Origin of the sequence: Paeniglutamicibacter sp. NPDC091659, assembly GCF_044756805.1 — a bacterium.
GTDB lineage: Bacteria > Actinomycetota > Actinomycetes > Actinomycetales > Micrococcaceae > Paeniglutamicibacter.
Genome location: NZ_JBIVTO010000001.1, coordinates 247,853 through 301,731, shown reverse-complemented (window position 1 = coordinate 301,731; position 53,879 = coordinate 247,853). Strand labels below are relative to the sequence as shown.

Annotated in this window: 60 protein-coding genes (1 of these 60 cut by a window edge); 24 read left to right on the top strand and 36 right to left on the bottom strand. The window is 65.2% G+C overall.

All coding sequences use genetic code 11. The features are described from left to right. Positions 1-212, bottom strand: the start of a protein-coding gene (locus ACIQLF_RS01455; RefSeq protein WP_400293813.1) for a cation:proton antiporter. It extends 997 nt beyond the left edge of the window; the window shows 212 of its 1,209 coding nt (coding positions 1-212); the start codon lies at positions 210-212; the stop codon falls past the left edge of the window. Further along, a complete protein-coding gene (locus tag ACIQLF_RS01450) occupies positions 205-843 on the bottom strand; it encodes a hypothetical protein (RefSeq protein ID WP_400293812.1) in 639 nt (212 codons plus the stop codon). Before ACIQLF_RS01450 ends, ACIQLF_RS01455 begins: the two co-directional genes overlap by 8 nt. Before the next feature lie 139 nt (positions 844-982). Here ACIQLF_RS01450 and ACIQLF_RS01445 point away from each other — a divergent pair, with 139 nt between their 5' ends. Next, positions 983-1,699, top strand: coding sequence for an ATP-binding protein (locus tag ACIQLF_RS01445; protein WP_400293811.1), 717 nt, complete (start codon positions 983-985; stop codon positions 1,697-1,699). A 311-nt stretch (positions 1,700-2,010) separates the two neighbouring features. Continuing rightward, positions 2,011-2,424, top strand: coding sequence for an SHOCT domain-containing protein (locus ACIQLF_RS01440; RefSeq protein ID WP_400293810.1), 414 nt, complete (start codon positions 2,011-2,013; stop codon positions 2,422-2,424). Between the two features lie 160 nt (positions 2,425-2,584). On the opposite strand, the gene ACIQLF_RS01435 is transcribed toward ACIQLF_RS01440, so the two are convergent. Continuing rightward, entirely contained in the window at positions 2,585-2,773 is a 189-nt protein-coding gene (locus tag ACIQLF_RS01435; protein WP_400293809.1) for a hypothetical protein, read from the bottom strand. A gap of 147 nt (positions 2,774-2,920) precedes the next feature. Between ACIQLF_RS01435 and ACIQLF_RS01430 the strand changes: the two genes are divergently transcribed. Continuing rightward, complete coding sequence (locus ACIQLF_RS01430; RefSeq protein WP_400293808.1) at positions 2,921-4,078, top strand: AI-2E family transporter; 1,158 nt, start codon at positions 2,921-2,923, stop codon at positions 4,076-4,078. A gap of 70 nt (positions 4,079-4,148) precedes the next feature. After that, positions 4,149-4,703, top strand: a complete 555-nt coding sequence (locus ACIQLF_RS01425) for a potassium channel family protein (RefSeq protein WP_400293806.1) — start codon at positions 4,149-4,151, stop codon at positions 4,701-4,703. A gap of 112 nt (positions 4,704-4,815) precedes the next feature. On the opposite strand, the gene ACIQLF_RS01420 is transcribed toward ACIQLF_RS01425, so the two are convergent. After that, a complete protein-coding gene (locus ACIQLF_RS01420) occupies positions 4,816-6,024 on the bottom strand; it encodes a glycerophosphodiester phosphodiesterase family protein (protein ID WP_400293805.1) in 1,209 nt (402 codons plus the stop codon). Between the two features lie 189 nt (positions 6,025-6,213). Between ACIQLF_RS01420 and ACIQLF_RS01415 the strand changes: the two genes are divergently transcribed. Continuing rightward, positions 6,214-7,395, top strand: a complete 1,182-nt coding sequence (locus tag ACIQLF_RS01415) for an FAD-dependent oxidoreductase (protein WP_400293804.1) — start codon at positions 6,214-6,216, stop codon at positions 7,393-7,395. 121 nt (positions 7,396-7,516) lie between these two features. Here ACIQLF_RS01415 and ACIQLF_RS01410 read toward each other — a convergent pair whose 3' ends face one another. The 9 genes from ACIQLF_RS01410 to ACIQLF_RS01370 all read right to left on the bottom strand — a co-directional run bounded on the left by ACIQLF_RS01410 (position 7,517) and on the right by ACIQLF_RS01370 (position 16,347). After that, on the bottom strand, positions 7,517-8,380 hold the full coding sequence (locus ACIQLF_RS01410; protein ID WP_400293803.1) for an ABC transporter ATP-binding protein: 864 nt from the start codon (positions 8,378-8,380) through the stop codon (positions 7,517-7,519). Then, complete coding sequence (locus tag ACIQLF_RS01405; protein WP_400293802.1) at positions 8,370-9,143, bottom strand: ABC transporter permease; 774 nt, start codon at positions 9,141-9,143, stop codon at positions 8,370-8,372. The genes ACIQLF_RS01410 and ACIQLF_RS01405 overlap by 11 nt, the downstream gene beginning before the upstream one ends. Beyond that, positions 9,140-9,979 (bottom strand): ABC transporter permease, encoded by an 840-nt coding sequence (locus tag ACIQLF_RS01400; protein ID WP_400293801.1) that lies wholly within the window; start codon positions 9,977-9,979, stop codon positions 9,140-9,142. Before ACIQLF_RS01400 ends, ACIQLF_RS01405 begins: the two co-directional genes overlap by 4 nt. 5 nt (positions 9,980-9,984) lie before the next feature. After that, complete coding sequence (locus tag ACIQLF_RS01395; RefSeq protein WP_400293800.1) at positions 9,985-11,538, bottom strand: long-chain fatty acid--CoA ligase; 1,554 nt, start codon at positions 11,536-11,538, stop codon at positions 9,985-9,987. Between the two features lie 61 nt (positions 11,539-11,599). Further along, the gene (locus tag ACIQLF_RS01390; protein ID WP_400293799.1) at positions 11,600-12,589 is read right to left on the bottom strand and encodes an ABC transporter substrate-binding protein; all 990 of its coding nucleotides are present in this window, start codon (positions 12,587-12,589) and stop codon (positions 11,600-11,602) included. Positions 12,590-12,811: 222 nt separating this feature from the next. Then, the gene (locus ACIQLF_RS01385; RefSeq protein WP_400293798.1) at positions 12,812-13,267 is read right to left on the bottom strand and encodes a MaoC family dehydratase; all 456 of its coding nucleotides are present in this window, start codon (positions 13,265-13,267) and stop codon (positions 12,812-12,814) included. A gap of 62 nt (positions 13,268-13,329) precedes the next feature. Then, complete coding sequence (locus ACIQLF_RS01380; protein WP_400293797.1) at positions 13,330-14,517, bottom strand: acyl-CoA dehydrogenase family protein; 1,188 nt, start codon at positions 14,515-14,517, stop codon at positions 13,330-13,332. Further along, a complete protein-coding gene (locus tag ACIQLF_RS01375; protein WP_400293796.1) occupies positions 14,514-15,407 on the bottom strand; it encodes an amidohydrolase family protein in 894 nt (297 codons plus the stop codon). The genes ACIQLF_RS01380 and ACIQLF_RS01375 overlap by 4 nt, the downstream gene beginning before the upstream one ends. Before the next feature lie 13 nt (positions 15,408-15,420). Next, entirely contained in the window at positions 15,421-16,347 is a 927-nt protein-coding gene (locus ACIQLF_RS01370) for an SDR family NAD(P)-dependent oxidoreductase (protein WP_400293795.1), read from the bottom strand. 132 nt (positions 16,348-16,479) lie between these two features. Here ACIQLF_RS01370 and ACIQLF_RS01365 point away from each other — a divergent pair, with 132 nt between their 5' ends. After that, positions 16,480-16,947 carry a MarR family winged helix-turn-helix transcriptional regulator gene (locus tag ACIQLF_RS01365; protein ID WP_400293794.1) on the top strand — a complete coding sequence of 156 codons (468 nt, stop codon included), beginning with the start codon at positions 16,480-16,482 and terminating at the stop codon, positions 16,945-16,947. Positions 16,948-16,965: 18 nt separating this feature from the next. Here ACIQLF_RS01365 and ACIQLF_RS01360 read toward each other — a convergent pair whose 3' ends face one another. From ACIQLF_RS01360 to ACIQLF_RS01340, 5 genes are all read right to left on the bottom strand, one after another. Further along, entirely contained in the window at positions 16,966-17,763 is a 798-nt protein-coding gene (locus ACIQLF_RS01360) for an IclR family transcriptional regulator C-terminal domain-containing protein (RefSeq protein WP_400293793.1), read from the bottom strand. Between the two features lie 115 nt (positions 17,764-17,878). Beyond that, complete coding sequence (locus ACIQLF_RS01355; RefSeq protein WP_400293792.1) at positions 17,879-18,550, bottom strand: 3-oxoacid CoA-transferase subunit B; 672 nt, start codon at positions 18,548-18,550, stop codon at positions 17,879-17,881. Beyond that, complete coding sequence (locus tag ACIQLF_RS01350; protein ID WP_400293791.1) at positions 18,550-19,221, bottom strand: 3-oxoacid CoA-transferase subunit A; 672 nt, start codon at positions 19,219-19,221, stop codon at positions 18,550-18,552. Before ACIQLF_RS01350 ends, ACIQLF_RS01355 begins: the two co-directional genes overlap by 1 nt. A gap of 69 nt (positions 19,222-19,290) precedes the next feature. Then, the gene (locus ACIQLF_RS01345; protein WP_400294992.1) at positions 19,291-20,499 is read right to left on the bottom strand and encodes a thiolase family protein; all 1,209 of its coding nucleotides are present in this window, start codon (positions 20,497-20,499) and stop codon (positions 19,291-19,293) included. A gap of 150 nt (positions 20,500-20,649) precedes the next feature. Continuing rightward, the gene (locus ACIQLF_RS01340; protein WP_400293790.1) at positions 20,650-20,871 is read right to left on the bottom strand and encodes a hypothetical protein; all 222 of its coding nucleotides are present in this window, start codon (positions 20,869-20,871) and stop codon (positions 20,650-20,652) included. A 26-nt stretch (positions 20,872-20,897) separates the two neighbouring features. Between ACIQLF_RS01340 and ACIQLF_RS01335 the strand changes: the two genes are divergently transcribed. Beyond that, positions 20,898-21,458, top strand: a complete 561-nt coding sequence (locus tag ACIQLF_RS01335) for a CGNR zinc finger domain-containing protein (protein WP_400293789.1) — start codon at positions 20,898-20,900, stop codon at positions 21,456-21,458. Between the two features lie 117 nt (positions 21,459-21,575). Next, a complete protein-coding gene (locus tag ACIQLF_RS01330; protein WP_400293788.1) occupies positions 21,576-22,313 on the top strand; it encodes an IclR family transcriptional regulator in 738 nt (245 codons plus the stop codon). Between the two features lie 24 nt (positions 22,314-22,337). Here ACIQLF_RS01330 and ACIQLF_RS01325 read toward each other — a convergent pair whose 3' ends face one another. From ACIQLF_RS01325 to ACIQLF_RS01315, 3 genes are all read right to left on the bottom strand, one after another. Then, a complete protein-coding gene (locus tag ACIQLF_RS01325) occupies positions 22,338-23,705 on the bottom strand; it encodes an MFS transporter (RefSeq protein WP_400293787.1) in 1,368 nt (455 codons plus the stop codon). A 102-nt stretch (positions 23,706-23,807) separates the two neighbouring features. Next, positions 23,808-24,821, bottom strand: coding sequence for a PDR/VanB family oxidoreductase (locus tag ACIQLF_RS01320; protein ID WP_400293786.1), 1,014 nt, complete (start codon positions 24,819-24,821; stop codon positions 23,808-23,810). Positions 24,822-24,859: 38 nt separating this feature from the next. After that, positions 24,860-25,954 (bottom strand): Rieske 2Fe-2S domain-containing protein, encoded by a 1,095-nt coding sequence (locus ACIQLF_RS01315; protein WP_400293785.1) that lies wholly within the window; start codon positions 25,952-25,954, stop codon positions 24,860-24,862. Between the two features lie 178 nt (positions 25,955-26,132). Between ACIQLF_RS01315 and ACIQLF_RS01310 the strand changes: the two genes are divergently transcribed. Continuing rightward, positions 26,133-26,714 carry a PadR family transcriptional regulator gene (locus ACIQLF_RS01310; RefSeq protein ID WP_400293784.1) on the top strand — a complete coding sequence of 194 codons (582 nt, stop codon included), beginning with the start codon at positions 26,133-26,135 and terminating at the stop codon, positions 26,712-26,714. A 70-nt stretch (positions 26,715-26,784) separates the two neighbouring features. Next, positions 26,785-27,234 (top strand): VOC family protein, encoded by a 450-nt coding sequence (locus ACIQLF_RS01305; protein WP_400293783.1) that lies wholly within the window; start codon positions 26,785-26,787, stop codon positions 27,232-27,234. Between the two features lie 38 nt (positions 27,235-27,272). Here the strand turns inward: ACIQLF_RS01305 and ACIQLF_RS01300 are convergent, their stop codons facing one another. Then, positions 27,273-27,773 carry a DUF3237 domain-containing protein gene (locus ACIQLF_RS01300; protein ID WP_400293782.1) on the bottom strand — a complete coding sequence of 167 codons (501 nt, stop codon included), beginning with the start codon at positions 27,771-27,773 and terminating at the stop codon, positions 27,273-27,275. 142 nt (positions 27,774-27,915) lie between these two features. On the opposite strand from ACIQLF_RS01300, the gene ACIQLF_RS01295 reads away from it, so the two are divergent. From ACIQLF_RS01295 to ACIQLF_RS01265, 7 genes are all read left to right on the top strand, one after another. Continuing rightward, on the top strand, positions 27,916-29,112 hold the full coding sequence (locus ACIQLF_RS01295) for a 4-hydroxybenzoate 3-monooxygenase (protein WP_400293781.1): 1,197 nt from the start codon (positions 27,916-27,918) through the stop codon (positions 29,110-29,112). 61 nt (positions 29,113-29,173) lie between these two features. Further along, positions 29,174-30,007 carry a protocatechuate 3,4-dioxygenase subunit beta gene (pcaH, locus tag ACIQLF_RS01290; protein WP_400293780.1) on the top strand — a complete coding sequence of 278 codons (834 nt, stop codon included), beginning with the start codon at positions 29,174-29,176 and terminating at the stop codon, positions 30,005-30,007. Then, the gene (pcaG, locus tag ACIQLF_RS01285; RefSeq protein WP_400293779.1) at positions 30,007-30,615 is read left to right on the top strand and encodes a protocatechuate 3,4-dioxygenase subunit alpha; all 609 of its coding nucleotides are present in this window, start codon (positions 30,007-30,009) and stop codon (positions 30,613-30,615) included. Before pcaH ends, pcaG begins: the two co-directional genes overlap by 1 nt. A gap of 135 nt (positions 30,616-30,750) precedes the next feature. Continuing rightward, positions 30,751-32,148 (top strand): lyase family protein, encoded by a 1,398-nt coding sequence (locus tag ACIQLF_RS01280; protein ID WP_400293778.1) that lies wholly within the window; start codon positions 30,751-30,753, stop codon positions 32,146-32,148. After that, a complete protein-coding gene (locus ACIQLF_RS01275; protein ID WP_400293777.1) occupies positions 32,145-32,960 on the top strand; it encodes an alpha/beta fold hydrolase in 816 nt (271 codons plus the stop codon). Before ACIQLF_RS01280 ends, ACIQLF_RS01275 begins: the two co-directional genes overlap by 4 nt. Then, the gene (gene pcaC / locus ACIQLF_RS01270; protein WP_400293776.1) at positions 32,957-33,355 is read left to right on the top strand and encodes a 4-carboxymuconolactone decarboxylase; all 399 of its coding nucleotides are present in this window, start codon (positions 32,957-32,959) and stop codon (positions 33,353-33,355) included. The genes ACIQLF_RS01275 and pcaC overlap by 4 nt, the downstream gene beginning before the upstream one ends. Positions 33,356-33,450: 95 nt before the next feature. Beyond that, entirely contained in the window at positions 33,451-34,410 is a 960-nt protein-coding gene (locus ACIQLF_RS01265) for a D-2-hydroxyacid dehydrogenase family protein (RefSeq protein WP_400293775.1), read from the top strand. Positions 34,411-34,431: 21 nt separating this feature from the next. On the opposite strand, the gene ACIQLF_RS01260 is transcribed toward ACIQLF_RS01265, so the two are convergent. Then, complete coding sequence (locus tag ACIQLF_RS01260) at positions 34,432-34,797, bottom strand: winged helix-turn-helix transcriptional regulator (RefSeq protein WP_400293774.1); 366 nt, start codon at positions 34,795-34,797, stop codon at positions 34,432-34,434. A gap of 104 nt (positions 34,798-34,901) precedes the next feature. On the opposite strand from ACIQLF_RS01260, the gene ACIQLF_RS01255 reads away from it, so the two are divergent. Together ACIQLF_RS01255 and ACIQLF_RS01250 are read left to right on the top strand one after the other, a co-directional pair. Then, positions 34,902-35,783, top strand: a complete 882-nt coding sequence (locus ACIQLF_RS01255) for an SDR family oxidoreductase (protein WP_400293773.1) — start codon at positions 34,902-34,904, stop codon at positions 35,781-35,783. A gap of 167 nt (positions 35,784-35,950) precedes the next feature. Next, positions 35,951-36,544, top strand: a complete 594-nt coding sequence (locus tag ACIQLF_RS01250; protein ID WP_400293772.1) for a GNAT family N-acetyltransferase — start codon at positions 35,951-35,953, stop codon at positions 36,542-36,544. Between the two features lie 27 nt (positions 36,545-36,571). On the opposite strand, the gene ACIQLF_RS01245 is transcribed toward ACIQLF_RS01250, so the two are convergent. Continuing rightward, a complete protein-coding gene (locus tag ACIQLF_RS01245; protein WP_400293771.1) occupies positions 36,572-37,369 on the bottom strand; it encodes a dioxygenase in 798 nt (265 codons plus the stop codon). Between the two features lie 251 nt (positions 37,370-37,620). Between ACIQLF_RS01245 and ACIQLF_RS01240 the strand changes: the two genes are divergently transcribed. Next, positions 37,621-39,120 carry a SulP family inorganic anion transporter gene (locus ACIQLF_RS01240; protein ID WP_400293770.1) on the top strand — a complete coding sequence of 500 codons (1,500 nt, stop codon included), beginning with the start codon at positions 37,621-37,623 and terminating at the stop codon, positions 39,118-39,120. Between the two features lie 5 nt (positions 39,121-39,125). On the opposite strand, the gene ACIQLF_RS01235 is transcribed toward ACIQLF_RS01240, so the two are convergent. Next, positions 39,126-39,569 carry an acyl-CoA thioesterase gene (locus ACIQLF_RS01235; RefSeq protein WP_400293769.1) on the bottom strand — a complete coding sequence of 148 codons (444 nt, stop codon included), beginning with the start codon at positions 39,567-39,569 and terminating at the stop codon, positions 39,126-39,128. 81 nt (positions 39,570-39,650) lie between these two features. On the opposite strand from ACIQLF_RS01235, the gene ACIQLF_RS01230 reads away from it, so the two are divergent. Further along, on the top strand, positions 39,651-40,094 hold the full coding sequence (locus ACIQLF_RS01230) for a pyrimidine dimer DNA glycosylase/endonuclease V (protein ID WP_400293768.1): 444 nt from the start codon (positions 39,651-39,653) through the stop codon (positions 40,092-40,094). Here ACIQLF_RS01230 and ACIQLF_RS01225 read toward each other — a convergent pair. The 3 genes from ACIQLF_RS01225 to ACIQLF_RS01215 form a co-directional block, all read right to left on the bottom strand. Next, a complete protein-coding gene (locus tag ACIQLF_RS01225; RefSeq protein WP_400293767.1) occupies positions 40,091-40,504 on the bottom strand; it encodes a DUF779 domain-containing protein in 414 nt (137 codons plus the stop codon). The two genes, ACIQLF_RS01230 and ACIQLF_RS01225, sit on opposite strands and share 4 nt — an antisense overlap. 128 nt (positions 40,505-40,632) lie before the next feature. Continuing rightward, entirely contained in the window at positions 40,633-41,664 is a 1,032-nt protein-coding gene (gene adhP, locus ACIQLF_RS01220) for an alcohol dehydrogenase AdhP (RefSeq protein ID WP_400293766.1), read from the bottom strand. 178 nt (positions 41,665-41,842) lie between these two features. Further along, a complete protein-coding gene (locus tag ACIQLF_RS01215) occupies positions 41,843-43,366 on the bottom strand; it encodes an aldehyde dehydrogenase family protein (RefSeq protein ID WP_400293765.1) in 1,524 nt (507 codons plus the stop codon). A 237-nt stretch (positions 43,367-43,603) separates the two neighbouring features. Between ACIQLF_RS01215 and ACIQLF_RS01210 the strand changes: the two genes are divergently transcribed. Then, complete coding sequence (locus ACIQLF_RS01210; protein ID WP_400293764.1) at positions 43,604-44,269, top strand: GAP family protein; 666 nt, start codon at positions 43,604-43,606, stop codon at positions 44,267-44,269. A 40-nt stretch (positions 44,270-44,309) separates the two neighbouring features. Here the strand turns inward: ACIQLF_RS01210 and ACIQLF_RS01205 are convergent, their stop codons facing one another. Beyond that, positions 44,310-45,620, bottom strand: coding sequence for a GAF domain-containing protein (locus tag ACIQLF_RS01205; protein ID WP_400293763.1), 1,311 nt, complete (start codon positions 45,618-45,620; stop codon positions 44,310-44,312). Between the two features lie 199 nt (positions 45,621-45,819). Between ACIQLF_RS01205 and ACIQLF_RS01200 the strand changes: the two genes are divergently transcribed. Then, on the top strand, positions 45,820-46,242 hold the full coding sequence (locus tag ACIQLF_RS01200; RefSeq protein WP_400293762.1) for a VOC family protein: 423 nt from the start codon (positions 45,820-45,822) through the stop codon (positions 46,240-46,242). 115 nt (positions 46,243-46,357) lie between these two features. Here the strand turns inward: ACIQLF_RS01200 and ACIQLF_RS01195 are convergent, their stop codons facing one another. Both ACIQLF_RS01195 and ACIQLF_RS01190 read right to left on the bottom strand, forming a co-directional pair. Beyond that, complete coding sequence (locus tag ACIQLF_RS01195) at positions 46,358-46,780, bottom strand: riboflavin kinase (RefSeq protein WP_400293761.1); 423 nt, start codon at positions 46,778-46,780, stop codon at positions 46,358-46,360. 31 nt (positions 46,781-46,811) lie between these two features. Then, positions 46,812-47,318, bottom strand: a complete 507-nt coding sequence (locus tag ACIQLF_RS01190) for a flavin reductase family protein (protein WP_400293760.1) — start codon at positions 47,316-47,318, stop codon at positions 46,812-46,814. A 142-nt stretch (positions 47,319-47,460) separates the two neighbouring features. On the opposite strand from ACIQLF_RS01190, the gene ACIQLF_RS01185 reads away from it, so the two are divergent. Beyond that, complete coding sequence (locus ACIQLF_RS01185) at positions 47,461-48,105, top strand: PadR family transcriptional regulator (RefSeq protein WP_400293759.1); 645 nt, start codon at positions 47,461-47,463, stop codon at positions 48,103-48,105. 123 nt (positions 48,106-48,228) lie between these two features. Here the strand turns inward: ACIQLF_RS01185 and ACIQLF_RS01180 are convergent, their stop codons facing one another. The 5 genes from ACIQLF_RS01180 to ACIQLF_RS01160 all read right to left on the bottom strand — a co-directional run bounded on the left by ACIQLF_RS01180 (position 48,229) and on the right by ACIQLF_RS01160 (position 53,426). Further along, entirely contained in the window at positions 48,229-49,104 is an 876-nt protein-coding gene (locus ACIQLF_RS01180) for a ribokinase (RefSeq protein WP_400293758.1), read from the bottom strand. Positions 49,105-49,115: 11 nt separating this feature from the next. Next, on the bottom strand, positions 49,116-50,483 hold the full coding sequence (locus tag ACIQLF_RS01175) for an NtaA/DmoA family FMN-dependent monooxygenase (RefSeq protein ID WP_400293757.1): 1,368 nt from the start codon (positions 50,481-50,483) through the stop codon (positions 49,116-49,118). 132 nt (positions 50,484-50,615) lie between these two features. After that, complete coding sequence (locus tag ACIQLF_RS01170; RefSeq protein WP_400293756.1) at positions 50,616-51,506, bottom strand: ABC transporter permease; 891 nt, start codon at positions 51,504-51,506, stop codon at positions 50,616-50,618. Then, complete coding sequence (locus ACIQLF_RS01165) at positions 51,499-52,308, bottom strand: ABC transporter ATP-binding protein (protein ID WP_400293755.1); 810 nt, start codon at positions 52,306-52,308, stop codon at positions 51,499-51,501. The genes ACIQLF_RS01170 and ACIQLF_RS01165 overlap by 8 nt, the downstream gene beginning before the upstream one ends. Then, a complete protein-coding gene (locus tag ACIQLF_RS01160) occupies positions 52,305-53,426 on the bottom strand; it encodes an ABC transporter substrate-binding protein (protein WP_400293754.1) in 1,122 nt (373 codons plus the stop codon). The genes ACIQLF_RS01165 and ACIQLF_RS01160 overlap by 4 nt, the downstream gene beginning before the upstream one ends. Positions 53,427-53,879 lie beyond the last annotated feature (453 nt).

Genomic DNA, 53,879 nt, shown 5'->3' with positions numbered 1-53,879 from the left:
AAAAACAGCAGCGCCAAACCGAACTCCGACAGCAGCTCGATGTGGTCGTTCGAGGTGGCCCATCCCAGGATGCTGGGTCCCACGGCGATTCCCAAGAGGATCTCGAACACCACGATGGGGATGGGCACGACCTTCCCGGCCAGTCGGGCAAGCGCCGGGGCGGCAACCGCGACGGCGCTGATCACGAGAAGCGAGGTGAGATCGTCAATCATGTTGTTCCCTCCACATTGGGCCGGTGGCGATCCCTGTCGGAAGCACCGATGCCGGCGCCGCTTTTCGATGAAGGATCTGGTCCCGCGGCTCTGGTTCGCACCCCGGGGGCAATGAATTGCCACTGATCGAGAAATCGTCACACGTCAAAAAGGACGCGTGGTTGACACCCAGCAAGTAGGCGGCAACGGCGATGAAAAGCACCGAAGTGATGACAAGGGCACGATGTGCCAGCGACAGTCCGACGCCAAGATCCGGCCACACGATGCGCGCCAACACCCACATCGTTGCAGGGATACCCCCGACCGCAACGAAACTGCCAAGGATGTCCGTCAGCACGTCAAGCGGGCTTCCGTCGTTCTCGCCGACAATGGCAAGAACCAGCCAGAGGGAGGGCACCAGCAAGGCCGCCGCTTTGGGAATGCGACTACGGACTTGGCCGCGACGGAATGCGACGACCAACAGCGCCGCGGTTGCAGCGGCCCAAACCGACAGCATTTGCTCGAAGAAGAGTCTTCCCCACGCCCCCAGGGTGAACGCCGGCCACCAGATCGCGACACACATGCCTACGGCCACGACCCCCTGTGCCCGGGCCGGTGTATTTGCAACAGGTTCCGCTTCTCCAGAAGACATCACGCTACAGCACCTTGTTCTCCGTTGGGAGCCATCCTCTCACGGGAGGGCGGACAGGTCGACAGTGGATTCCCGTGCCTGAGAGCGTGTTCCTGTGACTCAAAGTATCCGCCGGCAAGGCCAACCAACCCGTCACCCGATGCAGGCGAAATTTCCACCGGGGCCCGCCTTCCGGGATAAACATTCCGGGATCAAGTCGGCCCCAGCAGCCCCAACGCTCCCAGGCGCGGGCATCGAAAAGCTGCCCGCCCGCATTGAGAACCTGCAGATACTCAAGTGGGATCTGTGGTCCCGTGGCGGCGAGTCGATCACGGATGTCATAGACGCGCGCCCGCGTGCCCCGGTGCTGGATCTCGGCGGATTTACACACCCCACCGAACCCAAGGTCGCAGCTCTTGGCCTGCTGGAACACCTCTGGGCGACGCGCAACGACCGCAAGCCCGTGCTGATCGTCATCGATGAAGCCCACAACCTCTGCTCGCCAAACCCCGTGACACCGGTGGAACGTGCGTTGACCGAGCAGCTGATCCAAATCGCAGCCGAGGGACGAAAATTTGGACTCTGGCTTTTCCTTTCCACGCAACGTCCAACGAAGATCCACCCGAACGTGCTTTCACAGTGCGACAACCTCGGACTCATGCGCGTCAATTCCCCTCGAGATCTGGCGGAGATTGGCGAGGTATTCTGTTTCGTTCCGGAGCAGATTCTGCTCCATTCGCAACAGTTCCTTCAGGGCCAGGGTCTTTTTGCCGGCGGATTCATCGACGCCCCCACCTTCGCGCAGATGCGTGACCGGGTGACTCTCGAAGGCGGATCGGACGTCAAGGTTCCGATGCAGGCAACGGCCGCACGCTGATTCCGTCGGGAGTCTTTGCGCGTGGAACTTTTGCATTTTTCGGGAAGGCTGCCGCTCCGTCTGTGACCCTTGCCGGCTCGCGTCGTGTCCACACTTCCGTCAAAGCAGGGACCCGTCGTTTTCGTGTCCGGACCAAGAATTCAGGCCAAGCGATCCGAATGGAAAACCATTGAGACCCGAATTATCGCGAAGATTGGTCTGGAAATTTGCTTCCTGATCACCAACAATGAGAATGGCGCGGCGTCGCCGTGCATGCAGGTTTTCCATTCACCGGGGCCAGCAACGGCCCCACGGCTTGAAGGAAGAAATCCGTGGAATTTTGGTCATCATTTTGGAACATCATTTGGTTCTTCGTCTGGGCTTTCGTGTTCGTTGCCTACCTGATTGCAATTTTTTCGATTATTTCCGACCTCTTCAGGGATCGGGAGCTCTCCGGTTGGTTGAAGGCCGTGTGGCTCATCGCCCTGATCTTTGTCCCGTTCATTACTTCGCTTCTCTACCTCATCTTCCGCGGCCAAGGCATGGCCGAACGTAGCCACAAGGCCGCTGTCGCAAGCACAGTTGCCGCAGAGGACTACATTCGCAGCGTTGCCCAAACGAGCCCCAGCGAGGAAATCGCAAAGGCCAAGGCCCTGCTCGATTCCGGCACCATCGACGCCGAGGAATACGATTTACTGAAGAAACGCGCGCTGGGACATCCCAAGTTTTCGCAACCAACGGCGTAGTCTTCATCGCCGATCAACGATCCGAACAACAAAGAAATGACGGTGTTGGGCATAGACCCGGTCGGCGTCGATGCCCAACACTGTTTTCCACTCGACCGTTGCCGAGTCCCCGCCTCCGTGGCCGGGTACGAAAGTGACGATCAGCCCTACTGCAAATCCATCAACGCGAATCGGGTGGAACGGTCAACTCCTGCGGCAGGTGCACCCACAGGAATTCTTCGACGTAGTGGGCGGCATCGTCCACCAGGAACAAACCCAGTGTTGAGACCACGCCAACGATCATCGCCGTGACTGACAGTTGCAGCAGCTGCCGGACGGAGGGAACTTCCCGATCTCCCACGGTGGTCACCGTCCACATGCTGCGCGAGCGCAATTCGCCTTGTCAGTGCGTTCTCATCACGGGTTTGTGCTTCGAGTTTCTGCACCGAGGTCCGCGCGCCGGGCATCGTCGGCGGGAAGGGTTTCGGCGCGCGGGGACTCCGGATAGAGTCGGGCCATGAACGAGCATAGGGCCGACCCCATGGGCGGAATGGCGGACGGCCAGGGTTTGGGCAATCCCGTGCGCCGTCGCCCGCGGGAAATACATCATTCGGAGTCGCCAACTTCGGTTTCCGGCGCCACAACCACACCCGTGGGCAAGGGGTTCAAGGTCACCATCGGGGTCCTCATCGCCTTGCTGCTGGCGGCCTCGTTGTCCGCGCTGTCCAGCGTCGTATTCAGTGTTGTTGCAGCCCTGTTTCTGGCCTTGGCACTGAATCCGCTCATAGCCATGCTGCAACGCCGAGGGATGTCGCGCGGCAAGGCCATCACGCTCATCGCGCTGGTCTTCGCCCTGATCGCAGGAACCTTCCTGGCGATCCTCGTACCTCTGGCAATACGGCAAACCGTTGAACTCGTCAGGTTCCTCCCGAGCGGCCTGGAAAGCCTGTCCAACCAACCCTGGGTTTTGCGCCTCAACGAGGTATCCAACGGCGGAGTCGACTCGGTCTTGAAGACCATCGGCGTCGCGATCGCCAGTCCTGCATTTTGGTCATCGGTGGCGGGCGGTGCTTTGCGGCTGGGGAGCACCATCGTCGGATTGGTCTCCTCGGGCGTCTTCATTTCCGTACTGACGTTGTACTTCCTCGTCTCCCTGAGATCCATCAAGCGTGGGTTCTATTCGCTGGTGCCTGCGTCGAAACGCCATTCAACGATCTACCTGACGGAGAAGATCACCGATTCCGTGGGACGCTACCTCGGCGGGATGGTGGTGTTGGCGCTGTGCAACGCCGCCTTCAGCCTGCTGTTGCTGACATTAATGGGAGTCCCTTTCGCCGGGGTGATCTCCCTGGTGGCTTTCTTCATCACTCTCATTCCGTTGATTGGGACGATCCTGACCACGGGCATCATGACAGTCTTTGCCGTGATCCATTCGCCGGTTGCCGGTCTGGTGGTGCTGGTGGCGATGCTGATTTACATGCAGGTCGAGGCCTATGTCATGACGCCGAAGGTCATGAGCAAGGCCCTGGAGGTTCCCGGCGCCATGGTGCTGATCTCGGCCACGGCCGGGGCAACGCTACTGGGTCTCCCCGGGGCCCTGATCGCCGTCCCCGTTGCGGCCGCGGGCATACTCATCGTCCGCAACGTCGTGGTTCCGCGACGCAGCAAGCAGTAAGCAGTAAGCAGTAAGCCCAGGCGGGGCAATTGCCGCACGAAACCAAGAACTCCAGGGGTGGGAAGAATCCATGGTCCGCAAAACAGATCGAACGGATTTCATGAATCTTGACGAGGCCAGCAGGCTGCATGTTGCCCTGGCCGCTGCCCTTCGGATGCTGCTCATACTCGCCGGCTCATTCCTGCTCTACTTCCTGATTCCCGTCGGAGGCTTCAACGACGACAACCCCTTGGCCGCCTGGATCAGGCTTTCAGCGGTGGTCCTGGCGTTCATTGCGGTCCTTGCCCTGCAGATACGCATAGTGCTCTCAGCAAGCGTTCCCCAGGTCCGGGCGGTCGAGGCGGTCGTGGAAAGCGTCGTGGCTTTCGTGCTTTTGTTTGCGTTGCTCTACCTCTCTATTTCAACCAGCGACCCCTCGTCGTTCAGTGAACCGATGAACCGTGTTGATGCCCTCTATTTCACTTCCAGTACGTTCTCCACCGTCGGGTTCGGCGATATCGTTGCCACGTCATCGCTGACCAGGGGGCTGGTGTCGCTCCAAATGATCGCCGGACTCGGGGTCCTGGGGATGATCGCCAAGTTGGCCTTCCATGCCGCGAAGCAGGGTTTGAATCGCAGGGCCTGATTAGCCGACGGCGCCTGAGTGGAGAGCATCCGCTGCACCCATGCATGGACGCCGATGGCGGTGCACCCTTGTAAGGGGTGCACCGCCATCGGCGCGTGTGGGGACGGCCTGGCTAGTTCGCGAAGGTGTCCATCAGCTTTCCCTTGGCGTTCCAGAGCCCGAGCGAGTCGCCGCCGTTGTTCAGCACGGCAAGCTTTCGTCCGAGGTAGAAGGCGCCGGCGTTGTTGGTTCCCGGGCCCGGGTACACGCGCAGCCGGGCGCCCGGCTTCAGCTTGTAGCCCTTGCCGATGCGAAACACGTTGTTTGCGGTGTCGCGCAGCACATAGCCACCGACATCGACGGTGCGCTTGCCGGTGTTGGCCAGGATGACGTGCTCGCCGGTTTTGGCCTGCACGTCGTTGCCAGGCACGTTATTGACCGAGCCCACGATGACCACCCCGTCGTTCGAAGGGAAGACCTTCTTGCCGGCGAGGTGGAGGTTCAGCTGCTCCGGAAAGTTGCCGGTGATGCGCTCGACACCCAGCGCCAGCGACGCGTCCACCGCAGTCGTGGAGTTCACGGTGTAGACGCCCAGGCCCAGGCCGGCACCCTTGACGCGGGCGGCCCCCGCGGCATCCAGCCCGCGGTAGTCGGTGCCCAGGGAATCGGCGTAGGTCGCATAGCCGGCAAGGACCGCGGCGCCGGGAACTTTTCCGGTCAGCTGTTGCAGCGGGACGTGCGGGGCCAGTGCGGCAAATTTCTTGTTGGAGGCGACGTCGAAGCCGAGGACCTCGATCTTCCCCGCCCGTGCCAGCCTGCTCCATTTGGCATCCTTGGCCAACGCGTCGGCAACGACCTTTTCCACGCCCGGGGACTTGGCCGGGGACTTGATCTCGATGAACACCCCGGTGTTTCCGGTCAGGACACCGGCAACCTCGTTGAAGTGAGGGATCCGTTCCCCTCCATGACTGGCGGAGAAGTAGGAGCCCGCATCGAGCTTGCGCAGTTCCTTCCAGGTGAAGGAAGTGATCGGGTCGTTCGCGCGGCCCGGGAACACCTTTTCGACGTTGGTGGTGCGTGCCGGGGTTCCGTCGTGGAAGATGAACGGAACCCCGTCGCGGCTGAGCTGGACATCGATCTCGACGAAGTCGGCACCGGACCGGTTGCCAGCCTTGAGCGCCGAGAGCGTGTTCTCCGGCGCGACGCCGGCCGCGCCGCGGTGTCCGATGAGGATCGGTGTTTCGCTGTCGTTGGCGGTCATCGGCGCGGCAACGGCCGGCGCCGCCAATCCGGCGAGAATGCAGGCGGTCAGCGTTCCAAGGGCGAGGTTGCGAAGCTTCATGGTGTGGTTGCTTTCAGTCTCGGGGATGAACACACCCATCACCCTTGCGCGGCCAAACAGCCGTCCGGAGAAGACCAAGTGAACCGAGCCTTAAGATCTCCCGTGAGTGGACCTTGCGCTGTCATGAACGGTGTTGGCGGCAGTGGCCCCGCATAAACTCATCAAGAGTCGTCGGGAAGGGAACAGACCATGGTTGAAATGCTGGACACGGTAGTCGTCGGTGGGGGTGCGATGGGCTCGGCAACGGCATGGGCGTTGGCCACCCGCGGCCGCGAGGTCACGCTGCTCGAGCAATTCGAACCTGGCCACAAGCTCGGTGCTTCGCACGGAACAACCCGCAACCTGAACCTCGGGTACTCGGATCCCACCTACGTGCGGATGCTCGGTGAATCGCTCGCGCTGTGGAGGTTGCTCAGCGAGCAAAGCGGCACCGAACAGGTTGCGCGCACCGGAACCGTGAACCACGGCGACCCCACGGCCCAGGCCAAGACCTTGCAGGTGCTGAAGAACGCGGGCATCCGCGCCGAGGAACTCTCCGCAGCCGAGGCATCGGAGCGCTGGCGCGGCATCAAGTTCACCGGTCCCGCGCTGAACATGCCGGACGGCGGCCAGCTGAACCCGGACCTGGCGCTGCCCGGCTTCCAGCAGGTCGCCAGGGAGGCAGGGGCTGACATCCGGCACGGCGTGCGGCTGGTGGAGTTCCAGGTCCGCGGGGAGGACGACGTCCGGCTGCTGCTCGAATCGGCGGCCGGGACCGAAGCCGTTCACGCGCGTCGTGTTGTCGTCACCGCTGGCGCATGGTCGAAACATCTACTAGGGGATTCATTTACAATTCCCGCACTGACCGTCACGCAGGAGCAGCCGCTGCACTTTGCGCCAGCGGACCAGGGCGCAGTGTGGCCCGGCTTCAACCACGTACTGGTGCCCGGATCCCCGGGGTTCGAGCACGCCTATTCCCCCGTTTACGGGATGTTCACCCCGGGCGAGGGCGTGAAAGCCGGATGGCACGGGACAGGCGCGGTGACCGACCCCGACCGGCGAAGCTTCGCTTCCGAATCAAACCAGCGCCGCGCGCTGCAAGACTATGCGCGCGAATGGCTTCCGGGCGTGGACGCCGGTTCCTTCACGGAGATCAGCTGCACCTACACCAACACCGAGGACGAGGACTTCATCCTCGACCGCATCGGGCCCGTTGTCATCGGAGCGGGCTTCTCCGGGCACGGGTTCAAGTTCACGCCGGTCATCGGACGGATCCTTGCCGACCTGGTCGACGGCAGCGGGCCCGCGCCGGCAAAGTTTGCGGCAGCACGGAGGATCAGCGGTTCCGCATTCACCGACCGCCGCGCGCGGTTGCCACGGACCAAAGACTGATTTGTATTAGTCATTGCACCAGGCTCAGTGAGCCTTGTGGTGCACCAAAACGCCGTTGCCCGCCATTCCCCGGTGACAGGGAACGGCGGGCAACGGCGTCAACGGCCGAATCGGGACCCTGCTATTTGACGACCATGGTGATGGCTTCCTCCGGGCGGTGCCCCTGCTTGGCCTTCTGGATCTCCGCGTAGACGTGGTGGCGCAGCTCGGTGAAGCGCGGCAACGACCGCGTTTCCAGCTGGTCGCGCTCGGCCGGAAGGTCGATCACGATGTCTTCCTGCACCACAGTGGGCGAGGAGGACAGGATGATGACGCGCTCGCCCAGGTAGATGGACTCGTCGATGTCGTGGGTGACGAACAGGACCGTCACGCCCAGCTTCTTCCACACGCTGCGGATCAGGTCCTCGAGGTCGGCGCGGGTCTGCGCATCCACCGCCGCGAACGGCTCGTCCATCAGCAGCACCTCGGGCTGGTAGGCCACGGCGCGGGCGATCGCCACGCGCTGCTGCATGCCGCCGGAGAGCTGCCACGGGTAGGACTTTGGCACATGGGCCAGGCCCACGGCCTCCAGCGCCTGCTCGACCAGCACCTTGCGCTCGGCCTTGGGCACGCCCGCGTTCTTCAGCGGCAGTTCGACGTTCTCGGCAACCCGCAGCCACGGGAACAGGGAGCGCCCGTATTCCTGGAACACCACTGCCATCTTCTTGGGAGGCCCGGTGATGACCTGGCCGTCCAGGTGCACCTCGCCCTCGGTGGAACCGAGCAGCCCGGCAATGCACTTGAGCAGCGTGGTCTTGCCGGAGCCCGAGGGGCCGACCAGGCAGACCAGCTCGCCGCGGCCCAGGTCGAAGGTCAGGTTGCGGACGGCCTCGATGTCGCCTGCATCCGTGCGGTAGACCTTCTTCAGGTTGCGCACCGAGAGCAGCGCCTCGCCCTCGGGCAGGGTGCGCCCTCCGGCGTGTGACGTGGGGTTTTCAGACAGCATTTTCAACCTCTTTCAGGCCGTGGTACCAGCGCAGTACGCGCCGTTCGCACCATTGGAAGACAAAGGACAGGGCCACGCCGATGAGTCCCAGCACCACGATGCCGGACCACATTTCCGGCACGGCGAAGGACCGCTGGAATTGCACGATGGTGAATCCCAGCCCGGAGGAAGAGGCAAACATCTCGGAGATCACCATGAGGATCAGGCCGATCGACAGGCTCTGGCGCACACCGGCCATGATGGTCGGGGTGGCCGATGGCAGCACCTGGTAGCGGATGCGGCTGAATCCGGAGATCCCGTAGGAGCGGCTTGTTTCGTTTTGCACCGGGTCGATGGAGCGCACGCCCTCGATGGTGTTCAGCAGCACCGGCCAGATGCAGCCGGAAATGATGACAGCGATCTTCATGCCATCGTTGATGCCCACCAGCAGCATCAAGACCGGCACCAACACCGGCGGCGGCAGCGCCCGGAAGAACTCGAAGACCGGCTCGGTCAGCGCCCGCAGGGTGCGGTTCAACCCGACGGCCAATCCCAGTCCGATGCCCAGCACGATCGCGGCAAGCACGCCCACCACCAGCCGGATCACGCTGGGCAGCACGTCGGTGAGCAACCGTTCGCCGATCCAGGTGTCAATGAACGTCTCGATGAGTTTGGCAGGCGTGGGAACAAAGAAATTCGGTTCACCGAAAGTGGCAAGCCACCACCAGGCCAGCAGGATCAGTGGCAATCCCAGCAGGAAGCCAGCGGACTTCAGGGTTTTCATGCGGTGGCCTCCCCACGAACGGACGGGTGCCAGGACAGGACCCGCTTTTCCACCACGCGGGTGAGCACGTTGACCAGCACGCCCAGGAACCCGGTGGCCAGGATCAGCGCATACATCCCGGCGATGGCGCCGCCGGATTGGGCCAGGGCGATCTCGTTGCCCAACCCGGGGGAACCAATGAGCAGTTCCGCGGTGATCGCCAAGATCAGGGCCACCGAGGCGGCCAGGCGGATGCCGGTCATCAGGTAGGGCAGCATGGTCGGGACCACTACATCGCGCACCCGCTGCCACCAGGAGAACCCGTAGGAACGGGCGGTCTGCATGGCCACGTTGTCAACATCGGCAACCCCGTAGAGCACCTGGATGAGGACCTGCCAGAAGCAGGCGTAGATGATCAGCAGCAGCGATGATTCAAGCTTCATGCCAAACAGCAGCACCGCCAGCGGAATCAATGCCACCGAGGGGATCGGACGCAGGAACTCGATGCTTGAGTTCGTGAAGCGGCGCAGGAACGGCGACATGCCGATCACGAGTCCCAGCACCAGGGCAAGGACCACGGCGATCGCCAACCCGAGGAACCAGGCCAGCATGGTGTCGCCCACGGCAACCCAGAAGGCTGTCATGCCAAGGTCCATGGCCAGTGCAGCCAAGACCTCGGAAGCCGGCGGCAGGTACTTCGCCTTCACGACGCCCATGACCGGCATCAGTTCCCAAAGAGCCAGGAACACCAGCACGCCGATCGAACCCAACACGGGCTTGGGCAGTCCCTTGGATTTCACGCGCGGGACCTTGGCAAGACTCTTGGCCCGCGGCCTTGATTGAACTATTTGTGTCATCGCTGTCACCCTCCTTGAAACAGTTGGTCGGCGGCGATTTTTCCGCCATGGGTCACACGCAGGGCCGCCTTGCGAATCTTGCCGCTTGCCGTGCGCGGCAGGTCTTCGGCGAGCACCACCGATCGGGGAATCTTGTATCGAGCCAGCAGCCCGGTGAGGTGTTCAAGGATTTCGGTGTCGGTCACGTGCATGCCCTCGACAGGTACAACCACCGCACGGGGCACCTCGCCCCATTTGGGATCGGGGATCCCGATGACGGCGACGGCTGACACCGAGTCGAGCTGCATGATGGCCTGCTCGACCTCGGCCGGATAGATGTTTTCCCCGCCGGAGATGATCATGTCCTTGAGCCTGTCGGAAATGAAGAGGAATCCTTCTTCGTCGAGATATCCCATGTCTCCGGAACGGAACCAGGAACCTTCGGCGAAGGCCTCCGCACTGGCCTCCGGCCGGTTCCAGTATTCGCCGATCACGTTCGGGCCCGAAATGAGGATTTCGCCCACTTCGCCGGCCGGAAGAACATTGCCCAGGGGATCGATGATTTGGATGTCGGTGAAGTAGTGCGGCAACCCGGCCGAGCCGATCTTGTCGCGCGAACGCTCGGCCTGCAGCGAGGTGGCCCCTGGCGCGGTTTCCGTCATGCCGTAACCGCCGGAGAACCCCAGGCCGCGCTCCTCGTAGGCTTCGAGCACACGCAAAGGGACGGCGGAGCCGCCGCAGGTGAGCATGCGCAGCGAGGAAATGTCGGCCCCTGTCCATGCAGGGTGCTCGGCAAGCATCTGGAACGTGGTGGGAACGCCGGAGAGCGAGGTGATCGCATGCCTCTCGATGGCGGAAAGCACCGCGGCTGGCTCGAAACGATCCTGCAACACCAGGGTTCCGCCCTTGAGCAGCGTCGGCAAGGCGCCCATTCCCAAGGACGCGACATGGAACATTGGCGCAATCATCAGCGCGCGGGCGTCGCTTGTCACGTCGTAGTCGATGATGACGTTGAAGGAATTCCACGTCATGTTGCCGTGGGTCAGCACTGCGCCCTTGGGCTGGCCTGTGGTTCCGGAGGTGTAAAGAATGATGGCCGGGTCTTCCAAGCCCACGGCGATGTCCCGGTGTTCGGTGCCTGCGGCCGCAAGCGCACATTCGTAGGCCAACTCCGCACCCGGGGCATCCGCCACAGCCAGATGGTGTTCGACGGGGCTCTGCGGCATGGAAGCCTCCGCCAGGTCCTCGAGGGAAGCCGGGCTGACGAGAACCACGCTGCCCGAGTCGTTCAGCGCGTAGTTCAACTCGCGCGGGGCCAGACGGGTGTTGAGTGGAACGAAAATGGCACCAATGCTGCCGCAGGCAAAAAGGGTTTCCAGGAATGCGGGATGGTTGTTTCCCAGGTAGGCGACGCGTGAACCTTTCAGCACGCCCAGGTCGCTCAGGGCGTTGGCCAATTTGTCGACCCGCACCGCCAATTCGGCATAGCTCAGGGATGTATCGCCGTTGATGATGGCCGTTCGATCCTTCGACTTGATGCGTCGTTTGTGGATCCAACTGCCAAGCCCTTGGTTCAGCATTGGTGCCTTTCCTGCGTTCCGGCCCAAGCGGCCGGAACGCCGTAGATCTTTGCGGTGGGAGTTACTTGGCGGTCATGGCCGAGATATCCGGGGCCTTGGAAATAAAGGCGTGCTTGGCAGCCAGATCGCCAAGAGCAGTGAGCTGCTCAGCGGGCACAACACCGTTCCAGGTTTCCATTTTCAGCTTCTCGGCAACGGCCGCATCCATCTTCATGAATGCCGGCAACAGGGCCTTGGCTCCCGCTTGGTCCGCTTCCGCGGCGGCGAGCGTCTCCGTCATCGCGGCCTTGAAATCCGCCACAATCTCAGGCTTTTCCTGGGCAAACTTGCCGCTCGTGAAGCTCACCATGGTCGGCAGGCCGGGAATGGCATTTTGGTTGGGGTATCCGAGCAGCTTGTTTTCCTTGTTGGCCAGGGCCTTGGAAAGGAATGGTTCCGGAACCCAGATGGCGTCCATGTTCTTGCGTTCCAGCTGCGCTTCCATGTCCGGGAAGGGCATTTCGCTGAACTTCAGGGCTGCGGGGTCTCCCCCGTCGATGGCCGCGGATTCAAGGATGGTCAGATCGCCCTGGGTCTTGAGTGCGTTCACCGAGGTGGTCTTGCCGGCAAGATCGGCAAAGGTGTTGATTCCGGAATCCGCTCGCACCACGACGCCGTTGATGTCGTTGCCCTCGGCCTTGGAGTTTGAGTAACCGGAGACGATTTTCATGTCCAAGCCCTTGTCCACCGCGGTGATGACCGAGAGCGGGTTGCCGACTGCGAAGTTCAGGTCTCCGGTGGAAACCGCCGGTAGCATCGCGGCCCCGGCGGAACTGGTGGTGAATTCAACATCGAGACCATGCTTCTTAAAGATTCCCTTGTCGACTCCGTACTTCACCGCGACAGATGGTGCGATGGGAAGGACACCCACTACTACCTTGGTCAGCCCCGCCGAACCGGATGCACCCGTTTCCGTTGCTGCCTGTCCGGATGGGGAGCCCCCGGCGCAGCCTGTCAGCGCGAATGCTGCAAGCGTTGCCCCGGTGATAATCGCGGTGAATTGCTTCTTCATGATTTCTCCTGAGTGATTGTGATGCGGTTCCGGAGTCGCTACCCCATCCGCCAAGAACTTGTGATCGGCGCCACATGATTCAATCTAATTGCAACCATTGAAAAAATCAATGGTTAAATTTTTACTGTTTTCCAAGCCCGCGACAGCCCCTCCAGAAGAAGCGAGAGGGCACGCCAACGGCCGGGGCCACCCCTTCAGGCACCCCGGACGCAGGACCGCGGCTTAGGCGTAGAAACGGTAGATGCCTCGCGAAACGACCGACGGTTTTGCGGCACCCTCGACCTCGACCACCTGGTCGACGGCAATCTGGTAGCCGCCCTTGACTTCCTCGACCTCGGCGATGGTCGCCTTCATGCGAATGTTGGCACCGACCGGAACCGGGGCGGGGAAACGGACTTTCTCCAGGCCGTAGTTCACGCGGGTGGAAACGCCGGTGACGTCGAAGAGCTCGGACCAGAAGGCGATCTGCAGGCTCAGCGAGAGGTAGCCGTGGGCGATCGGACCGCCGAACGGGCCGCCCTTCGCCTTTTCCGGGTCGGTGTGGATCCACTGGTGGTCATCCGTTGCGTCGGCGAACGTGTTGACCTGGTCCTGCGTGACCACGCGGAAGTCGCTGTAGCCGAGGTCGGTGCCGGCAGCGTCTGCGAGCTGTTCATAGGAAAGAACTGTCTGGCCCATGGGGACCCTCCTGTAATTTGTTGGTGCTGGATAAGGAATGAGTGAAGTCTTGTGCCAGCCGGCTAGCGGAAGGCGCCGATGCCCGTCAGAGCCCGGCCGACGATCAACGCATTGATCTCGTGCGTGCCCTCGTAGGAATAGATGGCCTCGGCATCCGCGTGGAAGCGGGCGACATCGTAGTCGAGCACGATGCCGTTGCCGCCGCAGATTTCCCGCGCAATCGCCACCGTCTCGCGCAGCATCTTGGCCGTGAACATCTTGGCCATGGCGGAACTTTCGTCCTTGTACAGGCCCTGGTCCTGCTGTTCGGTGAGCCGCACAACCATGCCCAGACAGGCAGTGACATTTGCGAGCATCTGCGCGAGCTTTTCCTGGATCAGCTGGAACGACGCCAGCGGCTTGCCAAATTGCTTGCGCTCCGAGACATACTTCAGCGCCGCCTCGTAGGCGCCGGCTGCAGCGCCCGCGGCGATCCACGCGACGTCCGAACGCATGTTACGCAGGCATGCCGCGACATCGGCGAACGAGTTGATCCTCGCCAAGCGCGCCGAGTCCGGAACCCGCACGTCCACAAGCTCGATGTCGGCGTTCTGCATGATGCGCAGGCTGGCCTTGCGCTCGATCTTGGACAGCCGCACGCCCGGTGCATCCGTGGGAACCAGGAAGCACTTGACCTGGCCGTCTGCGGTGTCGCGGGCGAAGACCGCAAGCACGTCGGCCTGCGCGGCACCGCCGATCCAGCGCTTGGCGCCGTTGATGACCCAGGACCTGCCCTGCCCGTCCGGTTCGAAGGTCGCCGAGGTCTCAAGGCCCCCGGCAATGTCCGAGCCGTGGTCGGGCTCGGTCAGCGCGAACACGCCCTTGAAATCGTACGAACTGATCCGCGGATCGAGCTCTGCCGCCTGCGCTTCGCTGCCGCCCAGGTTCACCGTGGTCCTGAAGAGCCCGGACTGGGCGTTGTAGAACGTGGCGACCGAGGCATCGACGCGGGCCAGCTCGAAGTTCCTGAAGCCGGCAAAGAGTCCGCGGACCTTTTCCCCGGCCGCGAGAACCTCTGCTGGTTCCATCATGCCCAGCCCGACCAGCGGGCCGGTGATCTGTTCGGGGAATTCCCCGCGCTCCCAGTACTCGGCCACGACCGGGCGCACGTGCTCGTCCAGCACCGCGCGCAGACGCAGCAGCGCCGCACGTTCGGCATCGGTGAGCAGCCCGGCGAAACCGAGCTGGTCGCTGGGATAGAACTGGCTCATGACGCAGTCAGTCCCAGGACCCGCGCCGCGTTGTCCTTAAGGATCAAGGGGCGAACCTCGTCCTTCAGCGGCAGCTCGGCGAAGGCGCCGAGCCACTTTTCCGGGGTGATCAGCGGGTAGTCGGTTCCGAAGAGCACCTTGGTGGAAAGCACGTTGTTGCTCATCTTCACCAGCGAGGCCGGGAAGTACTTCGGGCTCCAGCCCGAGAGGTCTATGAAGACATTGGCCTTGTGGGTGGCGATCGAGTTGGCCTCGTCCTGCCACGGCACCGAGGGGTGGGCCATGATGATGGTCAGGCCCGGGAAGTCGGCGGCGACGTCGTCGAGCAGCAGCGGGTTCGAGTAGCGCAGCTTGATGCCGCGCCCGCCGGGAAGCCCGGCGCCCATGCCGTTCTGGCCGGTGTGGAAGATGCACGGCAACCCGAGTTCCTCCAGCGCCGCCCACAGCGGGTGGAACTCCTCGCTCGAGGGGTCGAAGCCCTGCAGCGAGGGGTGGAACTTGAAGCCGCGCACGCCAAGGTCGTTGGCCTGGCGGCGCGCCTCGGTGATCGCCTCGGCACCCGTGCGCGGGTCGACGGAGCCGAAGGGGATCAGTACGTCGTTGTTCCGCGCGGCACCGGCGACCAGGTCGTCGATCGAGTTCGGCGCATGGCCCAGCGCGGTGCGCGCGTCGACGGTGAACAGCACGGCCGCCATCTTCGCCTCGCGGTAGACCTCCGCGATCCGGTCCACCGACGGGGTGCGCTCGGCGGACTTGAAGTAGGCGGCCGAGGCCTCGAAGAGGTCCTCCGGCATGGCCTTGTGCCCGCAGTCGTCGACCTCCAGGTGCACGTGCATGTCGATGGCGGTGATGGCTGCGAGGTCTATCCGCGATTCGTATCTGGTGCCCATGGTCACGGCGTTCCTACTTGGCGGCCGGTTCGGGCTGAAGTTCAGCAGGAAGCGCCGGGAAGTTCTCGCCAACCGACTGCAGATTCCCGGCAAACGGGAAGCGTTCCTGCAAGGTTGCGTAGTCCCAGCCACCGTCGTTGAACTCCGACTCGATGGCTTCCGGGTGGCTCCACAGCTGCAGGCGGTCGCCGCCCGCGCCGATGGCCTGGCCGTTGATGTTGCCCGCGACGTCGGAGGCGAGGAACGCAATCAGGCCCGCAACGTCATCGGCGGTTCCGAATCCGAGCGTCTTGCGGAAGAAGTCAGGCATGGCCTCGCCGCGTTCCTCGGCCTCGACGGCCTTGGCGAAGTACGGGACGGTCTTGGTCATGGCGGTTGCCGCAACGGGGATGACCGCATTGACGGTGACGCCCGCGCGCTTCATTTCCAGTGCCCAGGTGCGCACCATGCCCACGATGCCGGCCTTGGCTGCCGCATAGTTGGTCTGGCCGAAGTTGCCGCGCTGGCCGGTGGGCGAACCGATGGCAATGATGCGCCCGGCGACGCCGTTTTCCTTGAAGTAGGCGTAGGCCTCGCGGACGCAGGTGAAGGTTCCACGCAGGTGCACGTTGATGACGAGGTCGAAGTCCTCGTCGGTCATCTTCAGGATCGACTTGTCGCGCAGCACGCCGGCGTTCGTGACGAGGATGTCCAGGCGGCCGAAGTTCTCGACGGCGGCGGCAACCAATGCCTTGGCGGTCTCGGTGGAGCCCACCGGAGCGACGACCGCAACCGCGCGGCCGCCCGCGGCGGTGATCGACTCGACTGCCTCGGCCGCGACGTCTGCATCAACGTCGTTGATGACAACGGCGGCGCCCTGTCGGGCCAGCTCCTGTGCGTAGCTCAAACCCAGGCCGCGTCCGCTGCCGGTGACAATTGCTGCTTTTCCCTCAAGTGACACGATGTACTCCCTCATAAGTTGCCTGTTGCCCCCGCGGCCCTGCGCATGGGAACCTTGCTTAGATACATAACAACTTAAACTCTTGAAAAAGTCAACGATTAAGTTTTTCACCAATTTGCAGGAGATGCCTTCATGCCACCCAAGTCGAGCACCATGGCCACCGGGATCGACCGATTCCTGGACTGCGAACTGGCGGGGGAAATCGAGTTCCTTGCGGCGCGGACGCGCTCGCTGGGCTCGGCGCGCGCCAACGGGCTGCTCGCACCGCTGGGGCTGAAGGTCCGCTCCTACTCGGTGCTGTCGCTTGCCTGCAGCGGCATGTCCCCCACCCAGCGCGAGCTGGCGGAGTTCCTGTCCCTGGACCCGAGCCAGATCGTGCCGCTGGTCGACCAGCTCGAAAAGGGCGGATTCGTCCAGCGCCATGCAGATCCGAACGACCGACGCTCAAAGGTCATCAGCGCAACGCCGGAGGGTCACAAGCTCTACAAGAAGGCCCGCCTGGAAACGGCGCGGGGCGAAGCCATGGCGATGGAACGCCTGAGCAAAGAGGAGCAGGACACCCTGCGCGACATGCTGGCGCGGATCGCCTTTACGGACTAGGTCTTGGCGGACAGGGCCTCAGCGGCTCGCGGCCAGCGCCTCTTGAACCTTGCACGCGGCTCGCTGAAGGGCGGGAAGCACCCGTTGCGCCGCTTCCTCGGCGCTGGGCGGGGACTGCGGCCCCACGCTCATGGAAACGTTCATGGCCGCGGCGATGCTGCCGTCCGCGTTGAACACGGGAACGGCAACCGAGCGCAACCCGATTTCCAGTTCCTGGTCAACGACGGCGAAACCCCGGGCGCGGATCTTGTCGAGTTCGATGCGCAGGTCCGCGACGTTGTCGATCCCTTGCCCGGTGGGCGAATGAACGCCTCCCGCCAGCAGCACGTCAACCACGCCCGGCGCCTGGTAGGCCAAAAGCACACGCCCCATGGAGGTGTTGGCCGCCGGGAACCTGGTGCCGACGGAAATGCCCACGCGCATGATCGAGCGGGTGTGCACGCGGGCGATGTAGAGGATGTCGCGGCCTTCGAGCACGGAGGCGGAGGCCGACTCGTGCACCTCGGTGGACAGGTCCTCCAGCACCGGCTCCATGAGCTGCGGCAGCGTGGCGCTGGACAAGTAGGAGTACCCCAGCTGCAGGACCTTGGACGTGAGTTCGAAGAACTTCCCGTCGCCGCGCACGTAGCCGAGTTCCTGCAGGGTGAGCAGGAAGCGGCGGGCAGTGGCGCGCGACAGGTCGGTGCGCTTGGCCACCTCACTGAGCGTCATCGAGGGATGGTCGACATCAAAGGCACAGATGACATCCAAGCCGCGGGCCAGTGACTGGACCGAGGTGGAACCGCCCGCGGCTGTGGTTCCTGCATCCTGGCTCATGGCGTGTGGCTCCTGTGTACTCAATTGTGGATAAAGGTTCCCGCTGAACTTCCGGGCGGGAAGCGCAAGAACGGGGGCCTTCTCTCGACTGCCCCCATTCTTTCAAACTTACCGCCTAGGCACCGCGCACCAGGTCGACCGGCAGTCGATCGGCGAGCTCCTCGAAGGAGATCCCGTGCGTGGAACGCACCGCCACCGTGGAATCGTTCAGCTCGAAGATCGCCGATTCGGTGTAGATGCGCGAAACGCAGCCCAGCCCGGTGACGGGGTAGCTCAGCGCCTCGACCAGCTTGGATTCGCCGGCCTTGGTGAACAGGCCCATCATGACCCAGGTGGACTTGGCGCCGATGGCCAGGTCCATGGCGCCGCCGACGGCGGGGATCGCTCCGGGAGCGCCGGTGTGCCAGTTGGCCAGGTCACCCGCGGCCGAGACCTGGAACGCGCCGAGCACGCAGACATCAAGGTGTCCGCCGCGCATCATCGCAAAGGAGTCCGCGTGGTGGAAGTAGCTGGCACCGGGCAGCTCGGTGACGGGGACCTTGCCGGCGTTGATCAGGTCGCCGTCGATCTCATCGCCGGTGGCGACCGGGCCCATGCCCAGCATGCCGTTTTCGGTGTGCAGGGTGACGTCCTGCTCGGCGTCCAGGAAGTTGGAGACGTTGGTCGGCTGCCCGATGCCGAGGTTCACGAAGGCCCCGACGGGGATGTCGGCGGCGACCATCGCGGCAAGCTCGTCGCGGGTCAGCGGCACTTCGGTGGTGGTGAAGGTGGATGTATCGGTGCTCATTAGTTGTTGCCTCCGAGTGCGACGAGGGTGTTGACGTAGATGCCCGGGGTCACCACGACCTCCGGGTCGATGCCGCCGACGGGAACGATCTCGTCGACCTGCACGATGGACTGCGTGGCCGCGGCCGCCATGATGGGGCCGAAGTTGCGGGCCGTCTTGCGGTAGACCAGGTTGCCGCGGGTGTCGGCGCGCAGGGCCTTGATGAGGGCGACGTCCGCGTGGATCGGGCTCTCCAGGACGTAGCCGCGCCCATCGATCACGCGGGTTTCCTTGCCCTCGGCCAGCTCGGTGCCGTAGCCGGTGGGCGTGAAGAAGCCGCCGATGCCGGCGCCGGCGGCGCGGATGCGCTCGGCCAGGTTGCCCTGCGGGACCAGCTCGAGTTCGATTTCCCCGGCGCGGTAGGCCTCATCGAAGTGCCAGGAGTCGGACTGGCGCGGGAAGGAGCAGATGACCTTCTTGACGCGGCGTTCCTTGATCAGCAGCGCGAGGCCGGCGTCGGCCTGGCCGGCGTTGTTGTTCACGACCGTGAGGTCGGTGGCGCCGTGGGCCAGCAGTGCGTCGATGAGTTCCATCGGCTGGCCGGCGTTGCCGAAGCCGCCGATCAGGACGGTTGCGCCGTCCTGGATGTTGGCCACTGCCTCTGCGGCGGTGGCGGCGATGCGTGGTGCCATGGTGGTTCTCTCCTTTGGAAGTTTGCGGTTCGGGCATGCGCCCTCGGGGGTTCAAATCCCCCATCCGGATTAGACTGCGTTGGGGTTTTCCAGCACGACGGCCAGTCCCTGGCCCACGCCGATGCAGATAGCCGCGACGCCCCAGCGCTGGTTGCCTTCCTGCAGGCGGCGGGCCAGCGTGCCCAGGATGCGCAGGCCCGAGGCGCCCAGCGGGTGGCCGATCGAGATCGCGCCTCCCCAGGCGTTGACGATGGTCGGGTCGATGCCCCAGGCGCGGATGCAGGCCAGCGACTGCGCCGCGAAGGCCTCGTTGAGTTCCACCGCAGACACGTCCGACCAGCCGATTCCGGCCTTGGCCAGGGCCTTGTTTGCGGCTTCCACCGGGGCGAAGCCGAAGAACTGCGGCTCCAGGGCTGACGAGGCGCGGGAGGCGATGCGTGCAATCGGTGCAGCACCCAGCAGCTCACCGCCCCGCTCGGAGCCAATGAAGGCGGTGGAGGCCCCGTCGGACATCGGCGAGGCGTTGCCGGCGGTGACGGTTCCGTTGGCCGCATCGCGGAAGACGGTGCGCAGCCCGGCAAGGGTTTCGGCGGTGGAATCGGCGCGGATGGTCTCATCCATCACGACCTCGGTGCCGCGCTTGCTGGCCGGCGGAACCGGGACCACGAGGTTTTCGTACTTGCCGTTTTCCCATGCCGCGGCCGCCAGTTGGTGCGAAAGCGCGGAAAATTCGTCCTGGTCTGTGCGGCTGATTGCATGCCTCACGCGCAGCTGCTCGGTGGCCTCGCCCAGGGAGACCGTCCACTCGCCGGGCATTGCGGGGTTGACCAGGCGCCAGCCCAGGGTGGTGTTCGCCAGTTCGAGGTTGGCCATCGGGAAGGGGCGGTCGGTCTTGGGCAGCACCCATGGGGCGCGGCTCATGGATTCGACGCCGCCGACCAGCACCAGGTCCGCGTCCTCGGTGTTGACCTGGCGGGAGGCGGCGATGGCGGCATCCAGCGAGGAGCCGCAGAGGCGGTTCATGGTGGTGCCGGGCAGCGAGGCGGGCAGGCCGGCGAGCAGGGTGGCCATGCGTGCCACGTTGCGGTTTTCCTCGCCCGCGCCGTTGGCGTTGCCGAAGATCGACTCGTCGATGGACGCCGGATCCAGCTGCGGAGCGCGGGCCACGAGCTCGCGGACCACGTGCGCGGCAAGGTCGTCGGGACGGTGTCCGGAAAGGCTTCCGCCGATCTTGCCGAAGGGCGTGCGGATCGCGTCGTAGAGATACGCCTGCTGCATGATGTGGGTCCCGACTTCCTGATCAAAATGTTCGCATCGTGAACTTACGTTCACTGAATGAACTTTATCAGCTGTGGCGCGTGCGCTTCAAGGGTTTGTCGCCAACCGTTTCGCGGTTCACCGAGACCGCCACCCGGCCACCGAGCCGCTTCAGGCGCCTGGCGAACGGCCCAGAACGACGCTCACGTCGGCCGGCGGCACCTCGATCGCCCCCTGGATGTCGATGCGGCGGGCGCCGCAATTTCCGGCGCAGCGCACGTACAATACTCGCCCCTCGGAGGTGTTGTGCGCGGATTCGACCACCCAAGCGTGCTCGTGAACCAGGAGTTCACGGTCGGCCTGGACGTCATCGTTTGTGGCTATATGCATCATGCAAACAACTCTGCTGTAATGGCCTTATGCATCTCAACCCTTACGGAGAATACGCCGTGCTTCTCGCGGCATCGCTGGCCAACGACATGCCTCGCGACAGGGACGGCATCGAGGAACGGGCACGGACGTTTGGGATGACCATGGACTTCATCTCCGCCCCCGAGGACCACGCATTGACGCGCCAGGTCGTCAATGACTGGCTGCGCGTCGTCGATGCCAAGGATCCACAGGAACGGGCGGACATACTCAACCAGCAAATGGCCGCCGCGGCAGCCTACCCCCGACTTGTCGACCACGATGACGAGGGATGGCACCTGCACTACCGCGACACGAACCAAAGCATGTCGCACGTCTTTCGAGCGATCTTCAGCGTCGGCACCGCGCTGCACCTGACCACTCGCGGAATGCACCGACTGGGCCGCTGCGCCGCCGGTGAAGAGCCAGGGGACCCATGCAGCGCGGTCGTCGTCGACGTCACCCGCAACGGCCGGCAACGCTACTGCTCGGTGCGTTGCGCCAACCGCGCGGCCGTCAGGCGACACCGCGCCCGCACCGGTTCGAACGCCGGGAGCATCCCGAAGCGCTGACCATGGCGCCGCCCAAAACGCCCACCCGCGGGCGCGGTCCGGGAAGATACAGCCGGCCAGGCTCCGCCCTGTCTCCTTGCTCCCCGACGGAAGTTCCGGTTGCCCTACAGTGGATCCATGGCCAATTCCCCAAGCGGGGATTCGATGCTCGATCGCCTCGTGCGGATCCTCGATTCCTTCGACGCCCACAACCCGACGCTGAGCGTCAACGCGCTCTCGCGCCGCGCCGATGTTCCGCAGGCCACCACCTACCGACTGGTCGACGACCTGGTGGCACACGGGTTGCTGGCCAGGGACGCAGACCGGCAGGTCCGGCTGGGCGTGCGGCTGTGGGAACTGGCGAACCGCAGTGCGGCAACGCTGGACCTGCGCCGGGCGGCGCTGCCCTTCATGGAGGACGTGAACCAGCTGGTGGGGCACAATACCCAGCTGGCGTTGCTGCATGAGGACGAGGTCCTGGTGATTGAGCGGCTGTCGCGCCCGGGGGCGGTGGTCAACCAGGCCAATGTCGCCGGCCGCATGCCGGTGCACCGAACCTCCATGGGCATGGCGTTGCTGGCCTTCTCCCCCGCAAACGTGCTCGAGGGATTTCTTGAGCGGCATGCCGAGACCATGCTCGCCACGCACCCGCAGCTGCGCCGCGAGCTGGCCGAGATCCGCCGCCACGGCTATGCGACGCTCGACGGGTTCATCGACACCGAGTCGACCGGCGCAGCCGTTCCGATCCTTGATTCCCGTGGCCATGCGGTGGCGGTGTTGGCCGTGGTGGTTCCGCGCGGTTCGGAAATCCTGCCCGCGGCGATCATGGCGTTGCGCACCGCGGCGCGCGGCATCACCCGCGCGCTCGGCGCCTAACACAACGAGCGCCCTGGAAACCTTCTATTTGTCGGCGTCTGCGCGCTCAAACACGCCATTTTCGGCGGTCTCGCCGGGGAGGTTTCCCTTGGACGAGCGCATGAAGGCGACGGCCACGGCTGCGATCAACACCACGATGCCCACGCCAAGGTACAGCTGCCCGGCGGTCCATGCTGCATCAAGCAAGGTGCCCGCCGCCAGCGGTGCCAGGATCGCGCCGAAGCGTCCAACGCCAATCGCCCATCCGACGCCGGTGCCACGGTTTTGCGGAGCATAGGAGGCCGGCGCCAGCGTGTAAAGACCGGCGATGCAGCCGTTGATGAGCATGCCCACCACGATTCCCATGGCAAAGGCGAGGGCCAGGATTCCCGCGACGGAAATGAACAGCACCATGGTGACCGAGGAAAGCACGCTGAACACCACAAGCACCTTGCGCGCCTCCCACTTGGTGGTCAGTGCACCAAAGAGCAGTGAACCGAAGGTTCCGCCCAAGGTCAGCATGAGCCCGCCCACCACGCCTTGGCTTTCGGTCATGCCGGCCGTCACCAGCAGCTTCGGTGTCCAGCTGTTGACGAAGTAGAAGCCGAACATGGTGGCGAAAAAAGCAATCCAGATCAGGGCCGTGGATCGACGGTTCTCCGGAGCGAACAGCGCGGCCAGCTGCCGGGCCTTGGCCGCACCGGCCGACCCGCCAGCCACGGCCTCAGGCAACAGCACCGTGTCCTGGTCCAACCGCAGCTTGTTCACCAGTGCGGCGAGCCTTGCCTCGGCCCGCGCAGGCCTCTTGCTCACGAGGAAGTCCACGGATTCGGGCACGATGGCCAGCAGCAGGAGCAGCGCAACGGTGCTGACAATGCCGCCAAACACGAAGACCGAACGCCAACCGTAGGACGCCTGCAGGGAAACCGCGGCCATGCCGCCGAGGGTGGCGCCCACCCCGTATCCGGCGGTGTAGATGCTCACCGCCATGCCGCGCCAGCGCTTGTTGGCGTACTCGCTGGTGATGACGTTGGTGCAGGCAAGAATGCCGCCCACTCCAAGACCCGTGACCACGCGCCACAACCCGAGTTCCAGCGCGGAGTGTGCGGTGGCGGAGAGGAACATGCCCGCCGCCGCGAGCCCCGTGGTGAAAAGCAACATCGGCCGACGACCAAAGACGTCGGCAAAAGGCGCAAGGACCAACGAACCTGCCGCCATGCCGAATAGCCCGGCGCTGAGCAACACCCCCAGCTGGGAACCGCTGAGTCCGAACTCGGTCGATACTCGGTTGGCGGTGAAGGCCATGGCCAGCACGTCGAACCCGTCCAAGGCGTTGAGGAGGGTGCAGACTCCGACGACCACCCACTGGAAGGGCGACATGGGTGAGGCGTCTATGCGTTCTCTGATGTTCATGCGGGCGAAACTCCTTGCACTTTTTGGGCGCGACAAATCACGCACGGACAGCTTCGACGGCCGGACGCGAGGGATACCGCGAGGTTTCTTGGTGAGGTTTGTTTAGTTGGGTTCGATGGTGATGATGGCCGGCCCTGTTCCGCCGTCGGCATCGGACCGGCCGCCGGTGGCGGAGGTGACTCCGCGCGAGACGCAGCAGTTCATTTTCGTGGAGAGCCGCTGCTGGCGCTCGGAATAGAACACGTCGCGGTGGTCAATGGCGCCCTGGAGGTCGAGGATGCGGACCTCGCACAGGCCGCATTCCCCCTTGCGGCAGTCGAACATCATGTCCGCACCCGCGTCCTCAAGCGCCTCGAGCATGGAGCGGCCCTGCGGCACCCTGACCTCCAGATCCAGCTTCGGCACCCTGACGATGAATTCCTCGGGGTCGTACCAGCCGCTGTTGCCGAAGGTCTCGTAGCGCAGGTTCGGCAGGTCAAGCTCGCGCTCCACCCAGCTGCGGCGCACCGCGTCCATCAGGCGGATGGGCCCGCACATGTACAGCTCGGTGTCGGCATCCGCGCGCCCCACCAGCTCGGGCACCTTCAGCGAGGTGCCTTCGGCATCGACGTGGACCTCGAGCCTGCCCCCGTGCAATTCGGACAGCTCGCCCAGGTAGGCCATGGCCTCGCGGCTACGCCCCACGTACACCAGCGTGTAGTCGGCCTTGAGGCGCTTGAGCACAGCGGCCATGTTGGCGATGGCGGTGATGCCGATGCCGCCGGCCAGCAGGATATAGCGTTGCGCGCCGACCCGCAGCGGGAAGTTCTGCAGGGGCTGGGTGATTTCCATCCGCCGCCCCGGAACCAAGCCGTGCATGAAGATCGACCCGCCTCTGGACAGCGGCGCCTTCATCACGCTGATCACCAGGCGCGTGCCGTCGTCGTTGGATTCCACCACGGAATACGATCGCTTGGCCTCCTCCCCGTCGATGACGACCTTCAGGTCGATGTGCGAGCCGGGTTCGGCCCGCTTGGGCAAGGTCGGTTCCAGGACGATGCGTAGGATGCCGTCCGCCACCGGCACCGTCTCGATGACGGTTGCCGATTGCCAGGTTTCGATGTTTGTTGCTGCCATGAGTGCTGTTCAGCCTTTCGGGAGTGGTCCGGCACCGCCTACGCGGAGGTGGCCAGTCGGCCTTCGGCGGCGAGCATGCCCTCGATGATGCGGCGTGCCCACATGCCGCCGGAATCGATGTTCAGGTTGTAGAACTCGTAGTCGGGGTTGGCGTCGATGGCAGCCTGCTGCGCCATGAGCATCACCTCGTCCTCGCCGAACACGCCGTGCACGCCGTCGCGCAGCTGGGTGGTGATCAGCTGGCTGTCCAGGCAGTAGTTGCGCATGAAGGCCCAGAAGTAGTGGGCTGAGCGGTCGGTTTCCGGGGTGATGGTGTTCATGACAAACCCGTTGACGCCCTGGCTGCGGTCGCCCTCCGGGGCTCCGGTGCCGGCCTTGGCCACGCCCACGTCGATGTTGATGGTGCCGGGTGCCTCGAAGTTGATGATCTGCCAGCGGTCGACCTTACCCTCGAAGCCCGGGAACTTGTCGCGCATGTTCTTCAGCCAGAACGGCGGTGCGTCGATGTTGAGCATCCAGCGGGTGACAGTCACTTTGTTGCCCTCGCGGACGGTGACGAAGTCCGATTCGCTCAGCTCTTCCTGTCCGATCGTGGAGGAGTGGACAAATTCCTCGTGGGTCAGGTCCATTAGGTTGTCCAGGACCAGCTGGAAGTTGCAGGCGGCATGGATGGTCAGCCCGTCGCCGGCCCACTCGTCGGAGCTCATCTGGTGCATGTCCGGAACCAGGTCCGGGTCTGCAAGCGTCGGATCGCCCATCCAGATCCAGATGTAGCGGTAGCGCTCGACGACAGGGAAGGACGGAACCGTCGCGCTCGGATTGATGGTTTCCTGGGCGGGCATGGAGACGCAGCGCCCCGCGGAGTTGTAGACGATGCCGTGGTACGGGCACTGGATGGTGTCCTTTTCCATGGTCTTGCCCATGGAGAGCGGCGCCAAACGGTGCCAACAGGCGTCGGCCAGCGCGACGGCCTTGCCGTCCTCGGCGCGGTACATGGCCACCGGGCGGTTGGCGATGCGGCGGGACATCGGCTTGCGGGTCACCTCGTGGTCCCAGGCAGCGACGTACCAAGCATTCAGCGGGTGGGGCAGGACCTTGTTGGTGGTGGAGCTGGTGGATGAAACGGCAGTCATGGTTTTCCTTCCGGGGCTGTTGCGCCCGCCCCCGGCGCAATGGTGCGCGGGACGGTGGGCCAGGCGAAAGGCATCCGGTGAGCTTGGCGCTCAACTACCTATCGACATAGTGAGTTGCGTTGCTCCAGAGTAACTACGGATATAGTGATTGGCAACACATCTTGAAAGAAAGTTGTCAATGAGTCTCCGCTACGCCCTGCTCGCACTGCTGAACGTCGAGCCCATGACGGGGTACGACTTGTTCAAGGAATTCGAAACGTCGGTGGGGCACGTATGGCACGCGCCCGACTCGCAGATCTATCCGGAATTGCGGCGCATGGAAGCCGAGGGGCTGCTCGAGGGCGAGGAAATCCCCTGGGGTTCGCGAGGGAAAAAGCGCCAGTACCACGTGACCGCGGCCGGCCTCTTGGCCTTCCGGAGCTGGATGAACACCACCTTGGAGTACGCCCGCATTCGCGAGCCCGCACACCTCAAGGCCGCATACCTCGAGTGGGCGGAACCGGAGGCCGCGCGCGAGCAGATGCGCGCCCACATCAAGCACCACAGCGGACTGCTCGAGCAGTGGCATGAAAAGGTCAGGGAAATCGACGAGGGCACCAGCCCCATGCTGGCCCGGCGACTGGCCCACACTCCGGAGGCGGACAGGGAAAAAACCGTCGCCTACAAGCGGTTCACCTACGAAGGGCTGATCGCCCAGGCTGAGGCCGAGGTCGTCTGGGCAAACCGCGGGCTGAAGCTGATCGACAAGCTCAACGGATAGTCTCGACGGCCCCGGGCGCGGGCGAAAAGACATCGCGTCGGCCTTGAATTCGGGTGGGACATGGGGCTCAATGGCGGTGGAACACCTGGAACTTCACCAACGAGGGGATGCACTTTCCATGTTGCTGGACGGCATCAACCACATTGCGATCATCTCGAAGGACGCCGGGAAACTGGGCGAGTTCTACCGGACGGTGTTTGACGCCATCGTCGGTCCCACCCGCGGCCATGGCCCCGGCGAAACCATGACGAACATCAAGATCGGACCCTCGACCGAACTCAACGTGTTCGTGATCAGCGGCAACACCGAGGCCGACAGGCAGACCCCGATGTGGGGCCGCGGCCGCATCGACCATATTGGCCTTGCCGCGGCTTCGCCCGAGGCATTCAAAACCATCCAAGCCAGGCTCGTGGAGGCCGGCGCCAGCGACGGCACGGTGAACGACTTCGGTGCCGTACTCAGCATGTTCTTCCGGGATCCGGACGGGCTCGAGGGCGAAGTGCTGGTTCCCAAGGGCTGAACAACAGGACGCGGACCCCGGCGAGACAGCAGTGTCGGCTACTTGTCGACCACGGGGATCGCCACGGGAAGCATGACCTCGAAAACATCGATGCGCGTGAGACCCTCGAGCTCCCGGGCATGCCCCACAAACACCGAATGGTTCAACCAGTCGAGCCCGGGATCCACCGTCCGGAAGACGGGGGAGGTCATGAAGTACTCGACGTCCGGACCCGCGCCGTGCGCGCCGCGCGGCCGTTGGTTGAGAATGCCGACATTGTGCACGTCAACAAACGCTCCCCCGTCGAGGCGCAAGCCATAGCGGGCTTCCACCCGGTACGTCTCTTCGTCCCGTTGCAGGCACCAGTCGCCACCGGCCGTCACCATACCGGCCAAGTCGCCGCTCACGGTGCCGCCGGTGATCGGAATGAAGCCCAGTTCGCCGCCTGCCCTCTCGTCGATGGGGATGTTGTCGACAACCTCGGCGTCGATCCGGAAGGCAAAGCGCAGGGTCGGGGCCGGGGCATGGACAATCGGGGCGCTGTCGGTGGAGAGAGTCATATCCAGAACTATTGCCGCTCATGGCCGATCGAAATCATTGATTCTCATTCAATGATAATGAACGTGTTTTTTGGGTGGCGGGCACCACAAACTGGTCCAAGACTTCCAGTATTTCCGCCCAAGCACGAAGGAACGGCTTGCCATGACCGCTACCCGCACCATCATCAAGACCCAGGTCGGCGTCGTCGGCGGCGGTCCCGCCGGCCTGATGCTCTCGCACCTGCTCGCCAAGACCGGGATCGAGAACCTGGTCGTGGAGATGCGAGACCACGAGACGATCCGCAACACCCACCGGGCGGGCATCCTCGAGGCACAGGCGGTGAAGATGCTCGTCGACTCGGGCATCAACGGCCGAGTGCTCACCCACGGCGACGAGCATGCCGGAATCGACCTGCGCTTCAACGGCGAATCGCACCCGCTGGACTTCACCGAACTCGTGGACGCAACCGTCACGCTCTACGCGCAGAACGAGGTTTTCGTCGACCTTGCCGCCGCCCGCGAACTCGACGGCGGCGACGTGCGCTTCTCCGCGGAGGTCACCGAGCTGCTGGACCTGGAGACCGACACCCCGAAGTTCCGCTTCACCGACGCCGAGGGCACCGAGTTCGAGGTGCACTGCGACGTGCTGGTCGGCGCCGACGGCTCGCGCTCCTTCTGCCGCCGGCAGATCCCGGAGACCAACCGCCAGGACTTCAAGATCGAGTACCCGTTCGCCTGGTTCGGCATCCTCACCGAGGCGCCAAAGTCCTCCCCCGAACTCATCTACGCGAACTCCCCGCACGGCTTCGCGCTGATCTCCCAGCGCTCCGAGACCGTGCAGCGCATGTACTTCCAGTGCGACCCGAACGAAAACACCGACGACTGGTCCGAGGACCGCATCTGGACCGAGCTGCAGCGCCGCGTCGACGGGCCGGACGGATTCGAACTGAAGACCGGGCCGATCTTCGACAAGAGCGTGCTGAAGTTCCGCTCGTTCGTGCGCGAACCACTCTCCCACGGCCGGCTTTTCCTGATCGGCGACGCCGGGCACACGGTCCCGCCGACCGGCGCCAAGGGCCTGAACCTGGCCTTCGCCGACGTCCGGGTGCTCTTCGAGGCTCTCGATTCGTTCTACGCGACCAAGAACGAGACGCTGCTGCACGGCTACTCGGACAAGGCCCTGAAGCGCGTGTGGAAGGCGCAGAACTTCTCCTACTGGATGACCTCCATGCTGCACACCCCGGTCAACGCGGACCCGTTCATGGCCAAGCGCGCGCTGGGCGAACTCGAGACCGTCACGTCCTCGCGCTTCGGCCAGCAGTACCTGGCCGAGTCCTACACCGGCTGGCCGCACGGCTAGGCCCTGCCTGCCGCTTCCCCTCCCCCACCACACCCTTATGCCACATCGAAAGGAGCACGAAGTGAGCACCGAAACCACCCTGAACGAGTCCTTCAACGATTCGCACGTGCTGGATCCTGCAGCCACCGCGCTGTCGCAGGAAGCGATTTCCGCGGAAATCACCGACATCCACGCCGCCTACCGCCAGTCGGTCGTCGACGGAGTCAAGGCCGAGACGCAGCCGCGCATCGACTTCGCGCCGTACCGCTCGTCCCTGCTGCGCCACCCCACCAAGAACCTGCACCACGTGGATCCCGAGACCATCGAGCTGTACTCTCCCGCCTTCGGCGAGCGCGACGTGCACGCCCTGGAATCGGACCTGACCATCCAACACAACGGCGAGCCGATCGGCGAGCGCATCGTGGTCCAGGGACGCGTGCTGGACGGCGACGGCCGCCCGGTGGCCGGCCAGCTGGTCGAGATCTGGCAGGCCAACGCCGCCGGACGCTACATCCACAAGCGCGACCAGCACCCCGCCCCGATCGACCCGAACTTCACCGGCGTGGGCCGGGCCATCACCGGGCCCAACGGCGAGTACAGGTTCACCACCATCAAGCCGGCGCCCTACCCGTGGAAGAACCACCACAACGCGTGGCGCCCGGCGCACATCCACTTCTCGCTCTTCGGCACCGACTTCACCCAACGCATGATCACCCAGATGTACTTCCCGGGCGACCCGCTGTTCTCCCTGGACCCGATCTACCAGGCGATCACCGACCAGGAGGCCCGCGACCGCTTGGTGGCCACCTACGACCACTCGATCACCAGCCACGAATGGGCCACCGGATACAACTGGGACATCGTGCTCACCGGGTCCAACCGCACCTGGATGGAAGACGAAGAGGGAGACCACTAATGACTGCGACATCCAACGCCGTCGCGGCGAACACCGCGGCCCCGGCGCTGAAGCTCACCCCGACCCCGGGGCAGACCATCGGCCCGTTCTACGGCTACGCGCTGCCCTTTGAGAAGGACAACGAGCTGGTCAACCAGGCCCGCACCGGTTCCATCCGCCTGCACGGTGTCGTCACCGACGGCAACGGCACCGTCATCCCCGACGCGCTGCTGGAAATCTGGCAGGCCGACGAGGACGGCAACGTCGTGTCCAAGGACGGCTCGCTGGTGCGCGACGGCTACACCTTCACCGGCTGGGGCCGCACCGCGGTGGACAACGTCGGGCACTACACGTTCACCACGCTGAACCCCGGCGCCACGGAGACCGGCAAGGCGCCGTTCATCATGCTCACGGTCTTCGCCCGCGGCCTGCTCAACCGCCTGTTCACCCGCATCTACCTGCCGGAGGACACCGCGGCGCTGGCGGCCGACCCGCTGCTGGCCTCGCTGCCCGAGGACCGGCGCAAGACGCTGATCGCCACCCGCGAGGTAGACGGCGGATTGCGCTTCGACGTGTCGCTGCAGGGCGAGGACGAGACCGTCTTCCTCGCCTACCCGCGCGAGTCCTAGGCACGACACCCCGGACTCCAACGCTTGCGCTACCTCCCCGACCGGGGAGGTAGCGTGGGTCGTGGCTCCGGGGGTTTGGCGCCCAACAGTTCCTCCCCCACACGTTCTCCCACGGAAGGGAAGACCCCCATCCCCATGCACCAGCCCGACTTCGGTCTACTGAACCCCGCCTGGGCGGCAACTCCCGCCGCCACCACCGCCTCCGACGCTGCCTTTGCGCAGGCCATGCTGGACGTTGAGGCCGCGTGGGCGCGCGTCCAGGCCAAGGCAGGAATCTGCACCGCCGAGGACGCCGAGGCCATCACCGCGGTTGCCCGGGTCGAGCTCTACGACCTGGCCGCCTTGGCCGAGCGCGGACCCGACGGCGCCAACGCACTCATCCCGCTGCTGGGCATGATGCGCAAGCAACTCGCCGAGGCTGGCGCTCCGGCCGGCGCATCTTCCGCGCTGCACCGCGGGGCCACCAGCCAGGACATTATCGACAGCGCACTGCAGCTGATGGCGTCCCGCACCCGCACGTTGGTGTTGGCCGAGGCCCGCCGGGCCGGAACAGCACTTGCGCGGCTGGCCACCGAGCATGCCAAGACACCGGCCGTTGCGCGCTCGCTGACCCAGCATGCGCTGCCCACCACCTTCGGGCTGCGCGCGGCCAACTGGCTTTCGGCACTCACCGCCTCCGCCCGCGGCCTCGAACAGGTCTCCCTGCCGCTGCAGTGGGGCGGCGCCGTGGGAACCCTGGCCTCGCTGAAGCAAAAGCTCGGCGAACTGGACCCGCAGGCAACGGGCGACGAGCTTGACGAAAAAATCCACGCGCTCACCGCGGAGCTTGCCGCCGAGCTGGGTCTCGAGGATCCCGTCGCGCCGTGGCACACCAACCGCACCCCCGTGGTGGAACTCGGTTCCACGCTCGCCGCGCTCGTCGCGGCACTCGGTTCCATGGGCGCGGACGTGCTCACCGCCTCCCGCCCCGAGATCGCCGAGGTGTCCGAACCCCGCGAGGAGGGCAAGGGCGGGTCCTCGGCCATGCCGCAGAAGCAGAACCCCGTGCTTTCGGTGCTGCTGCGCAATGCAGCACTCGCCGCCCCCGCGCACGTTTCCTCCCTCTTCCTCGCTGCGGGCACCGCCGTGGACGAGCGCCCGGACGGCGGCTGGCACACCGAATGGGCGGCCCTGCGCGAACTGCTTCGGCTGGCCGGGGGCGCCGCCGCACACGCGGCAACCTTGACCGAGGGCCTGCAGGTCCACCCGGACGCACTGGCCCGGAACATGGCGCTGTCCGGGGACCTGCTGGTTTCCGAGCGCGTCTCCACGGTGCTGGCCCCGCTGCTGGGCAAGGACCGGGTCCAGGCGCTGGTGCGTTCCTCGCTGGGCACCTGCGAAACCCTGCGCGCACTGCTGCGCGCCGCGCTGCCCGTCGAAGACTTCTCCGACGCCCAACTGGCTTCGCTGCTTGACCCGCTGGAATACCTGGGTGCAACAGGCAGCATCATCAACCGAATTTGCGCCGACTTCTCGGCCTGGAAGGAATCATGAGCATCCCCATGCTGACCCCGTCCCTCTTCAACTCCGCGCCGCAGCTGCCGACGCTGATCCTGGGCCCCTCGCTGGGCACCGGCTCCCTGGCTCTCTGGGGCCCGGCGGTCCCCTACCTCGAGGAGCACTTCCAGCTCGTCGCCTGGGACCTTCCCGGCCACGGGGAAAGCGCCCCCTCCACCGAGGACTTCTCCATGGGAGATCTTGCCGCGGGCGTCGTGGCCATGATCGATGCGCTGCGCGTCGACGGGGTCATCGCGGACGACTCCACGCTGTTCTACGCGGGTGTTTCGATCGGCGGCGCCACCGCGCTGAAATTGGCCCACGACTTCCCCGGCACCTTCGCCGGGCTTTCGGTGATCTGCTCCGCCGCCAAGATCGGCACCCCGGAGGGCTGGGCCGAGCGCGCGGAACTCGTCGCCACGGCCGGCACCCCTGTGGTCATGACCGGTTCGGCCGAACGCTGGTTCGCCCCCGGCTTCATCGAGGCCAATCCCGTCGCCTCCACGAACCTGCTGCACAACTTGCAGGACGCCGACCGCTTCTCCTACGCCCATGCCTGCGCCGCTCTGGGCGGCTTCGATGTGCGCGAGGCCCTCGGCGGCATGCACGACCCGATCCTGGCCATCGCCGGGGCCCACGATGCGGTGTGCCCGCCGGCCAACGCCGAATTCATCGCCGAACACGCCCCCAACGCCCGTGCGGCAGTCATCGACACCGTCGCGCACCTCGCCCCGGCCGAGGACCCCGCGGCAACCTCCGCACTGCTCGTTGAATTCTTCGCTTCCGTTTCCCAGGAGAAAATCGCATGACCGATTCCGCACGCCTGCCCGGCGACACCTACGACGCCGGGCTCGACGTCCGCAAGCAGGTCCTGGGCACCGAACACGTCGCCCGCGCCACCGCGAACTCCACCGACTTCACCGACGAGTTCCAGGAAATGATCACCCGCTTCGCGTGGGGCACCATCTGGACCCGCGACGGGTTGCCGCGGACCACCCGCAGCGCCATCACGCTGACCGCGCTGATCGCCGGCGGCTACTGGGAAGAGCTGGAAATGCACGTGCACGCGGCCCTGCGCAACGGCATGACGGCCGACGAGATCAAGGAAGTCTTTATGCAGTCGGCCATCTACTGCTCGATTCCCGCAGCCAACACCGCGTTCAAGATCGGCAAGGCCGTGCTGGCCGAATACGAGGGCAAATAGGCGCCGCACTCCCGTTGTGCCACGATCGAGGCAGGGTGCCGATTTGTGACGACCCGAAATCCCGTCGTGCACGGACCAGCTCCTAGGATGAAGCCATGCGCATAGCGATCCTCGATGACTACCAGAATGCCGCCCGATCCCTGGCCGATTGGGATTCGCTGCCCGGCGAAGCCACGTTCTTCACCGATTTCCTCGGGCATGACGACGACGCGGTCTGCCGTGCCCTGCAGGACTTCGACGTCATCGTGGCCATGCGCGAACGCACGCCGTTCACCGGCGCCCGGCTGCGGAACCTGCCGAATCTCAAGCTGCTGGTCACCACCGGCATGCGCAACGCCTCCATCGATCTGGACGCGACGCGGGAGCTGGGCATCGCTGTGTGCGGGACCGCGGGAAGCCCGACGGCCGCAGCCGAACACACCTGGGCGCTGATCCTGGCAGCCGCACGACGGCTTGATGTTGAACTGTTCTCGGCGTCCCGGCCGCGCCCGGTCTCCCAGCCGTGGCAGCAGACCCTGGGCACCGGGCTGTCGGGAAAGACGCTCGGGGTCTACGGCCTGGGCAACCTGGGCAGCCAGGTCGCCCGGATCGGGCAGGCCTTCGGGATGCGGGTCATCGCCCACAGCCAGAACCTGACCACGGAGCGCGCCGCCGAGGCCGGGGTCGAATGGGTCGACCAGGACGGGCTCTTCGCCGAAAGCGATGTGCTCACCATCCACCTGAAGCTCTCCGAGCGCACCACCAAGGTGGTCGGCGAGAGGCAACTGGCGTTGATGAAACCCGGCTCGATCCTGGTGAACACCTCGCGGAGCCCCATGATCGACGAGGATGCGCTGGTTGCGGCCCTCGGCACCGGCGCACCGGTGTTGGCGGCCCTCGACGTGTTCGACGTCGAACCCCTACCCGCGGGCAATCGGCTGCTGCAGACCCCCGGGGTGATCGCCACCCCGCACGTGGGCTACGTGACGGAAGACCAGTTCAGGATTTTCTACACCGGCGCGGTCGAGGACATTGCGGCTTGGGCGGCCGGGGCACCCGTGAACGTCTTGAACTGAGGCCCGCGAGCCGGAGGTGACCTAGCCGTTGACGATGTCGTCGGCGTGTTCGCTGATCCAGACGACCAGCGGCATCAGCTGTTGTACCAGTCCTTGTCCCAGTTCGGTGAGGCTGTAGTCGACGCGTGGAGGAATGACGGGCTGGGCCTCGCGGTGGATGAAGCCGTCGGCTTCAAGGATTTTCAGCGTCTGCGCGAGCATCTTTTCGCTGATGCCCTCGGCGCGGCGGCGCAATTCGCTCCAGCGCAACGGCCCCTGCGCCAGCGAGACCAGGATCAGGACGCCCCATTTGCTGGTGACGTGGTCAAGGACCGTCCGGCTCGGGCAGCCTGCCTCGAAAACCGGGGTCGGGTTGGGCGACGCTTGGGGACTGGTGGTTACCGACATGAAAGCAGCTTACTTCAAAGTGCGTACTCTCTTTTGGGAAGTAATTGAATTGGTGCTCAGTTGTGATGAGAGGAAGTTCAGTTGATCCTCGAAAGGAATACCCCATGACCATTCTCATTACAGGTGCCACCGGCCAGCTCGGCCGACTCGTCGTCGAATCCCTGCTCGAGCGCAACGTCCCCGCCGGGAAGATCGTGGCGGCAGGCCGAAACGCCGCCAAGCTCGAAGAACTTGCCGGGCTGGGCGTCCGGACCCGCACGCTTGACTACTCCGACCCGGTATCCGTGCGCGAGGCCATGACCGGGGTCGACAAGGTGCTGCTGGTCTCCGGCAACGAGCCCGGCTCGCAGCGGGTGCCCCAGCACCTGAACGTTATCGAGGCCGCCAAGGATGCGGGCGTCGAGCTCCTGGCCTACACCAGCATCGCCAATGCGGACACCAGCACCATGGCCCTGGCCGCAGACCATCAGGCAACAGAGAAGGCGCTGCGCGGCTCCGGGGTTCCCTTCGCCATGCTGCGCAACGGCTGGTACCTGGAGAACTACACCGACCAGCTCGGCGGCTACCTGCAGCACGGCTCGGTCTTCGGCAGCGCGGCTGCGGGGCGCGTCAGCGCCGCAACCCGGGCGGACCTGGCCGAGGCCGCCGCGGCGATCCTGCTGGCCGAGGACCAAGCCGGCACCGTCCACGAGCTGGGCGGCGACGAGGCAATATCCCTCGAGGACCTGGCCCGCGAGGTCAGCGCCGCAACCGGCCAGAGCGTGACCTACCAGGACCTGCCGGAGGCGGACTTCGCACGACTGCTGGTGGGCGCCGGGGTGCCAGAGCCCTTTGCCCGGATCCTGGCCGACAGTGACCGTGGCATCTCCCGCGGCGAACTGCTCGTGCCGGGCAACGACTTGGCAACCGCCCTTGGACGCCCCGCCACCACCCTGGGCGAGGCGGTTCGGGCGGCGGCCGGCGAGTTCGCCGCCAAGGGAGCCTAACGGCCGAGTGCCACAGTTGGCTTGATTGCGGTTTCCGCTGCTGCCCGGCGCCCCTCCGGGGAGTTGGGCAGCAGCGTTTCCGCTCCACGGCCGGCCGTTGCCTCGAACCCACAAGGCGTCACGGAGTTTCTCTGGCCTGGAGTGGTAGCCGGCGGCAGAATTAGCATATGACCCAGAACGTGCCGGGCTCCGAGTGGCAGACCCATCCAGTCACCGCAGATAGGTTCGAGGACTTTGCCGACGTCATCAACCCGACCCGCAGGGACATGCACTGCTGGTGCCTGTCCCACCGGCTGGGCGCCAAGGGCATCGACGAGCTGGGCGACGGAAGCCGAGAGACGGCCATGCGCAGGCTCTGCGAGCGGGAAAACCCGCCCGGGGTGCTCACCTATCGCAACGGCGTCCCGGTCGGTTGGTGCAGCATCGGCCCGCGCGCCGAGATCCCGCGCCTGGCGGCCTCAAAACTCATCCGGCCGGCGGACGGGGTGCCGGTGTGGAGCATCATCTGCGTCGTGGTGCGCAGCGGCCACCGCAGACAGGGCGTCACCGAACACCTGCTGCAGGGTGCGCTCGACTATGCGGCATCCCGCGGGGCGCCGGCCGTCGAGGCCCACCCCGTGGACCCGGAGGGGCGCATGGACACCACGATGGCGTTCGTGGGCACCCGGGCCATGTTCGAGCGCGCCGGGTTCCGGGTCATCGGCACCACCGATGCGGTGGCAGGCAGGATGCCGCGACTGATCATGCGCCGCAACCTCTGACCTCGATCCCGGGCCGCGCCTCGATTCCTAGGTGAGCGACCAGGACCGCTTGGAGAGCCCGTACCAGAAGCCGTCGATAGCCGTCTTGGCCTCGATGCCACCGGATGCATAGGCCGCGCCGAGTGCGACATAGAGCGGCGCCCAGTGTTCCGAGCGCGGGTGTGCCTCCCGCGCGGCCGGGGCCTTGTGCAGGAAGTCGAGGATGGAGTCCACGTCGCCGCGGGCCATGGCTTCCTGCGCCCAGTGGTCGAATTCGCTCGATGCCACCGGCGGCGCCGTGTCCGCGCCGGCGGCGGGGTTGAACCAGCGCAGGTTGTGCGTGGTGAACCCGGAGCCGATGATCATGGTGCCGCGGTCGCGCAGCGGGGCCAGCGTCTGCCCGAGCTCAAACAGGCCCTGCGGATCAAGCGTGGGCATGGACATCTGCACCACCGGGACGTCCGCGTCGGGGAACATCTCCTTGAGCGGGACGTAGGCACCGTGGTCCAGCCCGCGGGTTTCGTCGCGTTCCACGTGGTGGCCCTGCGTGCCGGTCAGTCGGGCGACCTCGTCCGCCAGGTCCGGTGCCATCGGGGCGTCGTAGCGCACGTCGTAGTAGTGCTGCGGGAAGCCCCAGAAGTCGTAGACCAGCTCCTGCTTGCTGTGGGTGGCGCTCAGCGTCACCGGCGCATTTTCCCAGTGCGCGGAGATCATCAGGATGTCCCTGGGCTTCTCCATGGCCCCCGACCATGCCGCCAGTTCGGCGGTCCAGGTGGCGTCGTCGGCAAGCGGCGGCGCACCGTGGGAGAGGAAGAGCACCGGAGGGCGGTCGGCTGAAGCAGTCATGAGTCCAGCGTAAACCCATTTGGTTGATGCTTCAAGCATTATGGATCGAATGTTTGTCGACCCGCGGCACGGCCGGAGACGAAAAACACCGCCACCTCTGACACCGAGTAAAGCGAGAGCCCAGCGACTCCCTTAGTATTGGGCCTAACCCCCGTAGTGCGACCGCGCCCGGAACTCTGCCCGTTCTTCCCGCAGACGAGGCCCCCGCCGGCGACTACGTGCAGGAACCAATTCTCGAACGGACACCACTCATGCCATCCCTGACCGCGACCGCGCCGACGCCCGAGGAACGCCAGTCGGTGCTGCGCACGCTGCGCCACCCCCGGCTGCTCGGCATCGAAATTCTCGGCGGCCTGGTGGTGGCGCTCGCGCTGATCCCGGAGGCCATCGCGTTTTCGGTCATTGCCGGGGTCGACCCGCGCGTGGGACTTTTCTCGGCGTTCACCATGGCCGTGACCATCGCGTTCACCGGCGGACGGCCCGCAATGATTTCCGCGGCGACGGGTGCCGTCGCCCTGGTCATCGCCCCGCTGGTGGCAAGCCACGGGATCCACTACCTGGTGGCGGCGATCCTGCTGGCCGGGGTCTTCCAGATCCTGCTGGCGGTACTCGGCGTCGCAAAGCTCATGCGCTTCATCCCGCGCCAGGTCATGGTCGGCTTCGTCAATGCGCTGGCGATCCTGGTGTTCATCGCCCAGCTCCCGGAGCTGGTCAATGTGCCGTGGCTCGTCTACCCGCTGCTGGCCCTGGCGCTGGCCATCATCTTCGGGCTGCCGAGGCTGACCACCGCGGTCCCGGCACCGTTGGTGGCGATCGTGGTGCTCACGCTCATCACGGTGCTCAGCGGCACCGTGGTTCCCACGGTCGGGGACAAAGGCGCACTGCCGGACAGCCTGCCCGCACTCTTCCAGCCGCAGGTCCCGCTCACTTTCGAGACCCTCAAGATCATCGCCCCCTACGCGCTGGCGGTGGCCTTCGTGGGGCTGCTTGAATCCCTGATGACGGCGAAACTCGTCGACGACGTGACCGACACCCGCTCGAACAAGACCCGCGAGGCCTGGGGTCAGGGCGTGGCCAACCTGGTCACCGGGTTCTTCGGCGGCATGGGCGGTTGCGCGATGATCGGCCAGACCATGGTCAACGTGAAGGGCTCCGGCGCCCGGACGCGCATCTCGACGTTCCTGGCCGGCGTCTTCCTGCTGGTGCTCGTGGTGGTGTTCGGCGACATGGTCTCGCTGATCCCGATGGCCGCGCTGGTGGCGGTGATGATCTTCGTGTCGGTGGCGACCTTCGACTGGCACGGCATCCGCCCCTCGTCCCTGCGCCGCATGCCCAAGAGCGAAACCGCGGTCATGGTGATCACCGTGGTGGCGACCGTCTTCTCGCACAACCTCGCGATCGGCGTGGGCCTGGGAGTGCTCTCCGCGATGGTGCTCTTCGCCCGGAGGGTCGCCCACTTCGCCACGGTGGAGCGCCGCCTGGACCCGAGCGGCGACACCGTCACCTACAAGATCCACGGCGAGCTGTTCTTCGCCTCGTCCAACGACCTGTACACGCAGTTCGAGTACGCGCTGGACCCGGCGAACGTCGTGATCGACATGAAGGAATCCCACCTCTGGGATGTCTCGACGATCGCAGCATTGGAGGCGATCACCGCCAAGTACGCGGGCCGGGGCAAAACGGTCAGCATCGTCGGGATGAACGAGGCCAGTGCCGCCATGCATGAACGCATGGCCGGACACCTGGGCTAGCCGGGCTAGGCCCGGGCCTTGGCCTCGACCTCGACGAACGCACCCTCGAGCCAGGCGCGTTCGAGGTCGTTGAGCGCACGGCTGGAGACCTTGTCCTCCGCCAGCGGAACCATCACCGAGGTGCCGTCGAAGACCGGCTGCCCGTCCTGGATTCCCACGTGACGCAGGGAGAACGACTTGGTGCCGATGCGCACCACGGAAAGCTGGATGGTCATCGTCGGCTGGTAGTACACCGGACGCAGGTAATTCAGCTGCAGCGAGGCAACGACCGTGCCGAAGGGGAAGCGGCCGGATGAGCCCCGTGGCTGGGTCCAGCGGATGCGGGCCTCCTCCATCAGCGTGACGACGCGGGCGTTGTTCACGTGCCCCAGCGCGTCCTCGTCGGACCAGCGCAACTGCAATTCCATGTCGACGGGTCCCGAGGTGCCCGCGGTGTTGTTTTCACTCATGACCCCCATTGCACCAGAGCCGGGGCCAAGCGCGCAGAAGATTAAGCGCCGGTGGCCGCATCGCGCCGATAGTCTGGGCAGATGCGTCTTTGGAGCCTGCACCCGCGTTACCTCGACACCAAGGGGCTGCTGGCGTGCTGGCGGGAAACCCTGCTGGCACAAAAGGTGCTGGCCGGCGGGACCACCGGATACCGAAACCACCCGCAGCTGGAACGCTTCCGCGCCACGGCCGACCCGCTTGCGACGGTCGGAACCTATCTGGAGATTCTCGCCCTGGAGGCCGACGCCCGTGGCTACAACTTCAACCGGGGTTTGATCCTGCGCCCGCCACTTGAGAGCGAAGAGCCCCGGCTTCCCGTGACCAGCGGGCAGGTTGCCTACGAGCGGGAGCACCTGCTGGCCAAGCTCGCGGTGCGCGACAGCCATCGCGAAGCCATGCTCGCCGCCGAGGATCCGCCCGCCCTGCATCCTCTCTTCGAGGCGGTCCCCGGGGACATCGAGTCCTGGGAACGCCCCTCGAACTAGGCCGTCGGGAACTCGATGATCTCGCTGCGGATCAGGAAGCGCTTGCCCTCCGGCGCCTCCACGGAGAACCCGGACCCGCGCCCGGGCACCACGTCGATGGTCAGCTTGGTGTGCTTCCAGTACTCGAACTGCTCGCGGCTCATCCAGAAGTCGATGGTGCCCAGCGCACTGCCGTCGGCATCGGGCAGGGTGAAGACGCCCAGCCGGATGTCCGAGTCCCCCGTCTTGAATTCGCCGGCAGGGAAGCACATGGGCGAGGAGCCGTCGCAGCAGCCGCCGGACTGGTGGAACATCAGCGGCCCGTGCCGGTGCCAGAGCAGACGCAGGAGGTCCGCGGCTTCCTCGTTCATTGCCACCCGGGAGAATTCCTCCCCGGGAATGGCCGAGGCCGATTCGATGGCGGTTTCCATGATGTGCTCCCTTGTCCCCGCCGAGGCGGAACGACTCTCCCAAGCGCCGAGGCCCGGCGCCGCTCCATGACGGTGGTGCCGGACCTCGATGCTGACCTGGTGGCTTGGCCCGAGTTAGGCCAAGTGTCCTACTTTTGCCCGACGTAGTCGATGACCACGCGGCCGTCGATCTTTGCGTGGAGCATCTCGTCGAAGACCGCGTTCACGTCCTCGAGCGGGCGGGTCTGGATGGTCGGCTTGATCTTGCCACGGGCGTAGAAGTCCAGCGCCTCGATCATGTCCTGGCGGGTGCCGACGATCGAGCCGCGGATGGTCAGGCCCTTGAGCACGATGTCGAAGATCGGCGCCGGGAACTCCCCCGGCGGCAGGCCGTTGAACACGATGGTCCCGCCGCGGCGGGTCATGTTGATGGCCTGGCCGAACGCAGCCGGGTGCACGGCGGTGACCAGCACGCCGTGGGCGCCGCCGGTCGCCCTCTGGATGGCCTCGGCCGGGTCCTCGGCGAACGCGTTGACCGTGACCTCGGCGCCGTGGCTGCGGGCCAGGTCCAGCTTTTCGTCGGCCACGTCCACGGCGGCAACGCGCATGCCCATGGCCACCGCGTACTGCACGGCGATGTGGCCCAGGCCGCCGATGCCGGAGATGACGACCCACTGGCCCGGCTTCACCTCCGTCTGCTTGAGCCCCTTGTAGACGGTCACGCCGGCGCAGAGCACCGGGGCGATCTCGTACGGGTTCGTGCCCTCCGGGATGTGGGCGGCGAACTTCGCGTCGACGAGCATGTATTCGCCGAAGGAGCCGTCGACCGAATAGCCGCCGTTCTGCTGTGACTCGCAGAGGGTTTCCCAGCCGGTGCGGCAGAATTCGCAGCTGCCGCAGGCGCTGGCCAGCCAGGCGTTGCCCACCAGGTCGCCGACCTTCACCTCGGTGACGCCCGGACCGATCTTCACCACGTTGCCGACGCCCTCGTGGCCCGGGATCAGCGGAAGGCTCGGCTTGACCGGCCAGTCGCCGTGCGCGGCGTGCAGGTCGGTGTGGCAGACGCCGGAGGCGATGACCTTGACCAGGGCCTGGCCGGGGCCCGGTTCCGGGATCGGCACGGTGCCGACCTGTAGTTCTTCGCCGAACGTGTTGACGATGGCTGCTCGCATGGTGCCCATAGAGATGTTCCTTTGCTTGAGTCGTTGTCGTTTTCGGGCGCGCCAAGGGAAGCCTCGTTGCGCCCGCGGCGCGCCCGGTGGTGTTGATGGTGTGGATCGGAAAATGGCGTTTGGTCCCCCGGGACGCAGACGGGCAAGGGATGAGGTTGTTGGCCTGCGTCCCGGGGAAAATTGCGGTTTAGAAGAAGCCGAGCTTGTCCTCCGAGTAGGAGACAAGCAGGTTCTTGGTCTGCTGGTAGTGGTCGAGCATCATCTTGTGGTTCTCACGCCCGATGCCCGAGGACTTGTAGCCGCCGAACGCCGAGTGCGCCGGGTAGGCGTGGTACTGGTTGACCCAGACGCGGCCGGCCTGGATGTCGCGGCCGGCACGGTAGGCGGTGTTGCCGTTGCGGCTCCACACGCCCGAGCCCAGCCCGTACAGGGTGTCGTTGGCGATCTCGATGGCGTGGTCGTAGTCGGTGAAGCGGGCCACCGAGACGACCGGGCCGAAGATCTCCTCCTGGAAGATGCGCATCTTGTTGTGTCCCTCGAAGATGGTCGGCTGCACGTAGTAGCCGCCCTCCAGGTCCCCGCCGAGCTCGGCGCGGCCGCCGCCGGTGAGCACCTTGGCGCCCTCGGCCTTGCCGATGTCCAGGTAGGAGAGGATCTTTTCCAGCTGGTCGTTGGAGGCCTGGGCACCCATCATGGTGTCGGTGTCCAGCGGGTTGCCCTGCTTGATGGCCTCGGTGCGCTTGATGACGTCCGGCAGGAAGGTGTCGTAGATGGAGTCCTGCACCAGGGCGCGCGACGGGCAGGTGCAGACCTCGCCCTGGTTCAGCGCGAACATGGTGAAGCCCTCCTGGGCCTTGTCGTAGAACGCGTCGTCCTTGGCCGCGATGTCCTCGAAGAAGATGTTCGGGGACTTGCCGCCGAGCTCCAGGGTGACCGGGATGAGGTTCTCGGAGGCGTACTGCATGATCAGGCGGCCCGTGGTGGTCTCGCCGGTGAACGCGATCTTGCGGATGCGCTTGTTGGAGGCCAGCGGCTTGCCCGCCTCCACGCCGAAGCCGTTGACGACGTTCAGCACGCCGGCCGGAAGCAGGTCGCCGATCAGTTCCATGAGGACCAGGATGGAGACGGGGGTCTGCTCGGCCGGCTTCAGGACGATGGCATTGCCCGCGGCGAGGGCCGGGGCGAGCTTCCAGACGGCCATGAGGATTGGGAAATTCCACGGGATGATCTGGCCGACCACGCCGAGCGGCTCGTGGAAGTGGTAGGAGGTGGTGTTGTCGTCGAGCTGTGAGAGTCCGCCCTCCTGGGCGCGGATGCAGCCGGCGAAGTAGCGGAAGTGGTCGATGGCCAGCGGAAGGTCGGCGTTGATGGTCTCGCGCACCGCCTTGCCGTTGTCCCAGGTTTCGGCGACGGCGAGCATTTCCAGGTTTTCCTCGATGCGGTCGGCGATCTTGTTCAGGACCACCGCGCGAGCGGCCGGACTGGTCTTGCCCCACGGGCCCGCCGCTGCCTCCGCTGCGTCGATTGCCGCCTCGATGTCCTCGGCGGTGCCGCGGCCGACCTCACAGAAGCCCTTGCCGGTGACCGGGGTGATGTTTTCGAAATACTGCCCCTTGATCGGAGCCACCCATTGCCCACCGATGTAGTGGTCGTATCGAGTCTTGAAGTGAACGAGGGATCCTTCGGTGTTCGGGTTTGCGTAGACAGTCATGGTGTCTCCTTGGATTTCGAGGGGTTTTCACTACCATGTGTGAGCCTACTCACATGGACGTTGCGGCAACGTTGCATGCCTCCGCGGGCCAGGTTGCACCCGTGGAAACCCGCGGGTTGGCAAGGCCCGAGCGGGCAGGTTTGCCGTTCGCGCCCGCCGGAGGCTTGTGTTCGGTTTTGCCCCGGGAGATCATCAAGAACCTGCTTCAAGAGCGCCAACGAAAGCGAAGTGCCCCGCATGCTCACTGCCATCGGCGAATTCCTGCCCCTCGCGCTCGGCATGATGCTCAGCCCGTTGCCCTTGATCGCGATCGTTTTCCTGGTGCTTTCCGCCAACGGCACCGGGCGCAGCCTGGGGTTCATGACAGGGCGCCTGATCGGCATCGCGGTGATGCTCACCGTCCTGACGCTTGCGGCCGAGGCCATGCCGGAGTCGCGGGAAGCAACGGTGTTCGGCGGTCTGCTGAAGATCCTGCTTGGTTTGGGGCTCATCTATGTGGCCGTGCGAAAGTGGCACAAGCGGCCGCAGGCGGACACGGAACCCAAGGTGCCGGGTTGGATGTCGAGCCTCGAAACGATTTCGGCGCCGCGCGCCTTCGGGATGGGCTTTGTGTTGACCGTCATCAACCCGAAGGAGCTGACCTTCACCCTGGGTGCGGCGATCTCGATCGGGGCAGCGCACCAAGAGCCCGGGGCCGTCATCGTCCTGATGTTGATCTACACGGTGTTGTCCGGTGTCAGCGTTCTGGCGCCTGTCATCCTGCACCTCGTTGCACCCGAGCGCGCCCAGAGCGCCTTGGGTTCCGTTCAAGCCTGGTTGTTGCGCCACCAGTCAACGGTGGTGGGCGTGGTGCTGCTGGCCTTGGGCGTCGTGCTCATCAGCGACGGATTGACCTACCTCTAGCGACGTCGTCCGCGAGTTCCCCGCAGCATGTCGGGAACGGTTACTCGTTCGCTTCCAACCGCTCGAGCGAGGCAACGATCAGCGCTCGGTGCGGCGAACGCGCCGGCAACACCTGCAACGTGGTGCTCAGCAGCTCTTCGTCGCCGATCGTTTCCGGAGCCTGCAGGAAACGCAGCAATTGCTGTTCGTTGCCGTCCTGCAGCATCGCCTGGCGCAGCGCGGCAAACACCTCCACGCGGATCGCCTCGATGCCCGGCGCGCTCGAACGTTCAAGCACCGGCCCCTCGTAGTGCTCCAGGGCGGCGTCCAGAGCGCCCGACTCGATGGCCTTCAGCACTTCGCGTGCATCGCTGCGCGGAACCTTAGCCAGGCGGTAGGGACGTGAGAGCGGCACCAGGGAATCGTCAAAGCCGGAGAGCAGCTTGCGCAGCCGCACCAGCTCCGCGCGCAGGGTTCCGAGGTCCGCGGCATCCGGGTTCACATGCAACAGGTCAACGAGTTCTTCGCCGCTGAGCCCTCGCGGATGCCAGCTCAGCAGCGTCAAGAGCTCCGCATGCCTGGTGCTGAGCTCCAGGTTTTCGGTCCCGCGAACCACAGAGGGACCGGTGGCCGGCATAAGTCGCAACAGGGAATCGGAATCCTTGCCGGCTCGCCGTTCGGGAACGGCAAAAACGCTGCGCCCTGCGGCGGGCGGCTCGACTCGTTCCTGCTGCCAGCGAAGCTCGGATTCCGCTGCGGCCACCGCCGCCTTAAGCAGGGCCAGCGAATACGGGGCAACGGCTTCCTCCCCGCCGGTCAGATCGACCACGCCGATCACTTCGCCGGTGCTGGGCGCGTGGATGGGAACCGCCGAGCAACTCCACGTGTGTGCGATTTCGTTGAAATGCTCGGCGCCCGAGACCTGAACTCCCGTGCCCGTGGCAAGGGCCGTCCCCGGCGCCGATGTTCCCACCGTGCGCTCGGACCAGTCGGCTCCCGGGACAAAGGCCATGGATTCGGCCTGCCGGAGCACTTGGCTTTCACCCTTAACCCAGAGCAGGCGGCCGGTGTGGTCCCCGATCGCCAGGATCAACCCCGTGTCCCGGGCCGGCTCCAGCAAAAGCCGGTCGAAGACGGGGAGCACCAGACGCAGCGGAGAGTCGGTGCGCAATTGATGCAGGTCACCGTCGGCCAGCACCGTGTGTTCAGTGGATGTCGATTCCGTCTGGAACCCGATGGAGCGCAGCCACGATTCCCTGACGACGTCGCGCAATTGAAAGACGGAATTTCGAAGGTCGGTTGTACCCAAAATCTCGTGGGCTTTCAACGCACGACGCTGGTGCGACTGCGAAGCCGGGGAAATCAGAGGCATTCTCTACCTTTCGAGGCAGGTTCATGGCGGTCACCTGGAGACGCGGTCCACTACGGCTCCATCGCAATGTTTAATTCAGCCTAGGTGAGATCCCGGCACATTTGAACCCTTGGCAGCGACCTTCCCGCATGCCAGAGTATGTGTCGGGCAAACTTGTGGCCCGGCCAAGGGCACCAGCCCGACAGAAGGGAGCGGTCACATGGACCGCATGGTTTTCATCAATCTTCCGACGAAGGATCTCGCGGCATCGGACGCCTTTTACTCCGGCCTCGGATTCAAGAAGAACGAGGATTTTTCAAATGAGGTGGCCAGTGCGTGGATGATCACGGAAACCAGCTGGATCATGATCCTGTCCGCGGGGTTCTACGAATCGTTCCTGCGCAACGGCGACACCCCCGCTTACGGTGCGGGCGGGCGCGAAGTGCTCAATGCCCTCAGTGGCGAGAGCCGCGCCGAGGTCGACGAGTTCGCCAGTCGCGCGCTCGCGCACGGCGGCACGATCTACCGAGAGGCTTCCGAGGAAATGCCGGGCATGTACTCGGTGGCGTTCCTGGATCCCGACGGACACGAGTGGGAAGTCGGCTGGATGGACATGTCGGCTTTTGGTGCCGACGGGGAATAGCGGAGATACTTTCCCCGAACAATTGAGAGTGCCGGCGGTTTCGAAGCACGCGTAACCGCCGACACTCGCACGCCCTTGACCTCGACTTCCCCGCCGCCCGTTGGCGTCCCCTTGACTAGGTCTCCAGCAGGTCCCTCAGGACGACCCGCGCGCACTCGACGTCGTCGCTCGTCTGCCTGATTAGTTCTTCCACGGTGTCGAAGCGTTCCGTGGGGCGCAGGAATGCGACCACGTGAACGCCGATCCTTTTGCCGTAGAGATCCCCCTCGAAGTCGTGGACGTATGCCTCAACGCGTTGCTCTTTCACATCCCCGAACGTGGGGTTGTTGCCCACGCTGACGGTTGCCCCGAATGTTTCCGCTCCTGGCGGGAAGGAGACCAGACAGGCATAGACGCCGTCCTCCAACGCTCCCGCCACGGCATCGACCTCGATGTTCGCGGTGGGGAAACCCAGAACCCGGCCGCGCTTGTTGCCGCCGACCACGACTCCGGAGAACCGGACGAGCGTGCCGGCCGGTGCTGCTGGCAGCCGGTTCACGGCAGGATCCCGCGCGGCGGAGCTTGGATGGTCATTCGGCAATCTGCAGCTCACGGAACTTGCTCTGGTGGAACACCAACGGGGTGACGTCTGGGAACAGGTCGGACTTGACGACCTCCAGCAGGACGACCACGTGGTCTCCACCGTCAAAGGTCGAGCGCACCTCGCATTCGAGCCATAGCGCCGCGCCTTCCATGACAACGGCCCCGGCGTCGGTGGCGCGCCACGGAGCGTCGAGGAACCTGTCGGCGTTGCGCGAGGCCAGGCTCCTGCACAGCTGGCCCTGGTGCGAACCAAGCACGCTGAGACCCAACCGATTGCTGTCGGCCAGGACCGGCCAGGTTGCGGAGGACCTGGCAACGCAGATCCCCACCAAGGGCGGATCGAGCGAAACGGAAGTAAAGGAGTTGACCGCGATGCCAACCGGAACCTCATCCACGACCGAGCAAACGGCAACGACGCCCGTCGGGAAGAGCGAGAATGCCTGGCGCAGGGCAAGCTGGTCGGGTGCGCCCTCGGCGTTTGTCTGTATCGACATTTTCTGGCTCCTTCTCGATCCAACGAATACTCGGGACTTTTATTCAAGTTTGACTAGTTAGAAAAATACTATTGTGCATTTGTCGTCCTAACAAGTGCGGCCTCGATGTTTTTTGGCTTCTTTTTTGACTACGATGGGAGCCATGTCAACCACAACGCGTCTCCTGGTGCTGGGTGCGGTGCACCAGTTCCAACCAGTGCATGGCTACTTCCTGCGACGTGAGTTGCTCACGTGGCATGTGGACGAGTGGGCGAACATCCAGCCGGGCTCGATCTACAACGCCTTGCGCTCCCTGAAGAAGGACGGCTACGTCGAGGAAACCGGGACCGAGTCCGAGGGCAAGCGGCCGGAGCGCACCACCTACAGCATCACCCCGGAGGGTGAGGTCGAGTTCCTGCGCCTGCTCCGCGGGGCCTTGTGGACGGTGGAGACCTTCGACATCGGGCCCGTCATGGCGCTGACGTCGTTCATGTATGCGCTCAGCCGCGAGGAAGTCCTTGCCGCCCTTGACCACCGCGTGCGTGAGATCGACGCAAAGATCGCCAGCAACAAATACAGCATCGAGGACGTCCACCGGTCGACGTCCACCCCCGCCTACGTCCGGGAGATCTTCGAGCTCTCCATCAGCCGGCTCCGCGGGGAACAGACATGGGTCCGGGGACTTTCCGAACGCATGCGCGCGGGTGAGTACACGTTCGCCGGGGAGACCAAGAAACCCAAGGTCGTTCAACCCAAGGAAACTCCGGCCGGGGACGCCTCCCCGGAGCCTGCAGACGCAACCCCCTAAGGAACCACAGACCCGGCCGCCGCGGCAGCCAAAAATGCCGGTCGTTGACGCTTCGCGAAGCGTCAACGACCGGCATTTCTGCTGTGCAACGGACCCGCCTAGGAGTCTTCACGACGCCCCCTGCTAGCGGGTTGCCACCAGTTCGGCGAGCGATTCGACGCTGAGCCTATCCGTCTGCGCGCCCAGGTCCATGGCCACCAAGGCCCCGGCGGCCGAGGCCAGTTCCATGGCCTCGGGAATCGATGCCCCGTCCCCGAGGGCCGCCGCCAGCGCGCCGCAGAAGGCGTCCCCGGCCCCTGTGGTGTCCACGGCGTCGACGGCAAACGCCGGCACCCGCAGGTCGTCGCCCGCCCGGCTTTTCCACCATGCTCCCTGTGACCCCAGGGTCACAATGACCGACTTCGGGCCGGCTTCCAGCAGCGCATCGACGCCGCCCAGCGCCTCGGCTTCCGTCTCATTGACCACCAACACGTCCACGAATGCCAACAGGGATTCGCTGAAGGCCGTGGCCGGCGCGGCGTTCAGGATCGTCAGCGCGCCGGCCACGCGGCCGGCGGCCAGCGCCACCTCCACCGTCGAGGCGGGAACCTCAAGCTGCGCCAGCACCACGTCCGCGCCGTCGACGGCGGTCGCCGCGGCACGGGCGGAGAGCGCGGCGTTGGCGCCCTGCGAGACGATGATCGAGTTCCCGGATTCGGGCAGCATGGCCACGTGGGCCATGCCCGTCGGCAGGTCCTTGCTCACCGACAGGAACGTGTCGCCAAGCCCCGCGTCCAGCAGGGCCATGCGCAGGAACGCGCCGTCGGGGTCGTCGCCCACGCTGCCGCAAAAGCGCGTGGCGGCGCCGCTGAGCCCGGCGGCGACCGCCTGGTTGAAGCCCTTGCCGCCGGGGAGCCGGGCGACGGCCTCGCCGAGCACCGTCTCCCCGACCTCGGGGTTGCGGTCGACCCGCACCATCACGTCAAGGTTGATGCTGCCGACCACGCATACGACTCCCATGCCTTTTCGCCCTAGTGGTTCAGCACGGCGGCCGGCTGCACGCGGTGGCTTGCGGCCGGGTGGTTTTCGCCCAGCACCGGGCTGTCGGTGCCGAAGAGGCGCTCGCGCAGCGTGGCGCCCTGGTAGTCGGAGGCGGCGACGCCGCGTGCGCGCAGGATCGGCAGGACCAGTTCGACGAAGTCGAGCGTCGACCCCGGCTGGATCACCGGGGTGAGCAGGAACCCGTCGAGGTCGGCGGTCTCCGCCAGCGCGCAGATCGCGTCGGCCACGTCCTCCGGGGAACCGACGACGGGGGTGCTGCGCACGCCGTGGGCGTGCCAGTCCTTGAGCACGTCGCCCACCGTGAGGTCGGCGAAGCGGGAGATCTGGGTCTGCGACAGCTCGGTGCGCAGCTCCGCCATCGGGGTTTCCGGGGCGTAGGAGGACAGGTCCAGGCCGGTGAACATGGCGTAGGAGGCCACCGCGACGGCGGGGTCCTGGGCCGCGAGCACGGACTCGTACTTGGCCTGCGCCTCCTCGCGGGTCGGGGCGACGACGCAGGAGAAGGCCGCCATCAGCTTCACCGAATCCGCGTCGCGGCCGGAGGCCACGGCCTCGTCGCGGATCGCCTTGACCTGGCCCGCCATCTTGGTCGCGGAAGACCCTCCCAGGAAGATGCATTCGCCGTGGCGCCCGCCGAACTGGCGGCCGCGGTCGGAGGACCCGGCCTGGAAGAGCACCGGGGTGCCCTGCGGGGAATAGGAGGTGTTTCCGTAGCCCTCGGAGCGGAAGTACGGCCCCTCGTGGCTGATCCGGTGGACCTTGGCCGGGTCGGCGAAGCGGCCTGCCTTGTTCCGCTCCAGCGCGTCGGGCTCCCAGCTGCCCTCCCACAGCTTGTAGACGACCTCCATGAAGTCGTCGGCCATGTCGTAGCGGTCGTCGTGGGCGACCATCGGGATGCCGAACGCGGCGGCGGCGGTCTCCGCGGTGCCGGTGGTGACGACGTTCCAGCCCAGGCGCCCGTTGGAGAGCTGGTCGAGGCTGGACATGCGGCGGGCGAAGGAATACGGCTGTTCGATCAGCGTCGACCCGGTGATCACGAAGCCCAGCTCCGTGGTGGCCGAGACCATGGCCGCGGCGACGATCGCCGGGTCCAGCCGCGGCAGGTCCAGGGATTCGATCGTGCAGATCTCCGGGCGTTCGCCGTTGACCTCGGACCAGCCCCAGGCATCGGCCAGGAAGACGAAGTCCAGGCGGGCTTCCTCGCAGATGCGGGCGATGTTCTTCCAGTAGTCCAGGTTGTCGAAGTGGTCGCGCTCGTTCTCCGGGTGGCGCCAGGTGGCGGTTCCGGAGTCGTTGGCCTGGGCGTTTTCGAACAGGCCGAAGCGAAGCTGTTTCATGTCATTACCCTTCATCAAAAATTTTGGCGGATCCCGAAGGCACGGGAAGGGAACCCTGGCAGACGAAGTTCTGCCGGGCGACGTTCTTATGGGGTTCTTTAGCGGGGGATGCTGTCTACCTGGTTGCGGTCTCTAGCGGGCGACGACGTTGCCCTCGCTCCACCACAGGACCTTCTTGCGCACCAGGGCCAGGACGGCGACGAGCCCGACGCCCATGAGGCAGAGCAGCACGATGCTGGCCCAGACGACCGGCAGGTTGGCCTGTGCGGCGGAGATCGTCACCAGCGAGCCGAGGCCCGCCTGCTGACCGGCCGCCACGAACTCGGCCACCGCGGCGCCCACGATCGCCAGCGGAAGCGCCACGCGCAGCCCGGCGAAGACGAACGGCATGCAGCCGGGCAGGCGCAGGTCACGGAAGATCTCCCAGCGGCTTGCGTGCAGGGTGCGCATGACGTCCATGGTCCGCGGGTCCACGTCGCGCAGGCCGGCCAGCGCGTTGACGAGCATCGGGAAGAAGACCACCAGCGCGGTGACGATGTACTTCGGCGTCATCCCGAAGCCGAAGGCCACCACCAGCGCCGGGGCGATCGCCACGATCGGGGTGACCATGATGACCACGAAGAGCGGCATGACCGCGCGTTCCATGATCTCGAACTCGGCCATCACCACGGCGATGGCAAAACCGATCAGGATGCCCGCGGCGGCGCCGATGACGACCTCCTGGAGCGTGACGAGCATGTTGCTCCAGTACATGTCCGGGTCGCCGGCCAGGCTGGCCCAGATGTCGCCGATGGTCGGGATGACGTAGGGGTTGGCAAGCGCGATGACCTGCCAGAGCATCCCGACCACCACGAAGGTGATGGCCGGCGGGACCCACAGCCGCCACCTGGACGCCTTGGAGAACCTCGCCCCGGCGGAGAGCTGCCCGGCCAGCGGGTCGACCTTCAGGATTCCGGCCCGCGCGCCGTCCGACAGCGGGGGGACGCTTCTTGTTGCGGCCTGGGCCGTATGTACATCAGACACGGGCAACCTCCATGACGTTGTGCAGGGTTGATCGGACGCGGCCCTCGAGGTCGCGGAACTCGTCGGTCGCGTAGACGCCCGCATCACGCGGGCGGGGCAGGTCCACGTCGATGACCTCGGCGATGCGGCCCGGGTGCGCCTGCATCACGATGATGCGGTCCGAGAGCATGATGGCCTCGGGCACCGAGTGGGTCACGAAGAGCACGGTCTTGCGGTTGGACTGCCAAAAGTCCAGCAGGCCCAGCCGCTGCTGGTCGCGGTTCATCTCGTCGAGCGCGGAGAACGGCTCGTCCATGAGCAGCACGCTCGGGTCGAAGACGAAGGCGCGGGCGATCGCGACGCGCTGCTGCATGCCGCCGGAGAGCTGCGAGGGGTACTTGTGCAGCGCATGCCCCAGCCCGAACGAGTCCAGGATCTCCCGGGGGTCCCGCAGCGTGCGGCCGGCGTTGGCCTTGCGGTTCACCGACATCGGCAGGGTGACGTTGTCCAGCACCGTGCGCCACGGCAGCAGGGCCGGGGACTGCGGGACCAAGCCGATCATCTTGTTCTTGGTGGCGGCCTTGATGGAGGTCCCGTCCACCAGGACGTCGCCGGAATCGGCCTCGCCCAGGCCGGCGATCATCTTCAGCAGCGTGGACTTGCCACAGCCGCTGGGACCGATCACCGAGACGAATTCGCCCTTCTTGATGGTAATGCTGACGTCGTCCAGCACCAGGGTCTTGGATCCCACGGCACCGAAACTCTTGGAGACGTTACTGATCTGCACGCCCGCATGCTCGGAAGTCCCTGGTGCGAGGCTCACGACGCGGCCTTCTTGGCCGGCCAGATGAGCTCGCCGTCCTTGTAGAGGTCCGCGACCAGGGTGGTGTCCATCATGTCGGTGACGGGCGGAACGCTGGCGACCTTTCCGTACTTCTTCACCAGCTCGTATTCCGAGGCCCACTGGTCGGCGGTCTGCACTCCTGGGCTCAGGGCAGGGTCGCTCTTGACCCACGTGGATTCGACGTTCCAGGTGCGCTCGAGCTGCTCGCGCGGGAAGGCCGATCCCTGGTTGTTGTCCGCCGCAAGCTTGCTGATCCTATCCAGGCAGTCGGCGTCGTTCTCCAGGCAGTAGTCCAGGGCCTTGAGCGAGGCGCGCATGAAGTCGGAGGCGGTTTCGCGGTGCTTGGTCAGGAACTCGGTGTTGGCTTCCATCACGTTGTAGGTGCCCTTGACGTTCAGGTCCGCGGGGAGGAATTCCTTGAACGGCAGGTTCATGGCCTTGAGCGTCTGCGGCTGGTTGGAGGCGTATCCGACGATCGCATCGACCTGACCGCGCGTCACGACGGTGGGATCATAGTTGGTCATCTTGATCAGTTCGACCTTCGAGACATCCACGCCCGCCGCATCGAGCATGGCGGAGGCTATCGGTGTGAGGTTGATGAAGTAGCCGAGCTTCTTGCCTTCGAGGTCCTTGAGGCTGGCGACCTTCTCGTTGGCGAAGATCGAGAACGGGGAAACACTGCCATAGGTGGCGACGGCCGTCAGGTTCTTGCTGTTCGCCGCCGCGAGCATGACGTCCGAGGCGGAGCCCAGAGCGGTGAACTGGGCCTGGCCCGAGGAGACGAGCTGCTGGCCGTTGGCACCGGAGGCATTGATCTCAACGTCGAGGCACAATGCGTCAAAGTAGCCGAGTTCCTTCGCCAGGAAAACATCCAACTGGCCAGCGCTGGCCGAATAGCCGTACCCGGAAATGTAGGTGATCTTTCCTGCATCCTTGTTGCGCTGGCAGGCCGCGTCGTCGAGGACTGTCTCGGCGTTGGATGGCTTCGTTGCAGCGGGTGCACCACCGCCGCAGGCGCTCAGTGAAAGCGCCGCGGCGATGCCGCCGGCAACGAGAAGACTGTGGCGGCGGGCGTCCTTTTTCAGCAGATTGCTCACGAGTTGAAATTCCTTCCTAGGTCCGGATGGGGCATTTCAGTCAGCATAAACTTGAATGGATAAACTTGTCTATACTTTTGAGCAATCAAGATCACATTACTTTGGCTTGCAACCATACAGGTTTCATGAGAGCTCGCACACCACTATTTCTTCCATCAAAGTGGCTAGATCCGGCAGGAAGATCGACCTTCGGGGGCGTCGGGCGCACGGCATTGCTAAGCGGTCTTTCGGCATCTCGAACATAGTTAAGTTTGAGCATTGCCCGCCCGGATCGTCCAGGGCCCGCAATCGGGGTGGGATCGTGCGGGACGGGCAGAAACTCGCCCGCGAAAGTGGTCGATCGGCGACAGGCTTTCACCCTCCAAGCAGAAGTGGGGGGGGGGGGGGGGGGGGGGTGGAAAAACCCCGCGCCCGGGGGGGTCAGGCCCGGTTTAAAAAAAGAAAAGGATGACG

Bases quoted from the DNA above. Each gene is read 5' to 3' on its own strand.
- ACIQLF_RS01450 (WP_400293812.1), bottom strand. From the start codon at position 843: ATGTCTTCTGGAGAAGCGGAACCTGTTGCAAATACACCGGCCCGGGCA.
- ACIQLF_RS01445 (WP_400293811.1), top strand. From the start codon at position 983: ATGCAGGCGAAATTTCCACCGGGGCCCGCCTTCCGGGATAAACATTCC.
- ACIQLF_RS01430 (WP_400293808.1), top strand. From the start codon at position 2,921: ATGAACGAGCATAGGGCCGACCCCATGGGCGGAATGGCGGACGGCCAG.
- ACIQLF_RS01425 (WP_400293806.1), top strand. From the start codon at position 4,149: ATGGTCCGCAAAACAGATCGAACGGATTTCATGAATCTTGACGAGGCC.
- ACIQLF_RS01420 (WP_400293805.1), bottom strand. From the start codon at position 6,024: ATGAAGCTTCGCAACCTCGCCCTTGGAACGCTGACCGCCTGCATTCTC.
- ACIQLF_RS01415 (WP_400293804.1), top strand. From the start codon at position 6,214: ATGGTTGAAATGCTGGACACGGTAGTCGTCGGTGGGGGTGCGATGGGC.
- ACIQLF_RS01410 (WP_400293803.1), bottom strand. From the start codon at position 8,380: ATGCTGTCTGAAAACCCCACGTCACACGCCGGAGGGCGCACCCTGCCC.
- ACIQLF_RS01405 (WP_400293802.1), bottom strand. From the start codon at position 9,143: ATGAAAACCCTGAAGTCCGCTGGCTTCCTGCTGGGATTGCCACTGATC.
- ACIQLF_RS01400 (WP_400293801.1), bottom strand. From the start codon at position 9,979: ATGACACAAATAGTTCAATCAAGGCCGCGGGCCAAGAGTCTTGCCAAG.
- ACIQLF_RS01395 (WP_400293800.1), bottom strand. From the start codon at position 11,538: ATGCTGAACCAAGGGCTTGGCAGTTGGATCCACAAACGACGCATCAAG.
- ACIQLF_RS01390 (WP_400293799.1), bottom strand. From the start codon at position 12,589: ATGAAGAAGCAATTCACCGCGATTATCACCGGGGCAACGCTTGCAGCA.
- ACIQLF_RS01385 (WP_400293798.1), bottom strand. From the start codon at position 13,267: ATGGGCCAGACAGTTCTTTCCTATGAACAGCTCGCAGACGCTGCCGGC.
- ACIQLF_RS01380 (WP_400293797.1), bottom strand. From the start codon at position 14,517: ATGAGCCAGTTCTATCCCAGCGACCAGCTCGGTTTCGCCGGGCTGCTC.
- ACIQLF_RS01375 (WP_400293796.1), bottom strand. From the start codon at position 15,407: ATGGGCACCAGATACGAATCGCGGATAGACCTCGCAGCCATCACCGCC.
- ACIQLF_RS01365 (WP_400293794.1), top strand. From the start codon at position 16,480: ATGCCACCCAAGTCGAGCACCATGGCCACCGGGATCGACCGATTCCTG.
- ACIQLF_RS01360 (WP_400293793.1), bottom strand. From the start codon at position 17,763: ATGAGCCAGGATGCAGGAACCACAGCCGCGGGCGGTTCCACCTCGGTC.
- ACIQLF_RS01355 (WP_400293792.1), bottom strand. From the start codon at position 18,550: ATGAGCACCGATACATCCACCTTCACCACCACCGAAGTGCCGCTGACC.
- ACIQLF_RS01350 (WP_400293791.1), bottom strand. From the start codon at position 19,221: ATGGCACCACGCATCGCCGCCACCGCCGCAGAGGCAGTGGCCAACATC.
- ACIQLF_RS01345 (WP_400294992.1), bottom strand. From the start codon at position 20,499: ATGCAGCAGGCGTATCTCTACGACGCGATCCGCACGCCCTTCGGCAAG.
- ACIQLF_RS01340 (WP_400293790.1), bottom strand. From the start codon at position 20,871: ATGATGCATATAGCCACAAACGATGACGTCCAGGCCGACCGTGAACTC.
- ACIQLF_RS01335 (WP_400293789.1), top strand. From the start codon at position 20,898: ATGCATCTCAACCCTTACGGAGAATACGCCGTGCTTCTCGCGGCATCG.
- ACIQLF_RS01330 (WP_400293788.1), top strand. From the start codon at position 21,576: ATGGCCAATTCCCCAAGCGGGGATTCGATGCTCGATCGCCTCGTGCGG.
- ACIQLF_RS01325 (WP_400293787.1), bottom strand. From the start codon at position 23,705: ATGAACATCAGAGAACGCATAGACGCCTCACCCATGTCGCCCTTCCAG.
- ACIQLF_RS01320 (WP_400293786.1), bottom strand. From the start codon at position 24,821: ATGGCAGCAACAAACATCGAAACCTGGCAATCGGCAACCGTCATCGAG.
- ACIQLF_RS01315 (WP_400293785.1), bottom strand. From the start codon at position 25,954: ATGACTGCCGTTTCATCCACCAGCTCCACCACCAACAAGGTCCTGCCC.
- ACIQLF_RS01310 (WP_400293784.1), top strand. From the start codon at position 26,133: ATGAGTCTCCGCTACGCCCTGCTCGCACTGCTGAACGTCGAGCCCATG.
- ACIQLF_RS01305 (WP_400293783.1), top strand. From the start codon at position 26,785: ATGGCGGTGGAACACCTGGAACTTCACCAACGAGGGGATGCACTTTCC.
- ACIQLF_RS01300 (WP_400293782.1), bottom strand. From the start codon at position 27,773: ATGACTCTCTCCACCGACAGCGCCCCGATTGTCCATGCCCCGGCCCCG.
- ACIQLF_RS01295 (WP_400293781.1), top strand. From the start codon at position 27,916: ATGACCGCTACCCGCACCATCATCAAGACCCAGGTCGGCGTCGTCGGC.
- pcaG (WP_400293779.1), top strand. From the start codon at position 30,007: ATGACTGCGACATCCAACGCCGTCGCGGCGAACACCGCGGCCCCGGCG.
- ACIQLF_RS01280 (WP_400293778.1), top strand. From the start codon at position 30,751: ATGCACCAGCCCGACTTCGGTCTACTGAACCCCGCCTGGGCGGCAACT.
- ACIQLF_RS01275 (WP_400293777.1), top strand. From the start codon at position 32,145: ATGAGCATCCCCATGCTGACCCCGTCCCTCTTCAACTCCGCGCCGCAG.
- pcaC (WP_400293776.1), top strand. From the start codon at position 32,957: ATGACCGATTCCGCACGCCTGCCCGGCGACACCTACGACGCCGGGCTC.
- ACIQLF_RS01265 (WP_400293775.1), top strand. From the start codon at position 33,451: ATGCGCATAGCGATCCTCGATGACTACCAGAATGCCGCCCGATCCCTG.
- ACIQLF_RS01260 (WP_400293774.1), bottom strand. From the start codon at position 34,797: ATGTCGGTAACCACCAGTCCCCAAGCGTCGCCCAACCCGACCCCGGTT.
- ACIQLF_RS01255 (WP_400293773.1), top strand. From the start codon at position 34,902: ATGACCATTCTCATTACAGGTGCCACCGGCCAGCTCGGCCGACTCGTC.
- ACIQLF_RS01250 (WP_400293772.1), top strand. From the start codon at position 35,951: ATGACCCAGAACGTGCCGGGCTCCGAGTGGCAGACCCATCCAGTCACC.
- ACIQLF_RS01245 (WP_400293771.1), bottom strand. From the start codon at position 37,369: ATGACTGCTTCAGCCGACCGCCCTCCGGTGCTCTTCCTCTCCCACGGT.
- ACIQLF_RS01240 (WP_400293770.1), top strand. From the start codon at position 37,621: ATGCCATCCCTGACCGCGACCGCGCCGACGCCCGAGGAACGCCAGTCG.
- ACIQLF_RS01235 (WP_400293769.1), bottom strand. From the start codon at position 39,569: ATGAGTGAAAACAACACCGCGGGCACCTCGGGACCCGTCGACATGGAA.
- ACIQLF_RS01230 (WP_400293768.1), top strand. From the start codon at position 39,651: ATGCGTCTTTGGAGCCTGCACCCGCGTTACCTCGACACCAAGGGGCTG.
- ACIQLF_RS01225 (WP_400293767.1), bottom strand. From the start codon at position 40,504: ATGGAAACCGCCATCGAATCGGCCTCGGCCATTCCCGGGGAGGAATTC.
- adhP (WP_400293766.1), bottom strand. From the start codon at position 41,664: ATGGGCACCATGCGAGCAGCCATCGTCAACACGTTCGGCGAAGAACTA.
- ACIQLF_RS01215 (WP_400293765.1), bottom strand. From the start codon at position 43,366: ATGACTGTCTACGCAAACCCGAACACCGAAGGATCCCTCGTTCACTTC.
- ACIQLF_RS01210 (WP_400293764.1), top strand. From the start codon at position 43,604: ATGCTCACTGCCATCGGCGAATTCCTGCCCCTCGCGCTCGGCATGATG.
- ACIQLF_RS01205 (WP_400293763.1), bottom strand. From the start codon at position 45,620: ATGCCTCTGATTTCCCCGGCTTCGCAGTCGCACCAGCGTCGTGCGTTG.
- ACIQLF_RS01200 (WP_400293762.1), top strand. From the start codon at position 45,820: ATGGACCGCATGGTTTTCATCAATCTTCCGACGAAGGATCTCGCGGCA.
- ACIQLF_RS01190 (WP_400293760.1), bottom strand. From the start codon at position 47,318: ATGTCGATACAGACAAACGCCGAGGGCGCACCCGACCAGCTTGCCCTG.
- ACIQLF_RS01185 (WP_400293759.1), top strand. From the start codon at position 47,461: ATGTCAACCACAACGCGTCTCCTGGTGCTGGGTGCGGTGCACCAGTTC.
- ACIQLF_RS01180 (WP_400293758.1), bottom strand. From the start codon at position 49,104: ATGGGAGTCGTATGCGTGGTCGGCAGCATCAACCTTGACGTGATGGTG.
- ACIQLF_RS01175 (WP_400293757.1), bottom strand. From the start codon at position 50,483: ATGAAACAGCTTCGCTTCGGCCTGTTCGAAAACGCCCAGGCCAACGAC.